Here is a 56205-nt window from a genome sequence, read left to right on the forward strand (position 1 = left end):
ATCGCACGCGTGCGACACATCCGCGTGACCCCTCAGAAGGCTCGTCGTGTCGTCGCGCTCATCAAGGGAAAGCAGGCCGAAGAGGCCCTCGCGATCCTGAAGTTCGCGGCGCAGAGCGCCAGCGAGCCGATCTACAAGCTTGTCGCGTCGGCCATGGCCAACGCACAGGTGAAGGCAGATCGTGACGGCGAGTACCTCGACGCGGCCGACCTGTATGTGGTTAACACGTACGTAGACGAGGGCACGACGCTCAAGCGTTTCCGCCCCCGTGCACAGGGTCGCGCTTTCCAGATCAAGAAGCGCACGAGCCACATCACGGTCGTGCTCTCGACCCCGACGGTTGCTACCGCAGCCGAGGGCGACAGCAAGAAGAAGGCGAGCAAGTAATGGGACAGAAGGTAAACCCGTACGGCTTCCGCCTCGGAATCACTACGGACCACGTGTCACGTTGGTTCTCGGACTCAACGAAGCCGGGCCAGCGTTACGCCGACTACGTCGCCGAGGACATCAAGATCCGTAACCTGCTGAAGACGCAGCTCGATCGTGCCGGTGTCTCGAACATCGAGATCGAGCGCACCCGTGACCGCGTCCGCGTCGACATTCACACCGCCCGTCCGGGCATTGTGATCGGTCGTCGTGGCGCCGAGGCCGAGCGCATTCGCGGCGACCTCGAGAAGCTCTCGGGCAAGCAGATCCAGCTGAACATCCTCGAGGTCAAGAACCCCGAGGCTGACGCTCAGCTCGTCGCACAGGGCATCGCCGAGCAGCTTTCTGCTCGCGTGGCGTTCCGTCGTGCGATGCGCAAGGGTCTTCAGGGTGCACAGCGCACCTCGACCGTCAAGGGTATTCGTATCCAGGTCTCCGGCCGCCTCGGCGGCGCCGAGATGAGCCGTTCGGAGTTCTACCGCGAAGGCCGTGTGCCGCTGCACACCCTGCGCGCGAACATCGACTACGGCTTCTACGAGGCAAAGACCACCTTCGGCCGCATCGGCGTGAAGGTCTGGATCTACAAGGGTGACCTCACCGCGAAGGAACTTGCTCGCGAGCAGGCCAACGCACCGAAGTCCCCGCGCGGTCGCGATGACCGTGGTGGAGATCGTCGCCGTGCGCCGCGTAACGACGCACCTGTTTCAGAAGGAGCGTCGGCATAATGCTCATCCCCCGTAAGGTCAAGTTCCGCAAGCAGCATCACCCGGGTCGCTCGGGTCAGGCTACTGGTGGCACGAAGGTCTCCTTCGGCGAATATGGCATCCAGGCTCTTACGCCCGCTTATGTGACCAACCGTCAGATCGAGGCAGCTCGTATCGCGGTTACCCGTCACATCAAGCGTGGTGGAAAGGTGTGGATCAACATCTACCCTGACCGTCCGCTCACGAAGAAGCCTGCTGAAACCCGCATGGGTTCCGGTAAGGGTTCGCCCGAGTGGTGGGTCTCGAACGTCAAGCCGGGCCGCGTCCTCTTCGAGGTCGCCGGTGTCACTGAGGAACTCGCTCGCGAGGCCCTGACCCGAGCAATTCACAAGCTGCCGCTCAAGGCACGAATCATCAAGCGCGAGGAGGGCGACGCGTAATGGCGATCGGAACCAAAGAGCTCGCTCCGACGGAGCTCGATACATTTGAAGACCAGCGCCTCGTTGAGGAGCTGCGTAAGGCCAAGGAGGAGCTTTTCAACCTCCGTTTCCAGTCGGCCACCGGCCAGCTGGAAAGCCACGGCCGCATCCGCGCCGTAAAGCGCGACATCGCACGCCTGTACACCGTGATCCGCGAACGTGAGCTGGGCATCCGTGCGACGCCTGCTCCGGTCGAGGTGCCGGCCAAGAAGGCGTCCAAGTCGAAGGCGAAGAAGACCGAGGATGCCTCGGCTGACGCCGAAGGGAAGGCTGAGTAATGGCCACCAAGAAGGAAGCGGAAGCTCCCGTCTCGCACGATGTGCGTGATGAGAACGCTCGCGGTTACCGCAAGACGCAGCGTGGGTACGTCGTCAGCGACAAGATGGATAAGACCATCGTCGTTGAGGTCGAAGACCGCGTGAAGCACCCTCTGTACGGCAAGGTCATCCGCCGTACCGAGAAGCGCAAGGTGCACGACGAGACCAACTCGGCGGGCATTGGCGACCTCGTTGTCATCAGCGAGACTCGTCCGCTCAGCGCCACGAAGCGCTGGCGTCTGGTCGAAATCGTCGAGAAGGCCAAGTAAGCCTCCGGCTTACTTAAGGAGCAATAGTGATTCAGCAAGAATCCCGCGTCAAGGTCGCCGACAACACCGGTGCGAAGGAACTCCTCACGATCCGCGTTCTCGGTGGCTCACGCCGCCGTTACGCAGGTCTGGGTGACACCATCGTGGCCACGGTCAAGGACGCGATCCCGGGCGGAAACGTCAAGAAGGGCGACGTCGTCAAGGCGGTTATCGTCCGTACCAAGAAGGAAGTTCGTCGTTCAGACGGCTCCTACATCAAGTTCGATGAGAACGCTGCGGTCCTTCTGAAGACTGACGGGGAGCCCCGCGGCACCCGCATCTTCGGACCGGTCTGCCGCGAACTTCGTGACAAGAAGTTCATGAAGATCGTCTCGCTCGCGCCGGAGGTTATTTGATCATGGCGAACATCAAAAAGGGTGACCTGGTTCAGGTCATGACAGGCCGCAAGCAGGAAAAGGGCGGCGACCGGGGCAAGCAGGGCAAGATCCTCGAGATCTTCTCCGAGAAGAACCGCGTCATCGTCGAAGGCGTGAACTACGTCACCAAGCACACCCGCGTCGGCCAGACGCAGCGTGGCACCAAGACGGGCGGCATCGAGACCATCGAAGCCCCCATCCACATCTCGAACGTCGCACTCGTTGACCCTTCGACCAAGCAGCCGACTCGCGTCGGTCACCGGGTCGAGGAGCAGACCAAGGATGGCGTCAAGCGCACCGTCCGTGTGCGGTATGCGAAGAAGTCAGGTAAGGACCTCTGATGAGCACCGAGACTGCTGCGCCGGCTGGCAAGATCCAGCCGCGCCTGAAGCAGAAGTACAAGGCCGAAATCCAGCAGAAGCTGCAGGAAGAATTCGGCTACACCAACGTGATGCAGATCCCTGGTCTCGTCAAGGTCGTCGTCAACACCGGTGTCGGTGAAGCGGCCCGTGACAGCAAGGTGATCGATGGCGCGGTCGAGGATCTGACAAAGATCACCGGCCAGAAGCCGATCGTCACGAAGGCACGCAAGTCGATCGCGCAGTTCAAGCTGCGTGAAGGTCAGGCCATCGGCGCACACGTCACCCTCCGTGGAGACCGTGCGTGGGAGTTCATCGACCGCCTCGTCTCGCTCGCACTGCCCCGTATCCGCGACTTCCGCGGTCTTTCGGGTCTGCAGTTCGACGGTCACGGCAACTACACCTTCGGCATCCAGGAGCAGAGCGTGTTCCACGAGATCGATCAGGACAAGATCGATCGCGTACGCGGATTCGACATCACCGTCGTCACCACGGCAAAGACGGATGACGAGGGTCGTGCGCTTCTGCGTCACCTCGGCTTCCCGTTCAAGTCGGAAGACGCCAAGGCGTAACACTCTGACCCCCGCCCGTCGGGCGGGGGTCTCGTGTGCGCTTACAATTGAAGATTGCACACTCATAGCAGGTCGTCTGTCGTGTAACGACAGCCGAAACCTCGTGAACAAAGGAAAACAAACATGACAATGACAGACCCGGTCGCAGACATGCTGACCCGTCTGCGCAACGCGAACTCGGCACACCACGATTCCGTGTCCCTGCCGTCGAGCAAGCTGAAGACGCACATCGCTCAGATCCTCAAGGAGCAAGGCTTCATCGCCAGCTACGAGGTCACCGACGCACGCGTCGGCGAAAACCTGACCATCACGCTGAAGTACGGCCCCAACCGCGAGCGTTCGATCGTGGGCATCAAGCGCGTATCGAAGCCTGGACTGCGCGTTTACGCGAAGTCCACGGAGCTCCCCACGGTCCTCGGCGGCCTTGGCGTGGCCATCCTGTCCACTTCCTCCGGACTCCTCACGGACCGTCAGGCTGACAAGAAGGGCGTAGGCGGAGAAGTTCTCGCCTACGTGTGGTAATTCGATATGTCGCGTATTGGACGACTTCCCATCGAGATTCCCGCGGGCGTGACCATTGCGGTCGACCACCGTGCGGTTTCGGTGAAGGGCCCGAAGGGTGAACTCACCCTTAGCCTGGCCAGCCCCATCGAGGTCGCGGTCGAGGACAACCAGGTGGTTGTCTCCCGTCCCGACGACGAGCGCGAGTCGCGGTCGCTTCACGGCCTGACCCGCACGCTCATCAACAACAACATCATCGGCGTGACACAGGGATACACCAAGGGCCTCGAGGTCGTTGGTACGGGTTACCGCGTGCAGCAGAAGGGCAGCTCGGTTGAGTTTGCGCTTGGCTTCTCGCACCCGGTCCTGGTTGAACCGCCCGCCGGCATCACTTTCACGGTCGAAGGCAACAACAAGGTCGTCGTGAGTGGTATCGACAAGCAGGCTGTCGGTGAGGCAGCTGCCAACATCCGCAAGATCCGCAAGCCCGAGCCGTACAAGGGCAAGGGCGTGCGCTACGCCGGCGAGATCGTGCGTCGCAAGGCCGGAAAGAGTGGTAAGTAACCATGGCTCTCAAGACAAAGTCTGACGCCCGCGCGCGTCGTCACCTTCGCCTTCGCAAGAAGATCGTCGGCACCGAAGCGCGTCCGCGTCTGGTCGTCAACCGTTCAGCCCGCCACGTCTTCGTCCAGTTGGTCGATGACAGCAAGGGCATCACGGTTGCATCTGCATCCACGCTCGAGACCGAGCTGCGCTCGTTCGACGGTGACAAGACCGCCAAGGCCCGCAAGGTCGGCGAGCTTCTCGCTGACCGCGCGAAGGCTGCTGGCTTCTCCGAGGTCGTCTTCGACCGCGGTGGCAACCGTTATGCAGGTCGCGTTGCGGCCATCGCAGACGGCGCCCGCGAAGGAGGGCTGGCACTGTGAGTGACAACAAGGAGAAAGAAGTGACCGAAACGGCTACTGCCGCTCCCGAAACGGCTGCTGCCGCTCCCGAGACGGCCGCTGTCGTTTCCGAGACGGCTGCCGGCACGACCCAGGCAGAGCCCGCTCGCGAAGGCCGCCGTGGCGGCGGTCGTGGCGATGGCCGCAACCAGGGTGGCCGCGACCGCAACTCGCGTGACCGTGGCGACAACCAGTTCTTGGAGCGCGTTGTCACCATCAACCGCGTCTCGAAGGTCGTGAAGGGTGGTCGTCGCTTCAGCTTCACCGCTCTCGTGGTCGTCGGTGACGGCAACGGTCTGGTCGGCGTTGGTTATGGCAAGGCCCGTGAGGTGCCCCTGGCTATCTCCAAGGGTGTCGACGACGCCAAGCGGAACTTCTTCCGCGTGCCCCGCGTCGGCACCACGGTTCCGCACCCGGTGCAGGGCGAGGCCGCAGCTGGCGTTGTTCTGCTGCGTCCGGCTGCTGCCGGTACCGGTGTTATCGCCGGTGGTCCGGTTCGCGCCGTACTCGAGTGCGCTGGCATCCACGATGTCCTCTCGAAGTCGCTCGGCTCGTCGAACACGATCAACATCGTGCACGCGACCGTCGCGGCGCTCAAGAGCCTCGAAGAGCCTCGTGCAGTCGCGGCTCGCCGTGGCCTTGCGTACGACGATGTTGTTCCGGACATCATCCTCCGTAACGAGGCAAAGGCCGCTGCTGCGGCTGCTGCGAAGGTAGGTGCCTGATGGCCTCCCGTCTGAAGGTGACCCAGATCAAGTCCAAGGTGAGCGAGAAGCAGAACCAGCGTGACACGCTGCGCAGCCTCGGTCTTAAGCGGATCGGCGACAGCACCGTCCGCCCCGACGACGCGCAGGTGCGCGGCTACGTCAAGACCGTCGCACACCTCGTCCAGGTTGAGGAGATCGACTAATGGCTGAGAAGAACGACACCGTCGAGGCCGAGAAGGCCCCGAAGAAGGCTGCCGCTCCCAAGGCTGCTGCCGCGAAGAAGGCTCCGGCCAAGGCAGCGGACAAGTCCGCCGCCACTTCGACAGCTGCTAAGAAGCCGGCTGCCAAGAAGGCTGCTCCGAAGGCGGATGCTCCGGCATCCCGCCCCGGTGTGCTCAAGGTTCACCACCTGCGTCCGGTCCCCGGCGCCAACACTGCGAAGACACGTGTCGGTCGCGGTGAGGGCTCCAAGGGTAAGACCGCAGGTCGTGGCACCAAGGGCACCAGGGCTCGCAACACAGTTCGCGTCGGCTTTGAGGGTGGGCAGATGCCTCTGCACATGCGCACCCCGAAGCTGCGTGGGTTCAAGAACCCGTTCCGCGTCGAGTACCAGGTTGTGAACCTGGAAAAGCTCGCGGAACTGTACCCCTCGGGTGGGGACGTCACCATCGTCGACTTGGTCGCCAAGGGTGCTGTTCGCAAGAACGAGAAGGTCAAGGTTCTCGGAGACGGCGACATCGCCGTGAAGCTCACCGTTACGGTCGATAAGGTCTCGGGTTCAGCCGAGCAGAAGATCGTGGCTGCGGGCGGAACCGTCAAGTAACCACATCAGAGAGGGGTCGGAGATTCTCCGGCCCCTCTCTGCGTTACGCTGGTCTTTCGGCCGTCCATTGTGGACTGGCAACCCTTTTCAGGAGGAACGCCCTTGTTTAGCGCTATCGCGCGGATCTTCCGCACACCCGACCTGCGTCGGAAGATCGGTTTCACCCTGGCGATCATCGCCCTGTACCGGCTTGGTTCGCATGTCCCAGCTCCGTTCGTGCATTTTCCGAACGTCGAGGAGTGTCTGCGCGTCAGCGCGGGCGCTGAAGGACTGCTGAGCCTCGTCAACCTGTTCTCTGGCGGAGCCCTGCTCCAGCTTTCGATCTTCGCCCTGGGCGTCATGCCCTACATTACGGCGACGATCATTACCCAGCTGCTGCGCGTGGTCATTCCGCACTTTGAGGCGCTGCACAAGGAGGGTCAGGCAGGTCAGGCCCGACTCACCCAGTACACGCGTTACCTCACCATCGCTCTCGCTCTGCTGCAGTCGACAACGCTCGTTACCGTGGCACGCAGCGGTCAGCTGTTCGGCACGACCGACGTCGCGGCATGTCAGCAGCTGTTGACCAACGATGTGTGGTGGGCGCAGCTGCTCATCATCATCGCGATGACCGCCGGCACCGGCCTCATCATGTGGTTCGCCGAGCTCGTCACCGAGCGCGGCATCGGCAACGGCATGTCCCTGCTGATCTTCACGTCGATCTCTGCGACGTTCCCGTCGGCGATGTGGGCCATCTTCGAGTCGAACGGCCTGGAAGTCTTCCTACTGGTTCTCGCGGTCGGTGTGGTGGTCACTGGCCTGGTGGTGTTCGTCGAGCAATCGCAGCGAAGAATCCCCGTGCAGTATGCCAAGCGCATGGTCGGTCGTCGCACCTATGGTGGCACGAACACGTACATCCCGATCAAGGTGAACATGGCGGGTGTGATCCCGATCATCTTCGCTTCGTCGCTGCTGTACATCCCGATGCTCATCGCGCAGTTCAACACTCCGCAGGACGGCACAGAGCCGGCCGCATGGGTTGTCTGGATCTCGCAGAACTTCACCACCGGTGACCAGCCGCTCTACATGGCGGTCTACTTCCTGCTGATCGTCGGGTTCACTTACTTCTACGTCGCGATCACGTTCAACCCTGTCGAGGTCGCCGACAACATGAAGAAGTACGGCGGGTTCATTCCCGGCATCCGGGCAGGACGCCCGACAGCCGAGTACCTCGACTTCGTGATTACTCGCGTCACGTTCCCCGGCTCCATCTACTTGGGTCTGGTCGCACTCATCCCGCTCATCGCGCTGGCGACAGTCGGAGCCAACCAGAACTTCCCGTTCGGTGGCGCCTCGATCCTCATCATCGTCGGCGTGGGTCTTGAGACCGTCAAGCAGATCGACGCACAGCTTCAGCAACGTCATTACGAAGGGCTTCTCCGTTGACAGCATCCGCACGACTCCTCATCGTCGGCCCACAGGGCTCAGGCAAAGGCACCCAGGGTGTGCGCGTCGCCGAGGCGTTCGGTGTTCCGGTGGTCTCCACCGGTGACATCTTCCGCGCGAACATCAAGGGCGGAACGGAACTCGGCGCGAAGGTGAGCGAGATCACTGCGCGCGGAGATCTCGTACCGGATGCGCTGACGAGTGAGATTGTGCGGGATCGCCTGTCTCAGGATGACGCGGCTCAGGGCTTCCTGCTGGATGGCTACCCGCGCAACACCGTGCAGGTCGGCCACCTCGACGAGTTCCTCTCCGGGCGCGGCGAGGCGCTGGATGCCGTCATCCTGCTGGATGTGGCACGCGAGGAGAGCATGTCCCGGCTTTCGCTTCGTGCCGCGGAGCAGGGGCGTGCGGATGACACCGAAGCCGCCATCGCGCACCGCCTCGACATCTACGAGAACGAGACCGCGCCGATCATCGACGTCTACGAAGCACGTGGCATCGTCGACCGGATCGACGGCGTCGGCTCGCTCGACGAGATCTTCGAGCGGATCACCGCGGCGCTGAACGCCCGCGGCCTGCACGCTTCGGCCTGACATGTTCCGCCGCTCTCTGTATAAGTCGCCGGCGCAGCTGCGGGCGATGGTCGAACCCGGCCTCATCACCGCGGCGTCATTGGATGCTGCGGCCGCCCTTATCCGGCCGGGAGTCACGACCGCCGAGGTGGATGCTGCGGCATCCGAAGCGATCACCGCACGTGGTGCGGAGTCGAACTTCAAGCTCGTGCGCGGGTATCGGCACACCACCTGCATCTCGGTGAACGAGGAGGTCGTTCACGGGATCCCCGGCTCTCGCGTTCTGCAGGCGGGAGACATCGTCTCCGTCGACAGTGGCGCGCAGTTCCAGGGATGGAACGGCGACAGCGCAAGGACATTCATCGTGCCTGGTGCGGCTGACTCTGTCGTACTCGCGCGGCGCGAAGAGCTATCGCGAGTGACCGAAGGTTCGATGTGGGCGGGAATTGCCGCCATGGCATCCGCTCGTCATCTCGGCGATATCGGCGCCGCGATACAGGAGTACATCGAGTCGCAGGGACCTTCTGAGGTTTCCGGGCAGACCTACGGCATCCTGCGTGAGTACGTCGGCCATGGCATCGGACGCAAGATGCACGAGGCCCCCAGTGTCTTCAACTACCGCACTCCTGATCCAGGGGCCGAGGTGAAGCCCGGGCTGGTGCTCGCGATTGAGCCGATGGTCACCGCCGGGGGAGAAGAGACCCTGGTCGAAGACGACGACTGGACCGTCTCGACGGTAGACGGAACCGATGGCTCGCACTGGGAGCACAGCGTGGCCCGCCACGACGGTGGCATCTGGGTGCTGACTGCGGCGGACGGCGGCGCCGCTGGCCTCGCCCCCTTCGGCGTGGTTCCGGTCCCCCTGGCCTAGGCGTGGCGGTGCCGTCGCCGCTCGGTTTCGGGGCGGTTCCGCGACATCATGCATGAGGCCCCGGCGGAAGTATCCACCGGAGCCCCGTATGTTGCTGCTGCTTACTTGACTTTGGCCGTTGCTTTGCTGGTCTTCGACGCTGTCGTGTAGGCGGTCTTCTTGCCGGTGACCTTGACCGTGATGGTCTTGCCCTTCTGCGCGGCGGTCAGCGTGAGCGTCGACTTCGTAGCCTTGTTGATCGCCACACCGCTGGCGTACCACTGGTAGGTGAGTTTGGTGCCGCTCGTCCAGGTGCCGGGCTTCGCGGTCAGCTTTTGGCCGACTTTTACCGTGCCGGAGATGGTCGGGGTTGGTGCGGTCAGCGTTGCGGTTGCGACCTTGCCGGTTGCTTTGCTGGTCTTCGACGCTTTGGTGTAGCCGGTCTTGGTGCCGGTGACCTTGACCGTGATGGTCTTACCGGCTTGGGCCGCGGCCAATGTGTATGTCGAGGCGGTTGCTTTGCTGATCGCCACACCGCTGGCGTACCACTGGTAGGTGAGTTTGGTGCCGCTCGTCCAGGTGCCGGGCTTCGCGGTCAGCTTTTGGCCGACCTTCACCGTACCGGAGATGGTCGGCGTCGCCGATGTCAGCGTTGCGGTTGCGACCTTGCCGGTTGCTTTGCTGGTCTTCGACGCTTTGGTGTAGCCGGTCTTGGTGCCGGTGACCTTGACCGTGATGGTCTTACCGGCTTGGGCCGCGGCCAATGTGTATGTCGAGGCGGTTGCTTTGCTGATTGCGGTGCCGCTGGCGTACCACTGGTAGGTGAGTTTGGTGCCACTCGTCCAGGTGCCGGGCTTCGCGGTCAGTTTCTGGCCGACCTTCACCGTGCCGGAGATCGTCGGGGTTGTTGCGGTCAGCGTTGCGGTTGCGACCTTCGCGGTTGCGGTGCTGGCCTTCGACGCGGTTGTGTATCCGGTGAGTGTGCCGGTGACCTTGACTGTGATGCTCTTACCCACCTCGGACGCGGTCAACGTGTACGTCACCGATGTCGCACCGCTGATGACGGTGTCGTCGGCAGACCACTGGTAGGTAAGTTCAGCGCCCGCCGTCCACGCGCCCGGCTTCGCCGTCAGCTTTTGCCCATTCGTCGCGGTGCCCGAGATCGTGGGCGTCGCGGAGGTGAGCGTGCCAGCAGCGACGTTGGCCGTCGCGGCGCTTGTGGCAGACGCCGAGGTGTATCCCGGCAAAGAACCCGTCACCTTCACGGTGATTGCTTTGCCCTGCTCCGTTGGGCTCAGCGTGAGTGTCGATGAGCTCGCATCGCTGATAGCGGTGCCGTCCGCATACCACTGGTGCGCGAAGCTTGGCATCGGCGACCATGTGCCGGGCGTAGCGGTCAGCTGCGAACCCACCTTGGCCGTACCGGAGATAATCGGGGAGCCGACTATCAACGTGTCCGAGTCATCGCGGAGTGATCCATTGATGCCGGTAAGCACCTGACCCGCATTGACGGTGATCACGGTTGCATCTTCGAATGAGTTCGCGTCCTGCCACCACTCATCGAAGAGAGCTCGGTCCCATGAGTAGATGCGGAGCTTGTAGTCGCCGGGCGCAAGCCTCGTTGCCGAGTACGTGCCGTCTGTTCGGACGGATGCGTACGAGACCCAGGCCTGGTCGTCCGCGCGGTACACATCAATAGCTGTGCCACCCGACTCCGTGTCGAAACCATCAGGGAACTCGATCGTCCCCGAGATCGACGCACCGGCGTCAAGCGTCGCGTCGACGCCTTCTCTGAGCTCCGCGTCACTGAGGACGATCTCCGCTGCAGATTCGAAGTCGAGGGCGTCCTGCCACCACTCCTCGACGATGTTGTGCTCGTAGGAGGAGTTGAAGTGCAGCTTGTAGGTGCCCGCGTTCAGGCCGGTGATGGAGTAGGAACCATCCTCGCGGACTGAGGCGGAGGCAACCCCCTCGTTGCCATTGCTCGTGTACGCGGTGACGTAGGCGCGACCACCGTCTGTCGGGTCAACTCCTGCCGGGAACGTCACTGTTCCGGAGATCGTCGCACCGGCATCCAGCGTCGCGTCGACGCCGTTCCTGAGCTCCCGCGCATCGAGGATGATCTCCGTCGCCGACTCGAAGTCGGCAGCATCCTGCCACCATTCCGTGACGACGTTGCGCTCGTAAGAGGAGAATAGCAGCTTGTATGTGCCGGCTTTCAGGCCGGTGACGAAGTAGGAACCATCCTCGCGGACTGTTGCGTTGGCAACCCATCCGATGCCGTCGTCGGTTGAGGTGTACACGGTAACGCTTGTGTTGCCGAGTGATGTGTCAATTGAGTCGGGGAAGGTGACCTGCCCAGCGATCGATGCGGCAGCTTCCAGCGTGGCGTCAACGTCTGTCCGTGCTTGACCTGCCGCCACGGTGATCACGGTCGCGTCCTGGAATGAGGTCGCATCCTGCCACCACTCATTGAAGAGGCCACGGTCCCATGAGTAGATGTGGAGCTTGTAGTCGCCGGCCGGGAGTCCCATCGCCGAGTACGTGCCGTCTTCTTGGACGGATGCGTACGCTACCGATCCCTGGTCGTCCGCGTGGTACACGTCAACAGCTGTGCCGCCCGAATCCGGGTCGACACCATCAGGGAACTCGATCGTCCCGGAGATCGTCGCACCGGCATCCAGCGTGGCGTCGATGCCGTTCCTGAGTTCCCGCGTATCGAGGATGATCTCCGTCGCCGATTCGAAATCGAGGGCGTTCTGCCACCATTCCGTGGTGACGTTGAGCCCGTTGGACTCGAACTGCAGCTTGTACGCACCGGCGTTGAGGCCGGTGATGGAGTACGAACCATCCTCGCGAACTGATGCGTCGCCAGCCCATTCGTTGCTATTGCTCGTATAGGCGATGACGTTTGTGGAACCACCGGATGCCGGGTCCACTCCGGTCGGGAACGTTACTGTGCCGGAGATTGCCGCACTGGCATCCAGCGTTGCATCGACGTCGGCCTGCAGCTCCCCGTCATTGAGGACGATTTTCGTCGCCGACTCGAAGTCCGCGGCATCCTGCCACCACTCGTCGAAGACATCGCGCCCGTTCGAGTCGAAGTGCAGCTTGTAGTTACCAGCGCTCAACCCGGTGATCAAGTAGGAGCCATCTTCTTCGACTGAGGTGCCGGCGACCCATTCGTTGCCGTTGTCCGTCAGGGTGTACACGGCAACACTTGTGTACCCGAGCGCGGTGTCGACAGATTCTGGGAAGGTCACGTGGCCAGAGATCGTTGCGGCAGCTTCCAGCGTCGCGTCATTATTAGTGCGAGCCTCTCCTACCGCCAGCGTGATCACGGTCGCGTCCTGGAATGAGGTCGCATCCTGCCACCACTCATCGAAGAGCCCGCGGTCCCACGAAGAGATGCGAAGCCTGTAGTCGCCAGCCGCAAGCCCCATCACCGAATAGGTGCCGTCTTCCAAGACATCTGCGCCCACGGACGAGTTCGGGTCGTCGGCGCGATACACGTCAATACTGGTGCCGCCCGATGCCAGGTCGACTCCAGCAGGGAACACGACTGTCCCGGAGATCGACGCAGCAGCATCCAGCGTCGCATCGACGCCGTCCCTGAGTTCTCCATCTGCCAGGACGATCGCCGTCGCCGATTCGAAGTTGGCAGCATCCTGCCACCATTCTTCGACGACGTCGCGCTCATAGGAGCTGAACAAGAGCTTGTACGCACCGGCATTCATGCCTGTGATGGAGTAGGAGCCGTCCTCGCGTACTGACGTCTCAGCAGTCAGTCGGTATCCGTCCTCGGTCGGACTGTACGCATACACGTATGTATACCCGAGCGTCGTGTCAACAGACTCCGGGAACGTGACATGGCCCGAAACTGACGCACCTGCATCGAGGGTCGCATCGATGCCGGTCGCCGCCTGCCCAGAGACCAAAACGATCGCACGTGCGGAGCCGATGTCCACGGCATCCTGCCACCACTCAGTCGCGATGTTGCGATCATAGGAATCGAAGCTCACCATGTAGGTGCCTTCAGCCAGACCTCTGATCGAATAGGCGCCAGTTTCCTCCACGTAGGCCGATGCGTAGGTCTCGTAGCCATCGTCCGTCATAACATTCGCGCGCGCGTAAGTGTCTCCGGAGTCGGGAGCACTCCCACCGGAGAATGTGACGTTGCCAGAGATCGACGCACTTGCATCGAGCGTCGCATCGATCTCCATCGCTGCTTCGCCATCGCCGAGCGTGATGATAGTCGCCGAGTCAAAGTCGAACGCTTCGTCCCACCACTCGTTTAACGTGACGGTATCGAACGAGGAGAACTCCACCTTGTAGTCGCCAGCCGGTAGGCCGGTGACGCTGTACTCACCGTCTCCGCCCGGGGAAGCTTGACCACTCCATTCCCAGTCGTCAGCGGTGTAGACGCTGACATATATGTCGCCCAGATCCACACCTGTGGGGACTGCAACGATTCCGGTGATTGAAGCTGTGGCCTGGGTAGCGTCGAGCAGAGAGCGGTTGCGCTCCTTTGCCGGAGTGCTCGGGGTCGGTGTCGACGTTGCGGTCGGAATCGGCTTCGCTGTCGGGGTCGGTTCGGTGGATGCCTTCGGAAATGGCTCGTCGGTCGCAGTTGGCGTCGGCGTCGCAGAAACGGTCGGTTCTGGTGCCGCAGATGCGGTCGCAGTTGGCGTTGGCGTTGGCGGTGTGGGCGTCGCGCTCGGCTCCGTGACGGGTGCCTGCTCAGAAGGCTCCTCGGTCGAACCGGTGTCAGTGGCGTCCTGCGGAACTACCTCTACGACATCCTGCTCAGGGAGGTCGACCTCTTCGGCCTCTGCAACATCGGGCGCAATTACCGAAGCTGTCGACTCGGGTGACGGTGCCAGTTCGTCGGCGCTGGCAGGTGTGGCGATGGCCAGAAGAGAAGCGACGAGAAGACCTGCTGTCGCTGTCGCAACGGCGCGCAACCGGATACCACTGTTCATTTTTTCCCCGTTTCAGGCGGCGCGTGCTCTACCCCGTGGAGCACTCCCCACGCCGCATTCCTGACCTTAGGGGAATCTCATAGGTTCAGGGAAGTCCAAACGCGCAAATAGGATGTGCGGACCCTTCAGTACGAAGATCGCGGTCGACGGCGCCACGCAGAAGATGGTCGCGCAGTGGCACGCGGGTGTCTCACAACGGGCGCATAGATAATACCGGCAGGATTGATCAAGTACGGGTGCGCACAGCACCCCCTCATACTCCCGGACTTGCGCATGGCGCGAGCCTCGAAAGATCGGAAAGAAATGGCTGCTGCTGCCAAGAGCAACACCAACTGGTTCGCCGTCGGAATCTCGATCGCGGTTGTTGTCGTCCTCGTCGCTCTCGGCGGCCTGGTCGTTTTCCTGAACAACCAGGCGAGTGCCCCAGGCACCGCGCCCGCAAGCGCGATCGTCAATGAAGAGACCGGCGCGATCAGCTTCGGTGAGGGCGAAACCGAAGTCGACACGTTCGTCGACTTCATGTGCCCGATCTGTGGCGACTTCGAAGACACCTACGGCGAGCAGCTGCAGACCGCTGCGGCCAACGACGAGATCACGCTTAACCTCCACCCGATCTCGATCCTTGACCGCTACTCGCAGAACACCGAGTTCTCCACTCGTGCTGCGGGCGCGGTCTACTGCGTCGCGGCCGAAGCACCCGACTCCGCGCTGGACTTCTTCAACCTGCTGTTCGAGAACCAGCCGGAAGAGAACAGCACCGGCCTCACCGACGACGAGCTCGCCGCTCTCGCAGACCAGGTCGGCGCCGGCGATGCAGTTGACTGCATCGCAGACGGCACGTACATGGACTTCGTCGGAGACCAGACAAAGCAGCACGACATCGCAGGCACGCCGACCGTCGAGATCGACGGCGAGCGGCTCGAGAACGCTGACATCGGCACGCGCTTCGCCGAGATCCTCGGCTGAGACACTCGCACTTCAGCGTCGAAAAGGCGGCCCGTTCCCCCGGGTGCGGCCCGTCTTTCACGCTCAAGTTGCCGGATCCCATCCAGACGGATAGGATAGAGCGTTGGTGCCTTGTGCCCGGTTTCGGCGTGTCCGTCCGGGGTGGCGCCAATAATCATCCATCCAACGCAGATCGACCAATCTGCAGAAGCGTCAGCGAGGCTATGGCTAAGAAAGACGGTGTCATCGAGATCGAGGGCGTGATCTCGGAGGCTTTGCCCAACGCGATGTTCCGCGTTGAACTCAGCAACGGGCACAAAGTCCTGGCAACGATCTCCGGAAAGATGCGGCAGAACTACATCCGCATCATCCCCGAAGACCGCGTGGTCGTGGAGCTCAGCCCCTACGACCTGACTCGCGGCCGTATCGTCTACCGCTACCGCTGATCGGTCGAGAAGTAACGGCACGCCTCAACGGCGTGCACGAAGACAGCGAACAGGAAACACAATGAAGGTCAAGCCCAGCGTCAAGGCCATGTGCGATCACTGCAAGGTGATTCGTCGCCACGGCAACGTCATGGTGATCTGCAAGAGCAACCCGCGCCACAAGCAGCGCCAGGGTTAAGTCTCTTGTGGGGGTCGTCGGCTCCGCCGACAGACTCTCTTCAGGTCTGACTCACAACTCAATACGCAACTAGGCAGGATCAAGATTCCACGCAAGTGGGGGACACCTCGGGAAAGAGGCCCGGGTCCACATCCTGCCCCACACCTCTACTCATCCCAGGAGATACCGCATGGCACGTCTTGCCGGCGTTGACATCCCGCGCGATAAGCGCGTGGTGATCGCCCTTACCTACATTTACGGCGTTGGCCGTACCCGCTCAGTCGAGATCCTCAAGGCGACCGAGATCGACGAGTCGATCCGCGTCAAGGACCTCAGCGACGAGCAGCTGATCATCCTTCGTGACTTCATCGAAGGCACCTACAAGGTGGAGGGTGACCTGCGCCGCGAGGTTGCAGCCGACATCCGCCGCAAGGTCGAGATTGGCTCCTACCAGGGCATCCGCCACCGTCGTGGCCTGCCCGTTCACGGACAGCGCACCAAAACCAACGCCCGTACCCGCAAGGGCCCGAAGCGCACCGTCGCCGGCAAGAAGAAGGCCCGCTAAGTAGCGGCCAGGGAATAGGAGAATAATTTCATGGCTGCACCTAAGGCCGCCGCGCGCAAGCCGCGCCGCAAGGAAAAGAAGAACATCGCATTGGGCCAGGCCCACATCAAGTCGACGTTCAACAACACGATCGTTTCGATCACCGACCCGTCTGGCGCTGTCATCAGCTGGGCATCGTCCGGTGGAGTGGGCTTCAAGGGCTCGCGCAAGTCGACCCCGTACGCCGCTGGTATGGCTGCCGAGTCGGCCGCCCGCCAGGCTCAGGAGCACGGCGTCAAGAAGGTTGACGTCTTCGTGAAGGGTCCGGGTTCGGGCCGCGAGACTGCGATCCGCTCGCTGACGGCCGCTGGCCTCGAGGTTGGCTCGATCCAGGACGTCACCCCGCAGGCGCACAACGGATGCCGCCCGCCGAAGCGCCGCCGCGTTTGATTTGGCTGTTGCGAGGGATGCTTCGGCATCCCTCGCTCCGCCCATCCCAGGGCACCTGACTTTCAAAACTCAAAACCTCACCCCACACGTGTCATATAGCGGACATGTGATCGAAAGGAACCCAGAGTGCTTATTGCACAGCGTCCCACGCTGACCGAGGAAAAGATCGCCGAGAACCGCAGCCGGTTCATCGTCGAGCCGCTCGAGCCCGGTTTCGGTTACACCATTGGCAACTCGCTGCGTCGCAGCCTGCTTTCGTCGATTCCTGGCGCTGCTGTCACCAGCATCCGCCTCGACGGCGTGCTGCACGAGTTCAGCACCATTCCCGGTGTGAAGGAAGATGTCACTGAGATCATCCTCAACATCAAGCAGCTCGTCGTCTCGAGCGAGCGCGACGAGCCCATCACCGCTTACCTGCGTAAGACCGGTGCAGGCGAAGTGACCGCCGCTGACATCTCGGCTCCGGCCGGTGTCGAGGTTCACAACCCCGAGCTCGTCATCGCAACGCTCAACGACACCGCCAAGTTCGAGCTCGAGCTCACCATTGAGCGTGGACGTGGCTACGTGTCGGCGACGCAGAACCGCAACGAGTACGCCGAGGCCGGTCAGATTCCTGTCGACTCGATCTACTCGCCGGTCCTCAAGGTCAGCTACCGCGTCGAGGCAACTCGTGCCGGTGAGCGTACCGACTTCGACAAGCTCATTCTCGACGTCGAGACGAAGAACAACATCGCCCCGCGCGATGCTGTCGCTTCGGCTGCGAAGACCCTGACCGAGCTGTTCGGCCTCGCTCGCGAGCTGAACGTTGAGGCAGAGGGCATCGAGATCGGCCCGGCACCTGTGGAGCCCGTGCTCTCCAGCGAACTGTCGATGCCGATCGAAGACCTCGACCTGTCGGTTCGTTCCTACAACTGCCTCAAGCGTGAGGGCATCAACTCGGTGTCTGAGCTCGTGGCACTGTCGGAGACCCAGCTCATGAACATCCGTAACTTCGGCCAGAAGTCGGTCGACGAGGTGCGCGACAAGCTCATCTCGCTCGGTCTGTCGCTCAAGGATTCGGTGCCCGGCTTTGACGGCGCCCACTTCTACGGCGCAGGCGAAGACGAGTCCTTCTGACCTCCCCGAAATTCTGACCAGGAGTTAGATCAATATGCCTAAGCCCACTAAGGGTCCCCGCCTCGGAGGCGGCCCCGCACACGAGCGTCTGATGCTTGCCAACCTGGCAGCCGCGCTCTTCACCCACAAGTCGATCAAGACGACGGAGACCAAGGCCAAGCGCCTGCGTCCCTACGCCGAGCGACTGGTTACCTTCGCCAAGCGCGGAGACCTGCACGCGCGTCGTCGCGTTCTGGCCGTCATCGGTGACAAGAGTGTCGTACACACTCTGTTCACCGAGATCGCTCCGCTGGTCGCCGAGCGTGAGGGTGGCTACACCCGCATCACGAAGGTCGGCAACCGCAAGGGCGACAACGCCCCGATGGCAGTGATTGAGCTCGTTCTCGAGCCCGTCACGCCGAAGGTCAAGAAGGCCGCCGCGGCTGCCCCGAAGGCTGAGAAGGCTGCTCCGGCCGCCGAGGCTGACAAGGCCGCCGACGCCGGTGCCGAGTCGCAGGAAGAAGGCGCAGCTGCTGAGGCTGCCGCCGTTGCTGCACTCGTCGACGGTGGCTTCGGTGAGGATTCCGCCGAGGCTCTCGAAGACGGCTCCGCACCGGAGGGCTTCGACATCAAGGGCAACAAGGACTCGATGAAGTTCCACCGCCCCGATGGTCAGTGGTACGAGCAGACCGTTGCTGAGGTCTGGTTCCGCACCGCCGAGGCCGCTGAAGCAGCAGGCTTCGTCGAGGCTGGCAAGTAACCTCACGCGTCTGACGAGCCCGTCGCCCCCTCCGGGGGTGGCGGGCTTCGTCGTGTAGCCACGTTTTCTGGGAGTAGGGTTGTCACGTGCGTAGGACGATGCCTTGAATATGACTGACTCCGCTCGACCGCACCGCGGCCCACGCGCCTACCTCTCTTTCATCTTCATCGGGCTGCTCGCCGGACTCCTCTCCGGACTCTTCGGCGTCGGCGGAGGAACGGTCATCGTGCCGATGCTCGTGCTGATGCTCAGCTTTGACCAGCGCATCTCCGCTGGAACCTCGCTCGCGGCGATCGTGCCGACAGCGAGCGTCGGCGTCATCTCGTATGCGGCATCCGGATCAGTCGCCTGGATCCCCGCGATCATCCTCGCCGCAGGCGCAGTGATCGGCGCGCAGATCGGCACGCGCCTGCTGCCGAAGATCTCGCAGAGCGCGCTGCGCTGGGGTTTCGTCGGCTTCCTCCTTATCGTGATCGTCTCGCTTTTCCTCGTCGTCCCCTCGCGTACAGCAGAACTTGACCTCGGATGGCTGAACGGGACGGCTCTCGCGCTCGTCGGTGTCGGCACCGGCACCATCGCCGGACTCATCGGAGTCGGCGGCGGAGTGATCGTCGTTCCGGTGTTGATGCTCGCCTTCGGCACGAGCGACCTCATAGCGAAGGGCACGTCGCTGCTGATGATGATTCCGACCGCGATCTCCGGCACGATCGGCAACCTCCGCCACCGAAACGTCGATCTGCTCGCCGCTGGCATCATCGGTCTCTCGGCCTGCACAACGACAGCGCTTGGAGCATGGCTGGCAACGCTCATCGATCCATTCCTCGGCAATATGCTGTTCGCCGCATATCTCGTCGTGATCGCTGTGCAGATGACGATCAAGGCGCTGCGTACGCGCAAGCGCTGAGGACTCATCGGCGCGGTCGGTAGACTCATCTAGTGCCTGTGAACTCCGAACTGGTCGGCCGAGAATTCCCGCCGACGCCGCCATACCTGGTCGGCCGTGAGAAGGTGCGCGAGTTCGCGCGTGCCGTCTTCGCCGACGCTCCGCTGCACACCGATGTCGAGGCGGCTCGCGCGCTCGGTCATGCCGATGTCGTAGCTCCCCCCACTTTCGCGATGGTGGTCCAAGACCTCACGCTGCAGCAGCTGCTCAGCGAGCCGGGCTCCGGCATCGTCCTGGCCCGTACCATCCACGCCGAGCAGCGCTTCGCATACACCCGACCGATCGTTGCGGGCGACGAGCTCACCGGACGACTCAAGGTCACCGGCATCCGCATGATGGCAGGCAACGCGATGATCACCAGCGAAGCGGAGATCACGGATGCCGCGGGCGGCCATGTCGTCACGGCGACGAGCGTACTATTGGTCGGCTCTGATGAGAACGACGGCTCTGATGAGAACGACGGCGAGGGAGACGCATGAGCTATGCAGTTGGAGACGTGATCGCTGAGCGAACCGTCCACCTCACGCGCGAATCGCTGGTCCGCTATGCGGGCGCCTCTGGCGACTTCAACCCGATCCACTACCGCGATGACGTCGCGGCATCCGTCGGTCTTCCTGGCGTTCTCGCGCACGGCATGCTCACGATGGGCATCGCCTCGTCGGTCGTTGTCTCGGCGCTCGGCGATGTCGCGAAGATCACCGACTACGGCGTGCGCTTCACACGCCCGGTTGTTGTTGACCCCTCGACTGGCGCGGATCTGTCGGTGTTGGCGAAGGTCGGCGCGGTCGATGAGACCACCGTGCGCATCGACCTCACCGTCAAGCACGCCGACGCGACCGTGCTCGTCAAGGCGCAGCTGCGCGTTTCAATCTGAGTGCGCATGACTGAGATCACCCCGATCCCGCTCGCGCAGCTGACGACGCTGCGCACCGGCGCCGCGCCAGAGCGGATGCTGGATGCCACGACCACCCCTGAGCTCATCGACGCACTGCGCGAGACCTGGGCACGAGGAGACGAGTGGTTCGTGCTCGGCGGCGGGTCGAACCTGTTCGTCGGCGATGAGCCGTTCGAAGGCACGGTCATTCGGATGCTGACCTCGGGGATCGAGCCGATCCCTTCACCGCATCCGGGGCGTGCGCGCGTGCGTGTGCAGGCCGGACACAACTGGGACGACCTGGTCGCCTACACAGTTGAGCACGGCCTCGCCGGCATAGAGGCGATGAGCGGGATTCCTGGAACGGTCGGCGCTGCCCCGGTACAGAACGTCGGTGCGTACGGGCAGGAGATCCAGGAGACGCTGGTCGAGGTCGAGCTGATCGACGAGTCCACCGGCGAGGTCACCACGGTGCCGGCGGCCGAACTCGGACTCGGCTTCCGCACGTCCGTGCTCAAGCATCACTACGACGGTGTCCCGCTGCGACGCGGCGTGATTCTGTCGGTCACCCTTGATCTTGCCGAGGTCGGCGAGGCCGGACGCGTGGTGCGCGGCGAGCAGCTGCGTCGCGCTCTGGCACTCACGGGGGAGGACGCTGTGCCGATGAGCTGGGTGCGTGAGCAGATTCTCCGCATCCGCGCATCCAAAGGCATGCTGCTCGACCCGTCAGATCCAGACACAGCGAGTGCAGGATCGTTCTTCCAGAACCTGATCGTGGCGGAATCTGTGGCGAAGCAATTGCCTCCGGAATGCCCGCGGTGGCCGGTAGCGCCCGATCTCGACGCGGTGACGATTATTCCGCTCGAGGCATATGACGGCTACGTGCCGCCGACACGCACCGTGCGCAGCGAGGTCAAAGTCAGCGCGGGCTGGCTCATCGAGAACGCCGGGATCTCCAAGGGATTCAAGCTGCCGCGATCACGTGCCGCAATCTCGACCAAGCACGCCCTGGCCCTCACGAACAGGGGAGGGTCGACCGCGGCTGAGCTGGCTGAGCTCGCCCGGTACATCCAGGCCCGCGTGCACGCCGAGTTCGGCCTACTGTTGCAACCAGAACCGGTGCTTGTCGGCGTCGAGCTGTAGGGCGGGAGGGTCGGGGCGGCGTGCCGTCTGCCCGAAATCAGGAACTTGTCCCCAGGGCAGGAGGAATCTCAGCATCCGTCCTGATCTGGGGCTGTCCTCCTGATTTCAGGAGGCCTCGCGGGGGTACACTCACTCGCATGAGTGGACTCGTCCCATACCTGTTCTTCCCCGGCAATGCCGCAGAGGCGTTGACCTTCTACAAGGGCGTCTTTGGCGGTGATCTGACGCTGTTCTCATACCAGCAGTTCAATCGCACCGACGGGCCAGCCGATGCGATCGCACACGGCATGCTTGCGGGTGAGGTGGTGCTTTTCGGTGCGGATGCCGGTCCAGATCAGGATGCCGTCCACATCGTCGGTGCGACCTTCTCGCTGCTCGGCACGGCAGAGCCGGACGTGCTGCGGGAGTGGTTCGCGAAATTGACCGTCGGCGGCACGGCCGTCGATCCGCTGCAGCAGCGGCCATGGGGTGACTACGACGGTCAGGTCACTGACCGCTACGGCATCCGCTGGCTGATCGGGTATCAGGAGTAGTTCGCCGCCGCGGCGCGACGCCGACGCCCCCTCGCATCCCCGACGCTCCTGGCTACCAACGCGCGCAACAGGGGGCGCGGGCGGCAACGGGGGGCGCGGGCGGCAACAGGGGGCGGCGGCGGCATCTGCGCTAGCCAGCGAGATCCGGGCGCCGACGACAGGCGCGCCTATGCGAACAGTCGCTGCAGCCGCTGCACGCCCTCGAGCAGCTGGTCATCGCCCAGCGCGTACGACAGCCGCAGATAGCCGGAGGGGCCGAAGGCCTCGCCCGGAACCACGGCGACCTCGGCCTGGTCAAGGATCAGGTCGGCGAGCTCGAGCGACGTCGTCGGAGTGACGCCGCCCCAGGTGCGACCGAGCAAACCCTGCACATCGGGGTACACGTAGAAGGCGCCGAGCGGGTTCGGCACACGCACGCCGTCGATCTTCGACAGCTCCGCCACGATCAGGCGGCGACGGCGATCGAAGGCCTCGCGGAACTGCTCCGACTCGGTCTGCGGTCCGGTGAGCGCGGCGATCGCTGCGTACTGCGCGACGTTGTTCACGTTGCTTGACAGGTGCGACTGCAGGTTGCCGGCGACCTTGATCGCGTCGGCGGGGCCGACCATCCAGCCCACGCGCCAGCCGGTCATGGCGTAGGTCTTTGCGACGCCGTTGACGAGAATCGTCTGGCCCGCGAGTGCCGGAACGGCCTCGACGATCGAGGTCGCCTTGACGCCCTCGTAGGTCAGGTTCTGGTAGATCTCATCCGAGATGACCCAGATTCCGTGCTCGAGCGCCCACTCGCCGATGGCCTTGGTCTCCGCAGCCGTGTACACGGAGCCGGTCGGGTTAGAGGGAGAGACGAAGACGAGCACCGTCGTGCGAGACGTGCGCGCGGCTTCGAGCTGCTCGACGGTGACCTTGTAGTCCTGGTCGGCGTCGGCGAACACCTCGACGGGGATGCCGTCGGCAAGCGCAATCGCCTCGGGATAGGTGGTCCAATACGGCGCAGGCAGCAGCACCTCATCGCCGGGATTCACCACAGTCTGGAACGCCTGATATACGGCCTGCTTGCCGCCGTTGGTCACGATGACCTGGCTCGGCGCGACCTCAAGGGCGGAGTCGCGAAGCGTCTTCGCCGCAACGGCCTCGCGCAGCGCGGGGAGCCCTGCCGCCGGCGTATACCGGTAGTTGGCAGGATCGGCGAGCGCGACGGCCGCGGCATCCACGATGAACTGCGGGGTGGCGAAATCAGGCTCGCCCGCAGCATAGGAAATGACGGGCTTGCCCGCGGCCTTCAGGGCCTTGGCCTTGGCGTCGACCTTGAGGGTCGCTGACTCGGCGATGGCGGACAACTTGCGAGAGAGAGGGGCGCGTTCGGTCACGCCTCAAATGCTACTCGGATGCGTCACGCTCCGTAACTCGATGGCGCTGGTCACGCTCCGTAACTCGATGGCAACGCGCAGTAGTCTGCGAAGCGCTGCGTGGGGTTCGCGGGATCCGTGACATCCACCAGAGCGGATGCCGCAGCATGCGGTGGCTCCTCGCCAGCGAGCTGCCACACGGTGAAGTGCCACATCCCTCGGGCGCTCTTGCTGAGCAGTTCGGCGGGCCCAGACACCACCAGCACGGCTTCGGATGCCGCGGCCGCCCGGAACGGTGCGACGATGGCGCCGCGTAGTTCGTCCTCATCTCCATCGGTGCTGTGTGCGCGTTCGACGGTTTCCCCGGCATTCGCCAGTGCAGCAGCGAGCGCGTCGGCGGCCTGACGGGAGCGCTCGGCATCCACTCCGGCGACCGCCAGCAGGCGGCGGCCCTTCTTGTAGTGCTGCAAGAACTGCTCGGCGATGTCATCCCAGACTCCGGTCATGCCCTCAGGGTACGCCCGGTCCGATGACGGCCGGCGCTCATGACGGCTGGTGCTCTCATGACGGCTGGCGCTCCGATGAAAGGCCGGCGCTCATGACAGCCGGCGCTCAGATCAAGCCCGGCGCTCACATGAAGGCCGGTGCGAAGGGCCAGGGGAACATCCCCACGGTGGCAAGCAACACCGCCGCGGTCGTGAATGCGGCGATGGTGATCATCGCCCATATGATCTGCGGTCGTCGATCCGATGAACGGATGCCGAGCACTATGCCGCTGACGAATAGCAGGGCGAGCAGCCACCAGCTCAGTGCGAACGCGTAGACGATGAGCGTGGGAAGGAGCAGTCCTTCGGCGGGCAAGATCTCCTCCAGAACGAACAGGGCTACCGTGCACAGCGCGCCGAGAATCGACGCGCTTCCGGCGGTGGCAAGCATCGTAAGCGCCACGGCGCCTCGAACGGATGCCTGCGCGGATGCCGTCGCGGATACCTGAGCCGATGCCTGCGCGGGTGCCGTCACTCGAGCGGATGGGGAAGCCATGACGAGCACGGTACCCGCTTCACTGCCCGACGCGCAGAGTTATCCACAGCGCATGCGCGTCGGCTCTGGCCGTGGGACTCAGTCTCAGCTAACATGGGTCGGAGTCTCTCAATGTCAGGAGTCGTCGATGACCGCCAGCACCCCCTACATCCCGCCCGTCGCGGACTATGCCTTCCTCTATGGGGAGGCTTTCGGCCGCGACATCGTCGCCACGGCATCCGATGGAGCGCTCAGCGCCGAAGACGCCGTCGAGATTCTCGCCGGTGCCGGAGAGTTCGCCGCATCCGTACTGGCACCTCTCGACCGAGTAGGTGACGACGTCGGAGCGCGGCTCGTCGACGGCACAGTCCACCTTCCCGAGGGCTTCGCCGAGGCATACCAGGCGCTCGTCGAAGCGGGCTGGGTGAGCGCGACTGCCCCAGAATCCGCCGGCGGCGATGGGCTGCCCGAATCCGTCGGCGCAGGACTCGGCGAGATCTGGAACGCTTCCAACGCGGCGTTCGCGCTCTGCTGGATGCTGGGATCTGGTGCGATCCACGCGCTCGATGCCGCGGCATCCGATGATCTGCGCGAGACCTACCTGACCAAGCTCGTCAGCGGCGAGTGGACCGGCACCATGAACCTCACCGAGCCGGAGGCCGGCACCGACCTCGGCGCAATCCGCACCATGGCGACCCCGCGCGAAGACGGCACGTATGCGATCCGCGGGCAGAAGATCTTCATCACCTGGGGCGACCACGACGTCGCGGAGAACATCGTGCATCTCGTGCTCGCGCGCACTCCGGATGCTCCGGATGGTGCCAAGGGGCTGTCGCTGTTTGTCGCGCCGCGCATCATGGTCGGCGCCGACGGTTCGTTGGGGGAGCGCAACCCGATCGAGACTGTCGCGATCGAGCACAAGCTCGGTATCCATGCCAGCCCGACCTGCGTGCTGTCATATGAGGACGCGACCGGCTACCTCGTCGGTGAACTGCACGGCGGACTCGCCGGCATGTTCGTCATGATGAACTCCGCCCGCGTCGGCATGGGGCACCAGTCGACCGGCATCTCGGATCGCGCCTACCAGGGCGCTGCTGACTACGCCGCCGGCCGCCTGCAGGGACGCGTTCTCGACCGCCCCGCAGGCGCCTCGATCGCAGAGCACCCGGATGTGCGCCGCATCCTTCGCTCCATGTCGAGCCAGGTCTTCGCGATGCGGGCGTTGTCGGTGTTCGTCGGTGACCTCTTCGATCGCGCCGAGAACGACGAAGACGTCCTGCGCATGGCCGAGCTGTTCGTGCCGATCTTCAAGGGCTGGGCGAGTGAAGAGGCGCTGCGCGTTACCAGCGACGGCATCCAGGCGTACGGCGGTATGGGCTTCATCGAAGAGACTGGCGCGGCCCAGCACTACCGCGATGCCCGCATCGTGCCGATCTATGAGGGAACGACGGCGATCCAGTCGAACGACCTCATCGGACGCAAGGTGCTGCGCGACAAGGGCGCGACGGTCGCCGAACTGTTCACGCAGATCGAGCAGACCGTGGTGGCACTCGGTGTCATTGACTCGGACGTCGCCGCGCGCACGGCTGACCGGCTGACCCGTGCGCTCGCCGCGGCGCGCAGTGCGACCGCCAGCATCCTCGGATTCGCTGATTCGGCGCGTGATGCCTATGCCGTCAGCGTTCCCTACCTCATGCTGCTCGGCACGCTCGCCGGTGGCTGGATGCATGCACTCGCCGTGATTGCGGTGTCCGCACACTCGGCTCCTGCAGAAGCGGATGCCGCGCGCCTCACCGACGCCGACTTCTACGGTGCCCACCACCTGTCCCGTGTGCACGCACTGGCAGAGACGGTCACCGCCGGCGAGATCGCCTGACGCGAGACACCATCGGCTGCAGCGGGCGACATCGGCTGCGTGTGGCGACATCCGCTGCGTGAGACACCATTTGCCGAGTGGCGCGACATCGGCCGCGTGAGACACCACGGCATTGATGGTGTCTCACGCAGAACCTGTCGCGGAACGTCGGGAATGGTGTCTCACACACGACGGAGGGCCGGATGCCTGAGCATCCGGCCCTCCGTGCATCCAGGGTCAGTCGGTCTCAACCAAGAACTTTGAGTATGCCGACAGAGTCAGGAACGCCGGGAACTCCTTACCCAGCGACACCTCACGGAACACCTCTGCGGCATCGTCGAAGCGGTCACCGGCCGAACGTGTTGCCTGCGCCAGCACTTCGCCGATCAGACCCTCGATGTACTCGGCCGTGATGCGGGTGCCGTCCTCGGTGGCGCGATCCTGGTGGATCCACTGCCACACCTGCGAGCGCGAGATCTCGGCGGTCGCGGCATCCTCCATCAGGTTGTCGATCGCCACCGCGCCGAGTCCGCGCAGCCAGGCCTCGATGTAGCGAATCGCAACCGACACGTTGCCGCGGACGCCAGCCGCAGTGATCGGGCGCCCGATGCGCAGGTCGAGCAGGTCGCTTGCCCGCACGTTCACGTCGTCGCGCTGGCGATCGATCTGGTTCGGGCGGTCGCCCAGCACTGCGTCGAACTCCGCCTGAGCCGTGGGGATCAGGTCAGGGTGCGCCACCCAGGTGCCGTCGAATCCGTCACCGGCTTCGCGCTTCTTGTCTGCGGAGACCTTTTCGATGGCGGCTGCCGTCACCTCTGGATCGCGGCGGCTCGGGATGAATGCGCTCATGCCGCCGATCGCGAAGGCGCCGCGCTTGTGGCACGTCTTCACGAGCAACTCGGTGTAGGCCCGCATGAATGGGACGGTCATCGTGATCTCGCTGCGGTCCGGCAGCACGAAGCGTGCGCCGCGGCCGCGGTAGTTCTTGATGATCGAGAAGATGTAGTCCCAGCGTCCGGCGTTCAGCCCTGCGCAGTGGTCGCGCAGCTCGTACAGGATCTCGTCCATCTCGAACGCCGCGGGCAGCGTCTCGATCAGGACGGTCGCGCGGATCGTGCCGTGCTCGATGCCGATGTAGTCCTCGGCGAAGGTGAACACGTCATCCCACAGCTTCGCCTCTTCGCTGGACTCGATCTTGGCGATGTAGAAGTACGGGCCGCGACCAGAATCGATCAGCGCCTTCGCGTTGTGCAGGAAGTAGAGCCCGAAGTCCACCAACGACGCGGATGCCGCCATGCTGCGGCCCGTGCGATCGATGAAGGTCAGGTGCTTTTCGACGAGGTGCCAGCCGCGCGGACGCATCACGATCGTCGGGGTCTGCTCGGCCGTGACCTCGTACACCTTGCCCTCGGGGGAGGTGAAGCTCAGCTCGCCGCGGATGGCATCGCGCAGCGACAGTTGGCCGCCGATCACGTTCTGCCAGGTAGGGCTCGTGGCATCCTCTTGGTCAGCAAGCCAGACCTTCGCACCGGAGTTCAGCGCGTTGATGGTCATCTTCGGGTCGGTCGGGCCGGTGATCTCAACGCGGCGATCTTCGAGTCCGGGGCCGGCGCCGGCAACGCGCCAGTTGGCGTCGTCGCGGATGTGACGAGTGTCGTCGCGGAAGCTGGGGTCGTGGCCGCTGCCGATCTCGAAGCGGCGACGCATGCGGTCGGCGAGCCGGTCGTGACGGCGCGAGGCGAAGCGGTGGTGCAGCTCGGTGAGGAACGCGATCGCCTCGGGGGTGAGGATCTCATCGAACCGTTCGCGCACGGGCCCGGTGACGTGGAGGGCCGGCCCCTGCTGGATTGTCTGGGTTGGAGCGGTGGTGGGTGCAGCTGACGTGTGCATGATGAGGTCCTTTCATGAGGTGCGTCTCAGAAGATGCGGGTGCGGCTGGAGCGGAGCCGCACTTTCTGTGACGCGGAGGTGGAGGATGTTTCAGAAGGTGCGGGTGCGGGCGGTGGTGACCCGCATCTTCTGAGACATGGGCTTGATGGCCCAGGAGGCGGTGGTGAGAGCTGAGTGGCTTGACACCCACTCTGGGTGAAGTTCTGGCATCCAACTGCACATTCTCGGGGTGAAGAATCGTCAAAATTCTGCTTTCGTGACAGAATCGGCCGCATGAGCACCGCAGACGTTGCAGAAGACACCGACGCCCTCACAATCGGGCGGCGCATCCGACAGCTCCGCACGGCCCGAGGGATGACGCTCGAAGACCTCGCGTCTGCGGTCGATCGCGCACCCAGCCAGCTGTCGATGATCGAGACCGGCAAGCGCGAGCCGAAGCTCACGCAACTGCAGGCCATCGCGCGGGCGCTCGGTACCGGCATCGACGCGCTGATGGAGGGCGAACCGCTCGATGAGCGCAGCGCCGTCGAGATCGCGCTGGAGCGGGCGATGAAAGGGCAGACGTTCCGGGCGCTCGGCATCGAGCCGTTCCGCATCGCGAAGAGCGTGCCGACGGATGCATTGAAGGCCTTGCTCTCACTGCACGGTGAGATCGACCGGCTGAGGGATGAGCGTGCCGCGACGCCGGAGGAAGCCCGCCGCGCAAACGTCGAACTGCGCCACCTCATGCGCAGGCAGGACAATCACTTCGCTGATCTCGAAGCGAAAGCATCCGAAATTTTGAGTGCCGTCGGGCATCCTGGTGGTCCGCTGACTCAGCGCACGGCATCCGAGATCGCCGCCTATCTGGGGTTCACGCTGCACTATGCGCCCGACCTGCCGCAGACCACGCGCAGCGTCGCCGATCTCGCGAACGGCCGGCTGTATCTGTCGAGCAGCGTGCCGGCGAAGGGCGATGCGCGCACCGCCGTTCTCCAGGCACTATCGAGCCGGATGCTCGGGCACGCCGAGCCGCGCAGCTATGCCGAGTTCCTGCGCCAGCGGGTGGAGACGAACTATCTGACCGGCGCGCTGCTCATCCCCGAGGCACACGTCGTGCCGGCGCTGAAAGCCGCGAAGGAGCGACGGGCGATCTCGATCGAAGACCTTCGCGACGCCTACTCGGTGTCATATGAGACCGCGGCGCACCGGTTCACGAACCTCGCGACCAGGCACCTCGACATTCCGGTGCACTTCCTCAAGGTGCACGAGTCGGGCACGATCACTAAGGCCTACGAGAACGACGACGTGAACTTCCCGACCGACCGGCTTGGGTCGATCGAAGGGCAGATGTGCTGCCGCCGATGGACCAGCCGCGTCGTGTTCGATGAGGACGACCGATTCAACCCGTATTACCAGTACACCGACACTGGCAACGGCACCTACTGGTGCACGGCCAGGGTGGAGGCGTCGAGCGAGGGCCTGCACTCGGTGAGCGTCGGCGTGCGCTTCGACGACACGAAATGGTTCGTCGGGCGAGACACTCAGAACCGCGGCGTCTCGAAGCACTCGGTCGAGGTGTGCTGCCGCCGGGCTCCAGCCGATCTCGAGGAACGTTGGCGCGAGCACTCCTGGCCAAATGTGAAGACTCCGCGGACGCTGCTTGCGACTCTGCCGACGGGGTCTTTCCCCGGTGTGGATACGACGGATGTGTACGAGTTCTTGGAGGCGCACGCGCCGCGGTGATGTGGGCTTGGCCTGGCGACGCCCGGTTGGGGCAGGGCTTGGCCCGGCGACGCCTGGCGAGGCCGGGCGGGCCTGGCGACGTCGGTGAGACACCACGTCAAGCCGGACTGTCACCTCGGTGCGTGAAACACCATCTCGGGCATGGTGTCTCACGCAGCGGATGTCGCGCAACGCCCGGGATGGCGCTTCACGCGCGCCGAGAATGGCTTTGCCGCACGAAACAGGTGCAGCGTGGACCTGTCCCGTGCGGGAAACCCATTCTCGGCGATGGCGGATGCATTCCCGCTAGCCTGGCTGCGGGACGGGGAGGGCATATGGCGCAACAGAGCGACGATATGACGGAGGATGGGCGACAGTTGCGTGAGGAAATCCGGTCGCTGGTCAGCGGTGCGAACCTGGTGGCGTTGATCGTGACGGTCGCTCTGGGAGTCTGGGGCGTCTTCGAAACGATGACGGATGCCGGTGGTGACCGGTTCTGGGGGAACCTCGCGATCGCAGCCCCGAGTGTTTATGCCGGATGGTGCATGCTCGAGATGACCTGGCGTCGCGTCGATTCAGTGTCGCCGCTGCTGCTCCGGCTCGTTTCGGCGTGCCTGATTGCTCCGGCGATCGCGGCGGTTCCTATCGCCGTCATTCAAGCGATCGCGGTGGCATTCCCCGGGGTGCGCGACGTGATCATTCAGGCGACCGACCAGAACAGCGGCTTCCACTACTTCTGGAGCGAAGGTCTGGTCAGCCAGCTGTACCTGCTGCCGATTGCCGGCTATGCGATCGGTGCGTGCGTCGCACTGGGGATCGCCCTCATCATCGTGCTGCCGGTTCTCTCGGTGCGCCGTCCGGGGGTCGTCGGGGCAGACTCGCACATCCAGCATGTCGAGTCGGGCAAGCGCACCTCGACCACAGCCTTCGTGTTCATCGGCCTCAGCATCACCACGCTCGGAATCGTGCTGTGGGCCTTCGGTGATGGTGGCTCCATCACGGAATTCCCCGAGGACCTCGGGCGCCTAATGAACGCACTTTCGTACGGGTACTTCTACTGGGACCAGGCGATGTGGCTGTTGGGCGTGGTCTTCGTGGTCGTCGGCGTGCTGGCGATGGGCTGGGGCTGCGTGCGTGTGCTCTCGGCGCGCTCGCGAGCTTGAGACGGTAGCCGAAGATAGACAACTAGATTGATCAATTTAGTTGTACAATAGTCGGATGCCTGATGCACCCCTTGCTTCCCAGTTCCGCAGCGCACTGCGGCCATTGATCCGTCGCTTCAACACAGAGCGGACGATCTCACTGGGAAAGGCCGGCATCCTGCACCGACTGGTCCAAAAGGGTCCTGCGACGGCATCCGAGCTCGCGGTGTCAGAACGGATCTCCCCTCAAGCCGTCGCGACGGCGCTGCGCGAGTTGGAAGAGCTGTCCTTCGTTGCGCGAGTGCGTGACGAAGCCGACCGCCGCAAGGTGATGGTCGCGATCACTGAGCAGGGCCACGCCGCATTGGAGAGCGAACGCGAAGCTGGCACGGGTTGGCTCGCCGAGGCACTGCTCGAGCGGCTCGATGAGTCGGAGCGTGCAGTGCTGGCATCCGCTGTTCCCGTATTGCGCAAGCTCATGGCGGAGCCCACGGGTGAGTGAGGGGGCGCAGGGGAGGCGACTGCTCCCGGCGCTCGTCTATGCGGCGCTGTCGACGGCGATCGTCAGCTCGCTGGGCATGCTGCTGGTGCCCACGATCTCGCAGGAGCTTCATGTCTCGGTGAGTACTGCGCAGTGGATGCTGACGATCAACCTGCTCGTCGGCGCCATCGCAACCCCTGTGATGGGGCGGATGAGCGATGGTCGGCACAAGAAAGGACTGCTGATCACTGCGCTTGCCGTGATCCTCGTCGGTTCGGTCGTCGCCGCACTGGCGACGAACTTCACGATCTTTCTGATCGGGCGCGCGCTGCAGGGGCTGAGCTACGGCATCGTGCCAGTGACGATCGCGCTTGCTCGACGCTATCTGCCGCCGGAGAAGAGCACGCCTGGTATCGCCAGCCTGTCCGTGACGGTGGCAACGGGGCTCGGCATCGGATACCCGCTGACGGGAATCATCGCAGGAGCGCTCGACTACCAGTGGGCGTTCTGGTTCGCCGCGCTGTTCGTCATCACCGCGATGGTCGTGGTGATCGTCGCCGTCCCGGCCGGGCCTGACCGTCAGGCGCCGCAGGCGCGGTTCGACGTACCAGGGGCAGCTGTGCTCGCCTTCGGGCTTGCCGCGCTGCTGCTCGCCGTCAGCGAAGGAGCGGTCTGGGGTTGGGTGACGCTGCCGACGCTGGGCTGCTTCGCGGTGGCACTCGTGCTGCTCACTGGCTGGGTTCTGCTGGAACTGCGCGTCGAGCATCCGCTGATCAATCTGCGCGTGCTGCGCAGCCGAGATGCCCTCATCGCGAACCTGACCGCGATCACGCTCGGCACGGTGATGTACATGGCATTGTCGATCGGCAGCCTCATCGCACAGGCCCCGGCCGAGACCGGGTATGGCATTGCACTGCCGGTGTTCTGGGCCGGTTTCGTGATGTTTCCGTTCTCCGTCGGAAGCTTCACCGCCAACCGGATCGTGCGGCATCTGGCGAAGCAGATCCGGATGGCCACCCTGCTGCCAATCGGCGCTGCACTGGTTACCACCGCTTCACTGCTGCTGTTGTTTGCGCACGATGAGCTCTGGGAAATTCTGGTTGGGATGCTCCTGGTGGGCATGGGCGTCGGCACGACCTATGCCGCGATGCCCGCTCTCATTGCCCGTAGCGTCGTCGCCGCAGAACTGGGTAGCGCGGTGAGCTTCAATCAGGTGCTGCGCACCGTCGGCGGATCGTTCGGCAGTGCGTTCTCCGGCGCCGTGCTTGCCGCGCATCTGGGGGCGGACGGGCATCCGACGGCCGACGGAATCTTCCTTGCCCTCGCGCTCGCGGCAGTGGGCTGCGCCGCCGTGCTGGTCGGCCTGCTCGTTGAGCGCTTCCGCGCAGGACTCACATCCGGCTGATGCGCTGGCGAAAATGGGTTTACAGCACGAGACAAGCGCAGGGGAGTCCTGTCTCATGCGAGAAAGCCATTCTCGCGGGGCGTCACACGGCGTTCCAGCGCAGCCGTGGCTCGGCGTCGAACTCCTCTAGCAGCGCGGCGACATCGGCTACGGGGAACGTGGTGATGAGTAAGGGTTCTGCAGCGGATGCCACGGCATACGCCAGCGCGCCAGCCCCAGAAGCGGCGCTGAGTGCAACGACCGTCTCGCGGCCGTCGACGACGAGGGTGCGCGAGGCTGTGGGCGTCGCCAGCAGCGCGGCCGAAGCATCCGTCGCCCGCTCCAGCAACGTTGACTCGCTTGCCCACGGCACGAACGCGTCATCTGCCAGACCGTACGCGCTGGCGAGGTTGGGCCCGAGCCAACGCTCCCGCTTGAGGCCATAGGGCGTCGACACTCGCGAGAGCAGATAGCCGTAGCAGTGCAGCACCCCGGCGTTGCCGACCGGCCACGATGCCTCGGCTCCGGCGAGCTCGTGCAGGTGCTCGAACACCGCCCGCTTCAGCACCTGCTTGCCCACGTTCTCGTCGATCACGGTGGATCGCCCCCAGGCGTCGAAGCGGCCCTCGGCGCGGTCGCGAGCGATGCTCGTCGTCAACCAGTCGAGCACGCCCACGGCGGCTGCGGCATCCGATGCGGTGTCGCGCGCAGCGCGGGCGGAGGCGGCATCAAGGAAATGCACGGCGAGTTCGGTCACGGCGACAACACTAAGCGACCGAGAGAAAAGAACTGCGGACGAGAGGAAGAACTGTTTACACGCTGTTCACGAGATGTGGTCAAATCGTCCATAGAGCCATTCCATACTGGACGAAGCGTCCACGCTGTACGAGAGAACGCGAGAGAAAGCACCCTGTGAACAACCGCACCACCATCATCTTCGACTTCGACGGCACTATCGCCCTCGGCGACGGCCCCGTGCTCGCCTACGCGCAACAGGTGGCCGCAGAGCTCGGCAATCCGGACGGATTCATCGACGGCATCCGCGAAGCCCTCGCCGCCGGCGACGAAGGCTCACTCGACGGCTACGACACCGTGCGCCGTGCGGCCGAGGCTGCAGGTGCGGATGCCGCACAGCTCAGCCGTGCCTATCTCGCCAGCCGCGGTCAACTCGCCACCGAGCTCGCGCCGATTACCGCACCCGATGGCCTCGCCGAGTTCCTCGCAGACGCCGGCGCCGGTGCCGACCGCATCCTTGTCACCAATGCCCCCGACATCCGCCTCACCGAAGCGCTCGAAGCGCTTGGTCTGAACGGCCTCTTCGACCGCATCGTAACGGGCGCGGGCAAGCCCGCAGGCCTCGACGCTGTTCTTGAGGATCTGTCCACGGATGCCAGGGTGCTCAGCATCGGCGACATCTGGCACAACGATCTCGCGCCCGTTCATCGTCGCGGCCAGGCGACCGCCCTTGTTGGCGACTTCGCCGACCCCGATGCCGTACCCACCTTTCGCGCCCCAACCCTCACCGCGCTGCTGCCTGCGCTGCAGGAATGGCTGGGCGCCACCCACGATCTCACCGACTCCGCCACTCACACCCATACCCATACCCATACCGAAGGATGATCATGCGAACTTCTACTCTTCGTCGCTCTGCAACCGGTCTTGCCGCTGTCGGCGTACTGCTGACTGTCGCGCTCGCCGGCTGTTCCGCAAGCCCGGCTGAGGGCGAAGCCGTCACTCCGGCCGCTGACCCCGAATCGCTCGTGCTTGCACTGGTCCCCTCGCAGGACCAGGACGGCCTCGTCGACACCGCAGCTCCGCTGACCGAGTACCTCTCCGAGGAGCTCGGCATCGAGGTCACCGGTGTGGTCTCGAAGGACTACCAGGCTGCTGTCGAAGCCATGGGCGCGGGCCAGGCGCAGATCGGCTTCCTCCCGTCGCTGCAGCTGTGGCAGGCGAACGACATGTATGACGCATCCGTCGTGCTGCAGACCGAGCGCAACGGCAACATCACCTACCCCGCGCAGTTCATGACGAACAACCCCGACAAGTACTGCGATGACACCCCGGTCGAGCGCGATGGGATGCTGTTCTGCAACGGCGCCGACGCGATGAGTGGCCCCGCGGGCCTTGACAGCATCGACAAGGTTGAGGGTGCAAACGTCGCCGTCCTCGGCCCCGGCTCTCCGGCCGGCTACATCTACCCGATCCTCGCGCTGCAGGAGGCGGGCCTCGACACCGACAACGACATACAGCAGATCCCGGTGACCGCGAACGACGCATCCGTTCTCGCGGTCTACAACGGCGACGCCGAGGTTGGCTTCAGCTTCTGGGATGCCCGCACCATTGTCGTCAAGGACACCCCGGATGTCGGCGAGAAGGTCGTCGTCTTCGCTCTGACCGAGGAGATCCCGAACGACGGCGTCGCGCTGTCAGCGGACCTCTCGCCTGAACTGCAGGAGCGCATCACCACCGCGCTCGCCGAGTTCTCTGACACCGAAGAGGGCTCCGCGATCCTGGAGAGCGTCTACTCGATCACCAAGCTCGCACCGGCCAACCCGGAATCCCTCGACGTCGTCGCTCGTGCGGCGCAGGCTCTGGGACTGCAGTAAATGCCCGACCTGATTCACACCGTGGACGTCGCAGCTTCGGCTGCGGCGTCCACGCCGTGGTCCATCCGGCTCGACGACGTCACCGTGCGTTACCCGAACGGCACCATCGGACTGAAGAACGTTTCGCTCGACATCCCCGCCGGGTCAATGATCGCCGTTGTCGGACTCTCCGGCTCCGGCAAGTCGACGCTCATCCGCACGATCAACGGCCTCGTGCCCGTCACCGGCGGAACGCTGGATGTGGGGGAGCATCGTGTCAGCGGCGCAAAGCCCCGGGCGCTCCGCCGACTGCGCGGCGATATCGGCATGGTGTTCCAGGGCTTCAACCTCGCCGGGCGCGCGAACGTGCTGCAGAACGTCCTGGTCGGACGTCTCGCGCACACCCCGCTGTGGCGCACCCTGCTCGGCACGTACTCCGAGAGCGACAAGCAGCTCGCCTACCGTGCGCTCGACAGCGTCGGCATCCTGTCCAAGCTCTACCAGCGTGCCTCGAACCTGTCCGGCGGTCAGCAGCAGCGCGTCGCGATCGCCCGTGCCCTCGCGCAGGAACCGCGCATCGTGCTCGCTGATGAGCCGGTCGCGAGCCTGGATCCGCCCACAGCGCACGGCGTGATGGCAGACCTTCGCCGCATCAACCGCGACCTCGACATCACGGTGGTCGTCAACCTGCACCTGCTCGACCTCGCCCGCGAATACGGCGTGCGGATGATCGGGATGCGCGCAGGCGAGGTCGTCTACGACGGACCTGCCGCAAGCGCCACGGATGCGGACTTCGAGGCGATTTACGGGCGCTCGATCAGCCCGGAGGATCGACTGTCGTGAGCAGTGCGACGCCACTAGAACGAAACGGGCTAGAACGGAACGGGGTGGATCGGAGCCAGCTCGAGCAGAAGCCGCTTGAGCTGCCCGAGCGGCCTGGCGGCCGGTGGAAGGCGCCAGCGATCGCTCTCGTGATCGTGGCGATCACTGTCGTGATGTGTCTGCCCGGCATCGGCATCGATGTGGACTTCGGCGCGATCGCGCGCAACTGGCAAAATGGCGCGGGCAAGATCCTGCAGCTGCTCGTGCCGGACTGGAGCTTCTTCCCACGCACGGTCGCACCTCTCATCGAGACGCTGCAGATGGCGGTCATCGCCACCGCGATCGGTGCCCTGGTGTCGCTGCCGCTGAGTTTCTGGGCCGCGCGCAGCACCAACCCGAATGCGCCGGCGCGAATCATCGTCCGCGGCATCCTGAACATTGTCCGCAGCGTGCCGGATCTGCTCTACGCGGCGGTCCTCGTCGCTATGGTCGGAGTCGGGGCGCTGCCGGGCATCCTGGCGCTGCTGCTGTTCAATATCGGCATCCTCGTCAAGCTCGTTTCCGAGGCAATCGACACGAACGACGCGGGTCCCCTTGAGGCCGGCCGCGCAGTCGGCGCCACCCAGGCGAAGATCAACCGCACTCTCGCGCTGCCCGATGCCTGGCCTGCGTTCGCGAACCAGACGCTGTACGTGTTCGAACTCAACGTCCGCGCATCCACCGTTCTCGGCCTCGTCGGCGCCGGCGGCATGGGACTGCTCATCGACGCAGTGCGCACCTTCTACCGCTACGACCAGCTGTCGTTGATCATCCTGGAGATTCTCATCGTGGTTGTTGTGATCGACGTTGTCAGCTCCGCCATTCGACGGAGGCTGGTATGAGCGCCGCCGCTGTTCCCGCCGCTATGGCCGTGCCCCACAAGTTCGCCGTGCCCCGCAAGCCGCGCAGGCCTTGGCTCGTCGCGGGCTGGGTCGTCGTCACCGGCATCGTCGTGCTCGCGTTCTGGTCGATCGACATCAACTGGGCGCGGCTTGCCGATCTGCCGGCCGAGATCATCCGGTATCTGTTCCTTATGTTCGGCTCGCCGAACTGGGAGAAGCTCCCAGAGGCGCTGTGGCAGACCTGGCGCAGTGTCGAAATGGCGTGGGTCGGCACTGTCCTCGGCATCCTGCTCGCCACTCCTTTGAGCCTGTTTGCCGCGCGTGGATTCGGTCCGGCGTGGTTGCGTGCGCTGCTGCGCGGCTTCTTCTCGCTGATCCGCGCGGTACCAGAGATCATCATCGCGATCGTGATTCTCTCGGTCACCGGTCTCACACCCTTCACCGGCGCATTGGCGCTCGCGATCAACGGCATCGGCACGCTCGGCAAATGGGGTTATGAGGCCGTCGAAGGTGTCGCACCTGGCCCGATCGAAGCCGCCCGTGCGGCCGGAGGCAGCACCTCGCAGGTGCTGCGCTGGGGAGTGTGGCCGCAGGCCGCTCCCACCTTCTGGTCGTTCTGGCTCTACCGCTTCGAGATCAACGTGCGCTCCTCCGCGGTGCTCGGCCTGATCGGCGTCGGCGGAATCGGTGACATGCTCACCTCGTACACGCAGTACCGTGAGTGGTCAACGGTGGGCGTTCTGCTCATCGTCGTCATCATCGTCACGATGCTGATCGACTGGGCATCCGGCGCGATCCGCCGCCGCATCATGGAGGGAGCCCGTGCCCGTGTTCTCGTCTAGTACGCCGCCGTCGGTGCGCATCGCCAGCGTGGGAAACACGCTCGGACCCAGCGAACGCCGCGTCGCGGAGCTGATCTCTGAGCAGCCGGATGCCGTCGTGGAATGGACCGCGCAGGAGCTCGCCGACCGCGCAGGCGTGGGGCGGGCGACCGTCGTGCGCGCGTGCCAGAGCTTCGGCTATCGGGGCTATCCGCAGTTGCGGGTGGCGCTCGCTGCCGAACTTGGCCAGGCGGGCGATACGGTCGCAGACCATGGCCCCGGCGTGCTCGGGCGGATGCGCAGCGAGATCGATCGGGTCGCGGCATCCCTGCCGGCGCTGGCGAGTCTGCTGGATCCGGATGACGTGGCCGAAGCCGTGCGCCTCGCGGCATCCTCGGGGCGATTGCTCGTGCTCGCCAACGGGCTGTCGTCACCGATCGCGAGTGATCTGGCGATGCGGCTGACGGCATCGGGGCGTCCGGCGGAGTTCATTGCCGACGCGATCGCACAACAGATCGCCGCGCGGCACCTCACCGCCGTCGATGTCTGCCTGATCATCAGCGGGTCCGGCGCGAACGAGGCGACGCTGCGCGTTGCTGCGGCGGCAGCTCGCGGCGGGGCGAAGGTCATCGCGGTGACGTCATTCGCTTCGTCGGCGCTGACCGAGCTTGCAACGCTGTCGCTGGTGATCACGCCGAGCGGTGTGAGCTTCCGCGATGAGTTGGAGCACACCTCGCGCGTCGCGTATTTGGTGTTCACCGAGGTCTTTGCGGCTGCTGTGGCTGCTGAGCGTGGTGCCGATGCGCGCGAGGCCCGTACCCACGCGATGGAGATTGTGTCCGACAACCTGGGCTGAGCGGGCCGGCGCGCTGCCAACGCCCCTGGTTGCCGCCCGCGCCCCATGCTGCCCGTCGGTGCGGCGGGGCGTCGGCGACACCCCGGGGCGTCGACGGTCAATGGGATGCGAGGAGTAGCGACCATAGCTCCGCGCGGGCCGGGAACGTTGCGAGGTCCACATCCAGGAGCTTGGATGCCTTCGCCACGCGCGAGCGCAGCGTATGGCGATGGATGCCGAGGGCTGAGGCGGCGGATTCGAACCGGGCGTCGTGCTCGAGCCAGACCCGCAGTGACTGCTCAAGGTCCGCGTCATTCTCGCGCAGCGGTGCGAGCCGCGACTTTGCGATCAGGCGTGCATCATCGGTGGCGAGGGCAGACAGGATGCCGGATGCCGCCGTCTCGGCGAAGCGGACCGCCCCTGAACCCGTGCCTGCGCTGCCGCCCCGCCGCAGCGCACTGAGCGCCTGCGCATGCGCGCGGGAGAACGCCGAGTACGAGGTCGCTTCCGAGACGCCGATGCGGATGCCGAAGCGCTCCGCGGCCTCGTCGAGCAGCACAGCATCCGCCTCCGGCAGGCAGATCACCATGCCGTTCCCAGAGCCATGAGCCGAGTTGGAGCCCGAGCCGTCATCCGACACCGCGAGGAACGACCGCGATCCGCGCTCCGCTCGGCGTCGCTCCCACCACTCTTCGAGTGCTTCGGGGAGGGCGCCCACTGCCACCGCCACGATGACGTGCCCTGTCGGCAGCGACGAGAGCACGCGCCGAGCCAGCGTCTCATCGTCGAGCAAGAGTGACTGAAGCAGCTGCGTGTGCAGGCGGCGGCGTTCGCTGACGAACTGATCGGTCTGCTCGAGGGCCAGCCCCGCCATCGCGATGACCGACGTGACGACGGCGCGTGCCTCGGCATCCAGCGAAGCGGTAGCGATCGCGATCACGCCGCGCAGACCTCGCGGGCGACCGAGTGTGAACAGTTGCATCGTCTGCTCGTCGACCACGATCGAGCGACCGGTCTCCGCTCCTCGCGTCAGCACTTCTGCGACGTGCCCCGCAAGGATCTCTCGCGTCGTGGCGGGAACCCCGCCAGGCGGATGCTCGATCGTGAGCGTGCCGGATGCATCGAACATCGCCACCCAGGCGTCGAGCCGGCGACCGAGCTCGCTGATGATCGCAGCCAGCCCGTGCCTGCGAAGAGCCGCCACAGACAACGCCCGCTGCGTGTCCAGCGCCCAGCTGCGCCTGGCGTATGCCTGAGCAGCAATCGCTTCGGCGTGCGCACGGGCAACGGCGATGAACGGTGTGCGATATGGCACCTCGAACAGCGGCAGCCCCGATTCGGCGCACGCGGCGACCAGATCGGACGGAAGCTCAGGATGCCGAACACCAGTGCCGAACCCGAGGCCGACGACACCCCGTGCAGTCAACTGCGCGACATACGCGGATGCTGTGACCGATCCGTCGAGCTGGCTTCCGGTCGTCAGCAGTGCCAGATCGTCGGCGAGGAAGGGCGTCGGATCGGCGAGGTCGGTGGAGTGCACCCAGCGCAGCGGGCGGTCCAAGGCATCCGGGGCACCAGAGACCAATCGCAACCCGAGCTGTGGATCGCGCAGCAGTCCGCGCAGCGTCGGCTGATCCATTGGCATCCTCTTCATTTCTCGAGATTCCCGAGTTTCCCGAGTTTCCCGAGTTTCCGAGATTGTACGATCGGGCGATCTCTTAGCCCAGATTGTACAGGGCGGCGAGTGCGCCGCGATGAGACCAGGCATACGCTCGCAATATGGCACTCCACGACGCAGCGACGACAGCTCTTCCTCTCGGCGGACCCGAGCTCGCCCAGGAACGACGCCTCATCACGGCGCTACCAGGACCGCGCTCCGCAGAGATCCTTGCGCGCAAGGCTGAAGCAGTGCCCACGGGTGTCGCACACACCGTGCCGATCGCCGCCGTCGCAGCAGGCGGGGGAGTCGTGGTCGATGCCGACGGCAACTCCCTCATCGACCTGGGTAGTGGCATCGCCGTCACGACGATAGGCAACGCGCATCCAAAGGTTGCCGCGGCGATCGCCGCCCAGGCCGCGCGCTTCACTCACACGTGTTTCATGATCTCCCCGTATGAGGAGTACATCGCCGTGGCCGAGGCGCTCAATCGCCTCACGCCGGGAAGGTTCGCGAAGAAGACCGCGCTGTTCAACTCCGGCGCCGAAGCCGTCGAGAACGCCGTCAAGATCGCCCGCAAGCACACCGGCCGCCCCGCCGTCATCGCCTTCGAGCACGGATACCACGGCCGCACCAACCTGACGATGGCGCTCACGGCGAAGGCCATGCCGTACAAGAGCGGCTTCGGACCGTTTGCGCCCGAGGTCTACCGTGCGCCCCTGTCGTACCCCTTCCGCGACGGACTCTCCGGCGCCGAAGCCGCAGCCCGCGCAATCACGCAGATTGAGAAGCAGGTGGGCGCTGACAGCACTGCTGCCGTAGTGATCGAGCCGATCCAGGGGGAGGGGGGATTCATCGTCCCCGCAGACGGGTTCCTTCCCGCCATCGTCGAATGGTGTCGAGCGAACGGCGTCGTCTTCATCGCCGACGAGGTGCAGACCGGCTTCGCTCGCACCGGCACGATGTTCGCCAGCGAACAGTTCGGCATCGAACCAGACCTCATCGCCACTGCGAAGGGCATCGCGGGTGGACTTCCGCTCGCCGCCGTCACCGGGCGTGCCGAGATCATGGATGCCGCCCACGCCGGCGGACTCGGCGGCACTTACGGTGGCAACCCGATCGCCTGCGCGGCCGCGCTCGCCGCGATCGACGTCTTCGAGAACGACGGGATGTTGCAGCGCGCACAGCAGATCGGCACACTGCTGCACCTGCGTCTGAACGCGCTTCAGGGAGCGGACTCGCGTATCGGCGACGTCCGCGGACGCGGGGCGATGACGGCGATCGAATTTGTCGATCCCGCCACAAAGGCTCCGGATGCCGCACTCACCGCCGCTATCGCGAAGGCGTGCATTGCCGAGGGCGTGATCGTCCTCACCTGTGGGACTTTCGGCAACGTCATCCGCTTCCTTCCTCCACTCGCCATCAGCGACGATCTGCTGAACGAGGGCCTCGACGTCCTCGAAGGCGTCCTCGCTGCAAATTGAAGACACACCGACCCATCCCAGGAGTGACCATGAGCACCATCGCACCGAACGAGCACGCCCTGCTCGACAGTATTCCGACCGGCCTCTTCATCGGCGGGGAGTGGGTCGAGGCCGAAGGCGGGCGCACCTTCGACGTGCACGATCCGGCGACCAACGCTGTGATCCGCTCGATCGCCGACGCGACCCCGGCTGACGGCATCCGTGCACTTGATGCTGCCGTCGCCGCGCAAGAAGGGTGGGCCGCGACCGCGCCGCGCGAGCGCAGTAACATCCTGCGCCGCGCTTTCGACCTCGTGCAGGAGCACAAGGAAGACCTCGCCCTGCTGATGACACTCGAGATGGGCAAGCCGCTCGCCGAGGCACGCGGAGAGGTCGTCTACGGCGGCGAGTTCCTGCGCTGGTTCAGCGAGGAAGCAGTGCGCATCTCCGGCCGCTACGGCAGCAACCCGGAGGGCACGGGGCAGATGATCGTCTCGCAGCGTCCGGTCGGGCCGTCGTTCTTCATCACGCCGTGGAACTTCCCGTTCGCGATGGCCACACGCAAGATCGCCCCCGCGCTCGCCGCCGGATGCACCGTGGTGATCAAGCCCCCGGCGCTTACGCCACTGACGACGATCTTCTTCACGAAGCTGCTCGAAGAGGCGGGGCTCCCCAAGGGCGTCGTCAACGTCGTTCAGACCTCGTCGTCATCGAAGGTATCGGCGCCGATCATCGCCGACCCACGGCTGCGCAAGCTCTCCTTCACCGGATCGACCGAGGTCGGCCGCAAACTCATCGCGCAGGCAGCGGAGGGCGTGCTGCGGGTCTCGATGGAACTCGGCGGCAACGCCCCGTTCGTCGTCTTCGAAGACGCCGATCTCGACAAGGCGGTCGACGGTGCGATGGCGGCGAAGTTCCGCAACATCGGCCAGGCGTGCACAGCTGCGAACCGCTTCATCGTGCACGCATCCGTCGCCTCGGAGTTCGCCGATCGGGTCTCCGAGCGGGTCAAGGCGATGACGATCGGACGCGGTACCGAAGACGGCGTCACGATCGGACCGCTGATCGACGCGGATGCCGTGGCGAAGGCATCCGCTCTTGTCGATGACGCGGTCGGACGCGGCGCTCGTCTGCTTGCCGGCGGATATGCCATCGAGGGAGAGGGCAGCTTCTTCCAGCCGACCGTGATCACCGATGTCGCGGCGGGCAGCGACATCCTCCGTGAGGAGATCTTCGGCCCGGTGCTGGCGATCGCCACCTTCGAGACCGAGGAGGAGGGCGTGCGCCTCGCGAACGACACCGAGTACGGTCTGGTGTCGTATGTCTTCACCGAGGATCTCGCCCGCGGGCACCGCATGATCGACGCACTCGAGACCGGCATGATGGGCCTCAACATCGGAGTCGTCTCGAACGCGGCCGCGCCGTTCGGCGGAGTCAAGCAGTCGGGTGTCGGGCGCGAGGGCGGTGCCGAGGGCATCCACGAGTACCTGTCCACGAAATACACGCTCGTCCCGAACAGCTGAGGGAGAACACCATGACCGACTACGCCGTGATCAACCCCGCAACGGGGGAGACCCTCGCCGAATACGACACATTCACGGATGCCCAGATCGATGATGCCGTCGCTCGGGCGCATGTCGCGGCATCCGTATGGGGCGCCACCGCGCCCGCAGAGCGCGCCACTGTGATCCGTCGGATCGCCGCGCTGCACCGCGAACGCAGTGCGGAACTCTCCGCGATCATCGTGCGTGAGATGGGTAAGCCCATCGCCGCGGCCGAGGGCGAGGTCGACTTCGCCGCCGACATCATCGAGTACTACGCCGACAACATCGAGCAGATCACGGCCGACCAGCCGCTGAAGATCCTTGGCGACGGCACGGCGGTCATTCGGCGCTCGCCGTTGGGTGCGCTGCTTGGCATCATGCCGTGGAACTTTCCGGCCTACCAGGTCGCGCGCTTCGCGGCTCCGAACCTCGCCATCGGCAACACGATCATTCTCAAGCACGCGTCGCAGTGTCCGGAATCTTCCGCCGCGCTCGAGGCGATCTACCGGGATGCCGGTCTGCCCGACGGCGCATACATCAACGTCTACGCGAGCAACGAGCAAGCGGCGACGATCATCGCCGACCAGCGCGTGCGAGGGGTGTCAATCACCGGATCCGAGCGCGCCGGCGCCGCGGTCGCCGAGGTTGCAGGACGCCACTTAAAGAAGGTCGCGCTCGAGCTCGGCGGGTCAGACCCTTTCATCCTGCTCTCCACCGACGATATGGATGCCGTCGTGCAGGCCGCCGTGGATGCGCGCCTCGACAACAATGGTCAGTCCTGCAACGGTGCCAAGCGCTTCATCATCATCGACGGGCTGTATGACTCCTTCGTGGAGAAGTTCGTCGCCGCGCTCGCCGCGGTCAGCGCCGAAGATCCGACACAGGAGGAGACCGTGCTCGGTCCGCTGTCTTCACTCGCGGCGGCCGAGCGGCTGCAGGCGCAGATCGACGGTGCTGTGGCACAGGGGGCGACGCTGCTCACCGGAGGCACCCACGACGGCGCATTCTTCGCCCCGACGGTGCTCGCTGATGTGATGTCGGGGATGGACGTGTATCGCGAAGAGCTGTTCGGCCCGGCCGCGGTCGTATATCGCGCGGCCGATGAGGATGCGGCCGTCGTGATTGCGAATGACACGCCCTTCGGGCTCGGCTCGTACGTCTTCACGACCGATGCGGCACAGGCCGAGCGCGTGGCAGACCGCATCGAGGCTGGCATGGTCTACGTGAACCTCGTGCTCGCAGACAGCCCTGAACTCCCCTTCGGCGGTGTCAAGCGCAGTGGCACCTCGCGCGAGCTGGGGATGCTGGCGGCCGACGAGTTCGTCAACAAGAAGCTCATCCGCACGGCGTGAGCCCGGCCGGCCCGGCCCGGGTGTCGCAGATGGTCGCATGGAACCAGGTTTGGCGGCCATGTGCGACCCCTCCTGCGTGGGCTGCCAGCGGCGGGTGTCGCACTTGGCCGCTTGCGAGCGGGGGAGGCGGCCATCTGCGACCCCCGCGCTGGGGAGCAATGGCAGGGGTCGCACATGGCCGCTTGAGGACGGGGTTGGCGACCATCCGCGACCCCTCTTGCGCGGGCTCCCAGCGGCGGGTGTCGCACTTGGCCGCTTGCGAGCGGGGGAGGCGGCCATCTGCGACCCCTCGCGCGCCCGCTCCCGCTCGTCGTGACTCGCCGTGTGCGGCGCACCGGGCCCCGACGCCGCGCTACCTTGGATGCATGAAGCCCGAACGTGTCTCCCGCACGCAGTCCGTCGTGGACGGCCTGCTCGATGCGATCATCGCTGGGCGCCTTGCAGCGGGTGAAACACTGCCCGCCGAGGCGGACCTCGCCACGCTGCTCGGGGTCTCGCGGCTAACGCTCCGCGAAGGCGTGCGGCTGCTGCAGGCGCAGGGTGTCATCGTGCCGGTGCCCGGTAGCAGGCACCGAGTGGCTCCGGTGGATGAATGGACGGGGCTCGAAGCCGTCGTGCGGTACTCGCGCAGCGGGGGAGCGCGCCGTCGTTCCTCACTCGACCTGATCGACATGCGAGTGATGTTCGAGACCGGAGCGGCCGAACTCGCCGCACCCAAGTGCACTCCCGCGCACATCGAGCAGTTGGAGACCCACCTGGACAACATGCGCTCGGCGCATTCGCACGGCGATGTCCCTGGCTTCGTCGATGCGGACCTTGCCTTCCACGATGTGATCTTCGCTGCCGCTGACAACCGCATTCTCGTGGCATCCGTTCGTCCGCTCACCACCATGCTGCAGGATTCACGCAGCGAGACCAGCTCGGTGCTTGAGATCCGCGAGCATGCGATCGCTGAGCATGCGTCGGTTTTGGATGCCATGCGCACCGGCTCTGCGGATGCTGCGCGGGAAGCGATGGTCAGCCACATGCGCCAGACCAGGGACGACCTGCTGCACTACGTACTCGGCGAGTAGGCGAGCCCTCGGCCGATAGCCAAGGATGACGCGGTTGCCGAAGTACAGATTTAGGCGTAACCTCGTTATCTGATATCGGATAGCCCCGCCGAATCATCAGAATCACCTCTGAACGAAGGAGTTCCTGTGCACGTCGATGCGCTTCTCGCCTCGCTGCCGGCACCCGCCCCGATCGACGCCGCAGAAGTGCGTGCCTCTCTCGATCCGCAGGGTGTGCTCGTCGTCCTGGACGATGACCCCACCGGCACGCAGTCGGTCGCGAACCTTCCGGTGCTCACTCGCTGGGAACACGAAGACCTCGCCGGGGCCTTCGCTACCGGCGCCCCAGCCGTTTACGTACTCACCAATACCCGCTCCCTCGATGAGTCCACGGCCACCGAGCGCAACCGAGAGGTCGTCGCCGTCGCGCTGGCTGCGGCATCCGAAGCAGGTCTGCACGTGACGTTCGTCTCGCGCAGTGACTCGACTCTGCGTGGGCACTTCCCGCTCGAGACCGACGTGCTCTCTGCCGAGATCGTCGCGCACGGCGGCGTCGCCCCCGAGTTGACGCTGCTCGTCCCTGCCTTCCCTGACGCTGGCCGCATCACTGTCAATTCCGTGCACTACTGGGTCGTGGACGGTGAGGCGACCCCGGTAGGGGAGACGCCCTTCGCCAAGGACGCGACCTTCGGATTCGCATCGTCCAACCTCCGCGACTGGGTCGAGGAGAAGACCGAGGGGCGGATGCCCGCCGACCAGGTCGCCGCCCTCACGATCGACATCATCCGCTCCGGCGTCGACGCCGTGGCGTCCTTCCTGCGCGAACTGCCTTCCGGCTCTGTCGTCGCGGTCGATGTCGTGGCGGAATCCGACATGCGTGTGGTCGCCCTCGCGCTGCACCGGATGCAGGATCGCGAAGTACTGCTGCGCGTCGGCCCGCCGTATGTGCGCGCCCACATCGGGCAGGACATCGCCGAACCGGTGCGCGCAGAGGACATCCCGTTCGCCTACGAGCGCGGCGGACTTGTCGTTGTCGGCAGCCACGTGCCGCTCACCACCCAGCAGCTCGAGGAGCTTCGCAAGCAGCGTCCTGACACGGTGACCATCGAGCTCGATGTCCGCAGCCTCATCGACGACCGTCGCGAGGCGCACCTCGATGCCCAGGCGGATGCCGTCGCCACAGCCCTCGCGAACGGATCGGTCATCGTGCACACCACGCGCGAACTCGTCACCGGCGCCAATGGAGACGAGAGCCTCGAGATCGCCCGCAAGGTCTCCAGCGGCGTCGTCGAACTGGTCCGCCGTGTGCTGGCGATCGCGCCACCGCGGTTCGTGATCGCCAAGGGGGGTATCACCTCGAGCGATGTCGCCAGCGAGGCGCTCGAGATTCGCCGTGCCACCGTGCTCGGCCCCATGCTCCCCGGCCTCGTCTCGCTCTGGCAGCCCCAGACCGGGCCCGCCGTCGGCATCCCGTACATCGTTTTCGCCGGAAACGTCGGCGATCCCGACTCGTTGGCACGCGTCGTCGCGACGCTCGCCGACGCGAACTGAGACTGCGAACTGAAATCGCGAACTGAGAATTGAAAGGTACTGAAATGACATCCACTGTCGCCGTCATCGGTCTCGGAGCCATGGGCCTGCCGATGGCCACCCGTCTTGCTGAGCGTTTCGAGGTGCGCGGTTTCGACATCGCCGCCGAGCGCATCACTCTCGCCGCTGAGAAAGGCGTGAAGCCGGCGGCATCTGCGGCGGAAGCCGTCGCGGATGCTCAGGCAGTGCTCGTCGCTGTGCGCAACGGGTCCCAGCTGAACGACCTGCTCTTCGGCGAGACGGCACTCGCCTCGCACCTCACCGACGGCGCAGTCGTCATCCTCACCAGCACGGTCGGCACCGACGGCATCGTCGAGATCGCAGACCGTCTCGCCGAGCACGGCGCCCAGCTGGTGGATGCTCCGCTTTCCGGTGGCCCTGTGCGCGCAGGCGAAGGCGATCTGCTGATCGTCGTCGGCGCGACACCGGCGGCCCTCGAGATTGCGCGCCCCGTGCTCGACCAGCTCGCGTCGACACTGTCGATCGTCGGCGAGAAGCCGGGCGACGGCCAGGCGCTGAAGACCGTCAACCAGCTGCTGTGCGGTGTGCACATCGCTGCTGCCGCCGAGGCGCTTGCTCTTGCCGATGCTCTCGGCCTTGACCGGGAGAAGACTCTCGAGGCTCTCACTGCAGGAGCAGCGAACTCGTTCATGCTCGGCAACCGCGGCCCGCGCTCCCTTCAGGCGTACGACGAGGAGGGTGCCGAGGTGCTCAGCCGCCTGGACATTTTCGTCAAGGACATGGGCATCGTTGGCAACGCGGCACGTGCTGCGCACCTGTCGACCCCCGTTGCGAATGCTGCCGAGCAGCTGTTCCTGCTCGGTGAGGCACAGGGTCTCGGCGCGCACGACGACTCCGCCGTGATCCGCGTGATCGCCCCCGCACGCCTTTCCTGACCTGAACTGACCCTGGCGCGACCGCGCCACGGATGGACACGGCGCGACCGCGCCACAGACTGACCCCGGCGCGACCGCGCCATGAACCCCCTCGGTGCACTTGCGCCAAGAGAACTGAAAGAAGAGATCCAGTGACGCTCCCTCTTCCCGCGCTGATCGCGATCGGAATCGCAGGCCTCGCCCTGCTGCTCCTGCTGATCATCCGCTTCAAGATGCAGGCTTTCTATGCCCTGATCCTCGTCTCGATCGTGGTCGGCCTCGCGGCCGGCCTGCCAATGACGACGATCGCCGCGACGGAAAGTACGCCCGAACAGCTGGGCATCATCCAGGCGATCATCGCCGGTGTAGGCGGAACGCTCGGCTCGGTTGCCGTGCTCGTCGCACTCGGTTCGATGCTCGGTAAGATCATCGAACTCTCTGGCGGTGCGGATTCGCTCGCCGGCAAGTTCACGAAGTGGCTGGGCCCGAAGCGGGTCGGAATCGCTCTCGTCGTCGCTGCCGCGATTCTGGCGATCCCGGTATTCTTCGACGCGGGATTCATCATCCTCGTGCCGATCATCTTCGCCTTCTCGAAGGTCGCCGGCCTCAACCCGATCAAGTTCGGCCTCCCCGTCGCCGGCATCATGCTCGCGGTGCACGTCGCCGTTCCGCCGCACCCCGGCATCGTCGGAGGCGCAACGATCCTCGGCGCAGACGTCGGCTGGATCACGATCTTCTCGCTCCTCATCTCGATCCCGCTCGCCGCGCTGGCGTTCTGGGCAGGCAAGCTCATCAACCGCCAAGAGTTCGCGATGATCGAGGCGACGAAGGAGATGTTCGACAACTTCGGCACCGAGAAGGCGTCCATCAACGCCGGTCTTCGCGACGGTGAGAAGGCACCTAGCGCCTTCACTGTGCTCGGGCTCATCCTGCTGCCGCTCGTGCTGATCATGCTCGGCACCGCCGTCGCCCCGGCGTTCGAGTCGGGCACCTTCTGGAACAGCTTCCTGTCGATGATCGGTCAGCCGATCTTCGCTCTCATGGTTGCCATCGCCGCGGCGATGTTCTTCCTTGGTGTGCGTCGCGGCTGGTCGCCTGCGAAGCTCGGCGAGGTCATGGAGTCGGCGCTGCCCGCAGCTGCCGTCATCATCCTCGTCACGGGTGCCGGTGGCGCCTTCGGCAAGATCCTCACCGAGACCGGTATCGGCGGCGCTGTCGCTGAACTGCTCGCAGGTAGTGGGATGCCGCTGCTGCTCGCCGCGTTCCTCATCTCGCTCATCATGCGCGCAGCTCAGGGCTCTGCGACCGTGGCCATCACGACCACGGCGGGCCTGTTGCTGCCGTCGGTTGCGGTGCTCGGTCTCGACACGATCCACATCGCGCTCGTCGCGATCGCCATCGGTTATGGCGCGCTCGGCCTCAGCCACGTGAACGACTCTGGCTTCTGGGTGGTCACCCGCTACCTCGGCCTTTCGGTCAAGGACGGCCTCCGTACCTGGACGCCGCTGACCACCGTGCTCGGTGTCGCAGGATTCCTCATCACCTGGATCCTGTACGCAGCCATTCCGATGAGCTGACACCACCCCGACCCGAGAGGTCCCGGCATCCGTCCCAGACGGATACCGGGACCTCTCGCTCTTTTTCACGGCGGAGCATGGGGGACATCGCTGAGACGGCCCGTGCCGATGTGGCGAACGGTAGCCTCGGAGCATGGTCACTGTCGCCGAGAACATCGTCCACACCCTTCGCGCCAACCACATCGATCGGGTTTACGGCATCCCCGGTGATTCCCTGAACGGGTTCACCGACGCGCTCCGCCGGGATGGCACCATCCGGTGGTTGCACGTGCGGCATGAAGAATCAGCCGCATTCGCGGCGGCGGCGGATGCGGCGATCACCGGCGAGCTTGCCGTGGTGGCAGGCTCCTGCGGCCCTGGAAACCTGCATCTGATCAACGGCCTGTTCGACGCGAATCGCTCCCGCGTTCCCGTGCTGGCAATCGCTGCGCACATCCCGACGCAGGAGATCGGCACCGGATACTTCCAGGAGACCCACCCGCAGGAACTCTTCCGCGAGTGCAGCGTGTACGTCGAGTTCGTATCTGACCCGATCCAGATGCCGCGCATCCTGGAGATCGCGATGCGTGCAGCAATCGAGCAGCGTGGCGTCGCCGTGATCGTGATCCCAGGCGAAGTGGCCCTCGCTGAGGTGCCGGTCGACCGTGCCAGCGTCATCGAACGGGCGCATCCCATCATCGTGCCTAACGGCGCAGAGCTCGAGAAGGCCGCTCAGCTGCTGAACGCGGCGAAGAAGATCACTATTCTCGCCGGAGCAGGCGTCGAAGACGCGCACGACGAGGTAATCGCTCTGGCAGACCGGCTCGGCGCGCCGATCGTGCATTCCCTGCGTGGCAAGGAGTTCATCGAGCACGACAACCCCTTCGACGTCGGGATGACCGGGCTTTTGGGCTTCGCCTCCGGCTATCGCGCGATGGAGGCCGCCGACACCGTGCTGCTGCTGGGCACCGACTTCCCGTATGCGCAGTTCTATCCCGAGGACGCCACCACCATTCAGGTCGACATTCGCGGCTCGCAGCTCGGCAGGCGGCATCCGCTCGATCTCGGCCTGGTCGGCGACGTGAAGGCGACCGCGGAGGCTCTGCTCCCGCGTATCGCGGAGAAGAGCGATCGCGCGCACCTCGATGACTCCGTGGCGCACTACCGGAAGACGCGCACCAAGCTGGATGAGCTGGCTGTGCCTTCCAAGGGCAAGAACCCGATCCATCCGCAGTATCTCGCTCGGCTGCTTGATGAAGCAGCGAGCGATGACGCGATCTTCACCGCGGATGTCGGCTCGCCGACAGTGTGGGCGGCGCGATATCTCACCATGAACGGTCGGCGCCGTTTGATCGGCTCCTTCGTGCACGGATCGATGGCGAACGCGCTCATGCACGGGATCGGCGCGCAGACGGCACAGCCTGACCGTCAGGTGGTCGCATTGGCGGGGGATGGCGGTCTGTCGATGATGCTGGGCGAGCTCATCACGCTGACGCAGAACAAGCTGCCGGTGAAGACGATCGTGGTGAACAACTCCTCACTCAACTTTGTCGAGCTTGAGATGAAGGCGGCCGGGTTCGTCACCTACGCGACCGACCTCGAGAACCCCAACTTCGCCGCCGTGGCTGAGGCGCTCGGCATCTTCGCCAGGAGGGTGGAGCGCAGCGAAGATCTGCCGGATGCCGTGCGCGAGGTGCTCGCTCACGATGGCCCAGCGCTGCTCGATGTCGTCACTGAACGACAGGAGCTCTCGATGCCGCCGGCGATCACGGCCGAACAGGTCAAGGGCTTCGCGCTGTTCGCCATTCGCACGGTGATGTCTGGCCGCGGCGATGAGCTTGTCGATCTTGCCAAGGCCAACTGGCGGCAGCTGTTCTGAGCCGCGGGGCTTCTCACGCGGGGCACGTCCGCAGCGCGTGAAGCGGGCTCTGTTCGCCGGGGTGCGCGGCATGCCCTACACTGGAGGAGCAGTTATCTGCATTCTTTTTCCGTGCCTTTGGGTGTGGGAAGGATGCAGATCCAGAGGCCCCGGTCTCTAGGGCGGTAGCTCAATTGGCAGAGCAGCGGTCTCCAAAACCGCAGGTTGCAGGTTCGATTCCTGTCCGCCCTGCGCGTCAGCGCAACGCTGACACACGAAAGGTACATTCAGGATGGATCACGACGAAACGCGCGGCGATATCGTCGCGTCAGGCGGCGCCGCCGGTGTGAAGAAGCTTGGCTTCTTCGGCCGTATCGCGCTGTTCTTCCGTCAGGTCATCGGCGAGCTTCGCAAGGTCGTCACTCCCACGCGTAAGGAACTGTTCAAGTTCACCTTGGTCGTGCTGGTCTTCGTGGCTATCATGATGGCTTTGGTCTACGGACTGGATGCCGCCTTCTCGTGGTTGACGGCCCAGGTCTTCGGAGTGCCGCAGTAAGCGTCACTCCCGCGGTTGCACCGCAATGAATGGAAAGAAATAACGTGGCTGAACGATATTCCGACGACGCCGACATGGCGACCGCCGCCGAGCAGTCCAGCGAGGACGACGAAGCTCAGGAGGGCAACATGCTCGCCGAAGAGGAGCGATCGGTCGAGCCGGCCGAGCACGCCGCGCTGCACATCGAGGGCGACGCGGATGACACGGACGTGGAAGGCGCGGAAGACATCGACATCAACGACCCGGAGGCAGACGCGATCGTGAACGACGCTCTCAACCTGGACGAGGCTGCAGAAACCGAAGCTGCCGCTGAGGTCCTCAACGACGCAGTGGCAGAAGACACCGCCGACATCGAGGCCGCAGCCGCTGACGAAGTGACTCCCTACGACGGCCCAGACGTGAACGGCGACGAGGATGCCGTGACCGACGAGGACGCCGAAGAAGAGGCTGACGCCGAAGAGGCCGACGCTGAAGAAGACCCGTACGAGGCATTCCGCATGGATCTGCGGATGCTGCCGGGCAAGTGGTACGTCCTCCACTCCTACGCCGGTTTCGAGCGCAAGGTGAAGGCCAACATCGAGCAGCGCAAGTCGACGCTCGAGGTCGAGGACGACATCTACCAGATCGAGGTCCCGATGGAGGACGTCGTCGAGATCAAGAACGGCCAGCGCAAGATGGTCACGCGCGTCCGGATCCCCGGCTACGTGCTCGTGCGCATGGAGCTCAACGAAGACACGTGGTCAGTCGTGCGTCACACGCCTGGCGTCACCGGTTTCGTGGGCAACGCGCATAACCCGACCCCGCTGCGTTTCGAAGAGGCCTTCAACATGCTGAAGGCACTCGTCGAGGTCAAGGACGTTCCGACCGCGAAGAACGTTCAGTCCAAGGGTGGCCTGGCTGTGGCCCGCCCGCTTCCCGCCGAGGTCGACTTCGAGGTCAACGAGACCATCACGATCAAGGAAGGCTCGTTCGCGGGTCTGCCCGGTACGATCAGCGAGATCAAGCCCGAGAGCGGCAAGCTCACCGTGCTCGTCTCCCTATTCGAGCGTGAGACGCCGGTTGAGCTGTCGTTCGACCAGGTCACGAAGATGCTCTGATAGACATACTCGTCAAAAGACGCCCCGCTCGGCTCCGGCCGGCGGGGCGTCTTTGTCTTGGTCGCAGTGTCTTTGGGTCAGTGCTTGCTCGCCCAGCAATCGCGTAAACGTACCTTTGCCGCCCGCGAAGGTCAGGAGAACATCTGGCTCAGCACGTCGAGATCGCCGACATCGAGCGCCTGTTGGATCACGTCGATGTGTTCCGGGGTGCTGAACATGTCGGACAGGCCATCGGCCCAGATCGCACGCATACCATCCACGTCGCCTGCGTCGGCCGCAGCAGCCATCGCCTCGATCGCCTGCTGGTAGGGAATCTGCTGGAACCCGCCGGGTGCGTCTACCGGGTTGTAGTACGGAATCCACGGGACATCGGGGTCGCGATCGAATCGCAGCACTTGGTCGGGATGGATCGTTCGTGTGTGGTTGAGCAGTGGGATACTCATCCCCATCTCGATGCAGAGCCGCGCGCCGATCGCATCCGGCGCGTCACCGGGCGCGACAGTGTAGGACACGATGTTGCCCTCGTCATCCATGCCAACGGTGCCTGCGGCGAGGTCACGTGCCCCCCGATCCACGAGCTTCCCGCTGATGTTCGCGCGCATGGTGCCGAAATGGATCTTGGCATAGTAGGCGCAGTCGTTAGCGTCGCTCTCGGCTATGGCCGGTGTTGGGCTCGGTTCGGGCGCGTGGTTCGCGGCGGGCTTCTGCGACGGATCCGCCTGCGCTGCAGTCGTGGCGGTGCACCCGGCGAGGGCGGTTGTCGCAAGGACGAGCGCGGCAACGACCGCGGTGAGCTTGGCTGTGCTGGGCATGCCCCCAATGTTGGCTTCTTTGCGGGGTGAACGCCAGCGGCCCGCGAAGGTTTCCTTGGGAGCAGCGATGACCGCTACCTATGCAGAGGACGGGCCTGCGATCGAGTAGCTGTCGGATGAGGTAGACTGACCTGGTTTGTGCGCCGCTTCGGCGTGCGCGAAACACACCGCAGTCCGGAACCGCCGGATTCGCGGGAGAAACGGATGCCTCGGCATCCGATTCGATGAGAGGAAGAGGAAATGGCACCTAAGAAGAAGGTGACCGGCCTGATCAAGCTTCAGATCAACGCCGGTGCAGCCAACCCAGCGCCGCCGATCGGCCCTGCGCTCGGTCAGCACGGCGTGAACATCATGGAGTTCTGCAAGGCGTACAACGCCGCGACCGAGTCGCAGCGCGGAAACGTCGTCCCCGTCGAGATCACCGTCTACGAGGACCGCAGCTTCACGTTCATCCTGAAGACCCCGCCGGCTGCAGAGCTCATCAAGAAGGCGGCTGGCGTCGCCAAGGGCTCGGCCACGCCGCACACGGTCAAGGTCGCGAAGATCACGAAGGACCAGGTCCGTCAGATCGCCGAGACCAAGCAGGCTGACCTGAACGCGAATGACATCGAGGCTGCAATCTTGATTATTTCCGGCACAGCTCGCTCCATGGGCATCACGGTCGAGGGCTAAGGGGAATAATCATGGCAAAGTCCAAGGCTTACAAGGCTGCCGCCGAGAAGATCGAGGCAGACCGTTTCTACACTCCGAGCGAAGCTGTTGCTCTCGCGAAGGAGACCGGCTCGGCGAAGTTCAACTCGACCGTTGAGGTCGCGCTGAAGCTCGCTGTTGACCCGCGCAAGGCGGACCAGATGGTGCGCGGCACCGTCATCCTCCCGCACGGCACCGGCAAGACCGCCCGCGTCATCGTGTTCGCCACCGGCCCCGCGGCCGAGGCAGCTATCGCCGCAGGTGCAGATGAGGTCGGCGGCGCCGAGCTCATCGAGAAGGTCGCCGCAGGTTGGACCGACTTCGATTCCGCCGTCTCCACACCGGAGCTCATGGGACAGGTTGGTCGACTGGGTAAGGTTCTTGGTCCTCGTGGCCTCATGCCGAACCCGAAGACCGGTACCGTGACTCCGAACACGGCTAAGGCCGTCGAGGAGATCAAGGGCGGAAAGATCGAGTTCCGCGTCGACAAGCACTCCAACGTGCACTTCGTCGTCGGCAAGGCTTCCTTCACCGCTGAGCAGCTTGATGAGAACATCAGCGCTGCTCTCGAGGAGATCGTTCGCCTCAAGCCGTCGAGTGCAAAGGGTCGCTACATCCAGAAGGGTGCAGTGTCGACCACGTTCGGCCCCGGCATCCCGCTGGACGTCAACGCCATCTGAGTATGACTCGAGAAGGGCCTCTGCCGGTATGGCAGGGGCCCTTCTGCGTGCCAGGAGCGCCGGCCCAGAAGGTGCGACACGCCAGGGATACCGGCCCGATTTGCCCGACCTCTGGATCCCGCGTAAGTTATTACTTGTTCGCCCCACAGGGAAGCGGAAAGGCCGAAAAGCCTCATCCCCCCTCAAGCGGAGAACCACCTCGAATCTCTCACTTGAGAGACCTGGTCGCTTGCGACTAGGATGAGGATCCCACCTCGTGGATAGCAGTCATCGGCTGCACATCGGATCTTAGATCCGGAAGCGCCGATTTGACAGCCTCTGCGAAAGGGATAAACTAGAGAAGTTGTCCTGAAGCTTTCTGAGCTTCGAACAATTACTCGAATTTGGGTCTTGCGGCGTGTCGGTTTGACATGCTGTG

Annotated in this window: 60 protein-coding genes and 1 tRNA gene (1 of these 61 running past the window's edge); 53 read left to right on the forward strand and 8 right to left on the reverse strand. The window is 64.6% G+C overall.

Annotated elements, in window-relative coordinates; translation table 11 throughout:
- The 17 genes from rplV to map all read left to right on the forward strand — a co-directional run.
- Positions 1-387, forward strand: partial view of a 50S ribosomal protein L22 gene (gene rplV, locus AC1C2Q_RS13335; protein WP_495431565.1) — the 3' portion only. Its footprint begins 12 nt before the window's first position; 387 of the gene's 399 nt are visible here — the last part of the coding sequence; the start codon falls outside the window, past its left edge; its stop codon occupies positions 385-387.
- Positions 387-1151 carry a 30S ribosomal protein S3 gene (gene rpsC, locus AC1C2Q_RS13340; RefSeq protein WP_495431566.1) on the forward strand — a complete coding sequence of 255 codons (765 nt, stop codon included), beginning with the start codon at positions 387-389 and terminating at the stop codon, positions 1149-1151. The genes rplV and rpsC overlap by 1 nt, the downstream gene beginning before the upstream one ends.
- Positions 1151-1570 (forward strand): 50S ribosomal protein L16, encoded by a 420-nt coding sequence (gene rplP / locus AC1C2Q_RS13345; RefSeq protein WP_495431567.1) that lies wholly within the window; start codon positions 1151-1153, stop codon positions 1568-1570. The genes rpsC and rplP overlap by 1 nt, the downstream gene beginning before the upstream one ends.
- Positions 1570-1887 carry a 50S ribosomal protein L29 gene (gene rpmC, locus AC1C2Q_RS13350; RefSeq protein WP_495431568.1) on the forward strand — a complete coding sequence of 106 codons (318 nt, stop codon included), beginning with the start codon at positions 1570-1572 and terminating at the stop codon, positions 1885-1887. Before rplP ends, rpmC begins: the two co-directional genes overlap by 1 nt.
- Complete coding sequence (gene rpsQ / locus AC1C2Q_RS13355) at positions 1887-2195, forward strand: 30S ribosomal protein S17 (protein ID WP_036324786.1); 309 nt, start codon at positions 1887-1889, stop codon at positions 2193-2195. Before rpmC ends, rpsQ begins: the two co-directional genes overlap by 1 nt.
- 26 nt (positions 2196-2221) lie before the next feature.
- Positions 2222-2590 (forward strand): 50S ribosomal protein L14, encoded by a 369-nt coding sequence (rplN, locus tag AC1C2Q_RS13360; RefSeq protein ID WP_495431569.1) that lies wholly within the window; start codon positions 2222-2224, stop codon positions 2588-2590.
- 2 nt (positions 2591-2592) lie between these two features.
- Positions 2593-2952, forward strand: coding sequence for a 50S ribosomal protein L24 (gene rplX, locus AC1C2Q_RS13365; RefSeq protein WP_495431570.1), 360 nt, complete (start codon positions 2593-2595; stop codon positions 2950-2952).
- Positions 2952-3542 carry a 50S ribosomal protein L5 gene (gene rplE, locus AC1C2Q_RS13370; RefSeq protein WP_495431571.1) on the forward strand — a complete coding sequence of 197 codons (591 nt, stop codon included), beginning with the start codon at positions 2952-2954 and terminating at the stop codon, positions 3540-3542. Before rplX ends, rplE begins: the two co-directional genes overlap by 1 nt.
- 123 nt (positions 3543-3665) lie before the next feature.
- Complete coding sequence (rpsH, locus tag AC1C2Q_RS13375; protein WP_495431572.1) at positions 3666-4064, forward strand: 30S ribosomal protein S8; 399 nt, start codon at positions 3666-3668, stop codon at positions 4062-4064.
- A gap of 6 nt (positions 4065-4070) precedes the next feature.
- The gene (rplF, locus tag AC1C2Q_RS13380; RefSeq protein WP_495431573.1) at positions 4071-4607 is read left to right on the forward strand and encodes a 50S ribosomal protein L6; all 537 of its coding nucleotides are present in this window, start codon (positions 4071-4073) and stop codon (positions 4605-4607) included.
- 2 nt (positions 4608-4609) lie between these two features.
- The gene (gene rplR, locus AC1C2Q_RS13385) at positions 4610-4969 is read left to right on the forward strand and encodes a 50S ribosomal protein L18 (protein ID WP_495431574.1); all 360 of its coding nucleotides are present in this window, start codon (positions 4610-4612) and stop codon (positions 4967-4969) included.
- On the forward strand, positions 4966-5712 hold the full coding sequence (rpsE, locus tag AC1C2Q_RS13390; protein ID WP_495431575.1) for a 30S ribosomal protein S5: 747 nt from the start codon (positions 4966-4968) through the stop codon (positions 5710-5712). Before rplR ends, rpsE begins: the two co-directional genes overlap by 4 nt.
- The gene (gene rpmD, locus AC1C2Q_RS13395) at positions 5712-5897 is read left to right on the forward strand and encodes a 50S ribosomal protein L30 (RefSeq protein ID WP_495431576.1); all 186 of its coding nucleotides are present in this window, start codon (positions 5712-5714) and stop codon (positions 5895-5897) included. Before rpsE ends, rpmD begins: the two co-directional genes overlap by 1 nt.
- Positions 5897-6517: a 50S ribosomal protein L15 gene (rplO, locus tag AC1C2Q_RS13400; protein WP_495431577.1), complete on the forward strand. Its 621-nt coding sequence runs from the start codon at positions 5897-5899 to the stop codon at positions 6515-6517. Before rpmD ends, rplO begins: the two co-directional genes overlap by 1 nt.
- Positions 6518-6619: 102 nt before the next feature.
- Positions 6620-7942, forward strand: a complete 1323-nt coding sequence (secY, locus tag AC1C2Q_RS13405; protein ID WP_495431578.1) for a preprotein translocase subunit SecY — start codon at positions 6620-6622, stop codon at positions 7940-7942.
- Entirely contained in the window at positions 7939-8535 is a 597-nt protein-coding gene (locus AC1C2Q_RS13410) for an adenylate kinase (protein ID WP_495431579.1), read from the forward strand. Before secY ends, AC1C2Q_RS13410 begins: the two co-directional genes overlap by 4 nt.
- Position 8536: 1 nt before the next feature.
- A complete protein-coding gene (gene map / locus AC1C2Q_RS13415; RefSeq protein ID WP_495431580.1) occupies positions 8537-9385 on the forward strand; it encodes a type I methionyl aminopeptidase in 849 nt (282 codons plus the stop codon).
- Between the two features lie 101 nt (positions 9386-9486).
- On the opposite strand, the gene AC1C2Q_RS13420 is transcribed toward map, so the two are convergent.
- Complete coding sequence (locus tag AC1C2Q_RS13420) at positions 9487-14346, reverse strand: hypothetical protein (RefSeq protein WP_495450488.1); 4860 nt, start codon at positions 14344-14346, stop codon at positions 9487-9489.
- Positions 14347-14649: 303 nt separating this feature from the next.
- Here AC1C2Q_RS13420 and AC1C2Q_RS13425 point away from each other — a divergent pair, with 303 nt between their 5' ends.
- From AC1C2Q_RS13425 to AC1C2Q_RS13480, 12 genes are all read left to right on the forward strand, one after another.
- Positions 14650-15312 carry a DsbA family protein gene (locus tag AC1C2Q_RS13425; protein ID WP_495450489.1) on the forward strand — a complete coding sequence of 221 codons (663 nt, stop codon included), beginning with the start codon at positions 14650-14652 and terminating at the stop codon, positions 15310-15312.
- A 203-nt stretch (positions 15313-15515) separates the two neighbouring features.
- Positions 15516-15737: a translation initiation factor IF-1 gene (gene infA / locus AC1C2Q_RS13430; RefSeq protein WP_017201569.1), complete on the forward strand. Its 222-nt coding sequence runs from the start codon at positions 15516-15518 to the stop codon at positions 15735-15737.
- A 61-nt stretch (positions 15738-15798) separates the two neighbouring features.
- A complete protein-coding gene (rpmJ, locus tag AC1C2Q_RS13435) occupies positions 15799-15915 on the forward strand; it encodes a 50S ribosomal protein L36 (RefSeq protein WP_495431583.1) in 117 nt (38 codons plus the stop codon).
- Positions 15916-16084: 169 nt separating this feature from the next.
- Entirely contained in the window at positions 16085-16459 is a 375-nt protein-coding gene (gene rpsM / locus AC1C2Q_RS13440; RefSeq protein ID WP_495431584.1) for a 30S ribosomal protein S13, read from the forward strand.
- A 30-nt stretch (positions 16460-16489) separates the two neighbouring features.
- Positions 16490-16888 (forward strand): 30S ribosomal protein S11, encoded by a 399-nt coding sequence (gene rpsK / locus AC1C2Q_RS13445; RefSeq protein WP_033106075.1) that lies wholly within the window; start codon positions 16490-16492, stop codon positions 16886-16888.
- Positions 16889-17014: 126 nt separating this feature from the next.
- Positions 17015-18004, forward strand: a complete 990-nt coding sequence (locus tag AC1C2Q_RS13450) for a DNA-directed RNA polymerase subunit alpha (RefSeq protein ID WP_495431585.1) — start codon at positions 17015-17017, stop codon at positions 18002-18004.
- A 34-nt stretch (positions 18005-18038) separates the two neighbouring features.
- Positions 18039-18743 carry a 50S ribosomal protein L17, sunset domain variant gene (gene rplQ / locus AC1C2Q_RS13455; protein WP_495450490.1) on the forward strand — a complete coding sequence of 235 codons (705 nt, stop codon included), beginning with the start codon at positions 18039-18041 and terminating at the stop codon, positions 18741-18743.
- Between the two features lie 109 nt (positions 18744-18852).
- Positions 18853-19647, forward strand: a complete 795-nt coding sequence (locus tag AC1C2Q_RS13460; protein ID WP_495450491.1) for a sulfite exporter TauE/SafE family protein — start codon at positions 18853-18855, stop codon at positions 19645-19647.
- 32 nt (positions 19648-19679) lie between these two features.
- Positions 19680-20165 (forward strand): FAS1-like dehydratase domain-containing protein, encoded by a 486-nt coding sequence (locus AC1C2Q_RS13465; RefSeq protein ID WP_495450492.1) that lies wholly within the window; start codon positions 19680-19682, stop codon positions 20163-20165.
- Positions 20162-20560: a MaoC/PaaZ C-terminal domain-containing protein gene (locus AC1C2Q_RS13470; RefSeq protein WP_495450493.1), complete on the forward strand. Its 399-nt coding sequence runs from the start codon at positions 20162-20164 to the stop codon at positions 20558-20560. Before AC1C2Q_RS13465 ends, AC1C2Q_RS13470 begins: the two co-directional genes overlap by 4 nt.
- 6 nt (positions 20561-20566) lie before the next feature.
- The gene (locus AC1C2Q_RS13475) at positions 20567-21703 is read left to right on the forward strand and encodes a UDP-N-acetylmuramate dehydrogenase (protein WP_495450494.1); all 1137 of its coding nucleotides are present in this window, start codon (positions 20567-20569) and stop codon (positions 21701-21703) included.
- Between the two features lie 137 nt (positions 21704-21840).
- Positions 21841-22236, forward strand: coding sequence for a VOC family protein (locus AC1C2Q_RS13480; RefSeq protein WP_495431595.1), 396 nt, complete (start codon positions 21841-21843; stop codon positions 22234-22236).
- A 167-nt stretch (positions 22237-22403) separates the two neighbouring features.
- Here the strand turns inward: AC1C2Q_RS13480 and AC1C2Q_RS13485 are convergent, their stop codons facing one another.
- The 3 genes from AC1C2Q_RS13485 to AC1C2Q_RS13495 all read right to left on the reverse strand — a co-directional run bounded on the left by AC1C2Q_RS13485 (position 22404) and on the right by AC1C2Q_RS13495 (position 24623).
- Positions 22404-23603 (reverse strand): pyridoxal phosphate-dependent aminotransferase, encoded by a 1200-nt coding sequence (locus tag AC1C2Q_RS13485; protein WP_495450495.1) that lies wholly within the window; start codon positions 23601-23603, stop codon positions 22404-22406.
- 50 nt (positions 23604-23653) lie between these two features.
- The gene (locus tag AC1C2Q_RS13490; RefSeq protein ID WP_495450496.1) at positions 23654-24088 is read right to left on the reverse strand and encodes a hypothetical protein; all 435 of its coding nucleotides are present in this window, start codon (positions 24086-24088) and stop codon (positions 23654-23656) included.
- A 124-nt stretch (positions 24089-24212) separates the two neighbouring features.
- Positions 24213-24623, reverse strand: coding sequence for a hypothetical protein (locus tag AC1C2Q_RS13495; protein ID WP_495450497.1), 411 nt, complete (start codon positions 24621-24623; stop codon positions 24213-24215).
- Between the two features lie 127 nt (positions 24624-24750).
- On the opposite strand from AC1C2Q_RS13495, the gene AC1C2Q_RS13500 reads away from it, so the two are divergent.
- A complete protein-coding gene (locus AC1C2Q_RS13500) occupies positions 24751-26478 on the forward strand; it encodes an acyl-CoA dehydrogenase family protein (protein ID WP_495450498.1) in 1728 nt (575 codons plus the stop codon).
- A 216-nt stretch (positions 26479-26694) separates the two neighbouring features.
- On the opposite strand, the gene aceB is transcribed toward AC1C2Q_RS13500, so the two are convergent.
- Positions 26695-28347 (reverse strand): malate synthase A, encoded by a 1653-nt coding sequence (gene aceB, locus AC1C2Q_RS13505; RefSeq protein ID WP_495450499.1) that lies wholly within the window; start codon positions 28345-28347, stop codon positions 26695-26697.
- 273 nt (positions 28348-28620) lie between these two features.
- On the opposite strand from aceB, the gene AC1C2Q_RS13510 reads away from it, so the two are divergent.
- The 4 genes from AC1C2Q_RS13510 (at position 28621) to AC1C2Q_RS13525 (ending at position 33079) form a co-directional block, all read left to right on the forward strand.
- Positions 28621-30072, forward strand: coding sequence for a helix-turn-helix domain-containing protein (locus AC1C2Q_RS13510; RefSeq protein WP_495450500.1), 1452 nt, complete (start codon positions 28621-28623; stop codon positions 30070-30072).
- Positions 30073-30386: 314 nt separating this feature from the next.
- Positions 30387-31214 carry a hypothetical protein gene (locus tag AC1C2Q_RS13515; protein WP_495450501.1) on the forward strand — a complete coding sequence of 276 codons (828 nt, stop codon included), beginning with the start codon at positions 30387-30389 and terminating at the stop codon, positions 31212-31214.
- A 55-nt stretch (positions 31215-31269) separates the two neighbouring features.
- On the forward strand, positions 31270-31695 hold the full coding sequence (locus AC1C2Q_RS13520; RefSeq protein ID WP_495450502.1) for a MarR family winged helix-turn-helix transcriptional regulator: 426 nt from the start codon (positions 31270-31272) through the stop codon (positions 31693-31695).
- Positions 31688-33079 (forward strand): MFS transporter, encoded by a 1392-nt coding sequence (locus AC1C2Q_RS13525; protein WP_495450503.1) that lies wholly within the window; start codon positions 31688-31690, stop codon positions 33077-33079. Before AC1C2Q_RS13520 ends, AC1C2Q_RS13525 begins: the two co-directional genes overlap by 8 nt.
- An 82-nt stretch (positions 33080-33161) precedes the next feature.
- On the opposite strand, the gene AC1C2Q_RS13530 is transcribed toward AC1C2Q_RS13525, so the two are convergent.
- Positions 33162-33815, reverse strand: coding sequence for an amino acid deaminase (locus tag AC1C2Q_RS13530; protein ID WP_495450504.1), 654 nt, complete (start codon positions 33813-33815; stop codon positions 33162-33164).
- Between the two features lie 155 nt (positions 33816-33970).
- Here AC1C2Q_RS13530 and AC1C2Q_RS13535 point away from each other — a divergent pair, with 155 nt between their 5' ends.
- Genes AC1C2Q_RS13535 through AC1C2Q_RS13560 form a run of 6 tightly spaced genes read left to right on the forward strand, consistent with a single transcriptional unit; the run spans position 33971 to position 39026 of the window.
- Entirely contained in the window at positions 33971-34678 is a 708-nt protein-coding gene (locus AC1C2Q_RS13535) for an HAD family hydrolase (protein WP_495450505.1), read from the forward strand.
- A gap of 2 nt (positions 34679-34680) precedes the next feature.
- On the forward strand, positions 34681-35667 hold the full coding sequence (locus tag AC1C2Q_RS13540) for a phosphate/phosphite/phosphonate ABC transporter substrate-binding protein (RefSeq protein ID WP_495450506.1): 987 nt from the start codon (positions 34681-34683) through the stop codon (positions 35665-35667).
- On the forward strand, positions 35668-36489 hold the full coding sequence (gene phnC / locus AC1C2Q_RS13545) for a phosphonate ABC transporter ATP-binding protein (protein ID WP_495450507.1): 822 nt from the start codon (positions 35668-35670) through the stop codon (positions 36487-36489). It abuts the gene before it with no gap.
- Positions 36490-36533: 44 nt separating this feature from the next.
- Positions 36534-37349 (forward strand): phosphonate ABC transporter, permease protein PhnE, encoded by an 816-nt coding sequence (phnE, locus tag AC1C2Q_RS13550; RefSeq protein WP_495450508.1) that lies wholly within the window; start codon positions 36534-36536, stop codon positions 37347-37349.
- Positions 37346-38191 (forward strand): phosphonate ABC transporter, permease protein PhnE, encoded by an 846-nt coding sequence (gene phnE / locus AC1C2Q_RS13555; RefSeq protein WP_495450509.1) that lies wholly within the window; start codon positions 37346-37348, stop codon positions 38189-38191. The genes phnE (AC1C2Q_RS13550) and phnE (AC1C2Q_RS13555) overlap by 4 nt, the downstream gene beginning before the upstream one ends.
- Positions 38172-39026, forward strand: a complete 855-nt coding sequence (locus tag AC1C2Q_RS13560; RefSeq protein ID WP_495431613.1) for a MurR/RpiR family transcriptional regulator — start codon at positions 38172-38174, stop codon at positions 39024-39026. The genes phnE (AC1C2Q_RS13555) and AC1C2Q_RS13560 overlap by 20 nt, the downstream gene beginning before the upstream one ends.
- A 97-nt stretch (positions 39027-39123) precedes the next feature.
- Here the strand turns inward: AC1C2Q_RS13560 and AC1C2Q_RS13565 are convergent, their stop codons facing one another.
- A complete protein-coding gene (locus tag AC1C2Q_RS13565) occupies positions 39124-40644 on the reverse strand; it encodes a PucR family transcriptional regulator (RefSeq protein WP_495450510.1) in 1521 nt (506 codons plus the stop codon).
- A 140-nt stretch (positions 40645-40784) separates the two neighbouring features.
- Here AC1C2Q_RS13565 and gabT point away from each other — a divergent pair, with 140 nt between their 5' ends.
- From gabT to nusG, 11 genes are all read left to right on the forward strand, one after another.
- The gene (gabT, locus tag AC1C2Q_RS13570; RefSeq protein ID WP_495450511.1) at positions 40785-42146 is read left to right on the forward strand and encodes a 4-aminobutyrate--2-oxoglutarate transaminase; all 1362 of its coding nucleotides are present in this window, start codon (positions 40785-40787) and stop codon (positions 42144-42146) included.
- Between the two features lie 29 nt (positions 42147-42175).
- On the forward strand, positions 42176-43648 hold the full coding sequence (locus AC1C2Q_RS13575) for an NAD-dependent succinate-semialdehyde dehydrogenase (RefSeq protein WP_495431616.1): 1473 nt from the start codon (positions 42176-42178) through the stop codon (positions 43646-43648).
- Positions 43649-43659: 11 nt separating this feature from the next.
- On the forward strand, positions 43660-45021 hold the full coding sequence (locus AC1C2Q_RS13580; protein WP_495450512.1) for an NAD-dependent succinate-semialdehyde dehydrogenase: 1362 nt from the start codon (positions 43660-43662) through the stop codon (positions 45019-45021).
- A 365-nt stretch (positions 45022-45386) separates the two neighbouring features.
- The gene (locus AC1C2Q_RS13585) at positions 45387-46094 is read left to right on the forward strand and encodes a FadR/GntR family transcriptional regulator (protein WP_495431618.1); all 708 of its coding nucleotides are present in this window, start codon (positions 45387-45389) and stop codon (positions 46092-46094) included.
- A 126-nt stretch (positions 46095-46220) separates the two neighbouring features.
- A complete protein-coding gene (locus tag AC1C2Q_RS13590) occupies positions 46221-47624 on the forward strand; it encodes a four-carbon acid sugar kinase family protein (RefSeq protein WP_495450513.1) in 1404 nt (467 codons plus the stop codon).
- Between the two features lie 44 nt (positions 47625-47668).
- A complete protein-coding gene (locus tag AC1C2Q_RS13595; RefSeq protein ID WP_495450514.1) occupies positions 47669-48559 on the forward strand; it encodes an NAD(P)-dependent oxidoreductase in 891 nt (296 codons plus the stop codon).
- A 131-nt stretch (positions 48560-48690) separates the two neighbouring features.
- Positions 48691-50115, forward strand: a complete 1425-nt coding sequence (locus tag AC1C2Q_RS13600) for a GntP family transporter (RefSeq protein ID WP_495450515.1) — start codon at positions 48691-48693, stop codon at positions 50113-50115.
- Positions 50116-50248: 133 nt separating this feature from the next.
- Positions 50249-51973 (forward strand): ubiquinone-dependent pyruvate dehydrogenase, encoded by a 1725-nt coding sequence (gene poxB, locus AC1C2Q_RS13605; protein WP_495431622.1) that lies wholly within the window; start codon positions 50249-50251, stop codon positions 51971-51973.
- Between the two features lie 158 nt (positions 51974-52131).
- Positions 52132-52204, forward strand: a tRNA-Trp gene (locus AC1C2Q_RS13610).
- 40 nt (positions 52205-52244) lie between these two features.
- Positions 52245-52508 (forward strand): preprotein translocase subunit SecE, encoded by a 264-nt coding sequence (secE, locus tag AC1C2Q_RS13615; protein ID WP_495450516.1) that lies wholly within the window; start codon positions 52245-52247, stop codon positions 52506-52508.
- 44 nt (positions 52509-52552) lie between these two features.
- Positions 52553-53605 carry a transcription termination/antitermination protein NusG gene (nusG, locus tag AC1C2Q_RS13620; protein WP_495450517.1) on the forward strand — a complete coding sequence of 351 codons (1053 nt, stop codon included), beginning with the start codon at positions 52553-52555 and terminating at the stop codon, positions 53603-53605.
- Between the two features lie 131 nt (positions 53606-53736).
- On the opposite strand, the gene AC1C2Q_RS13625 is transcribed toward nusG, so the two are convergent.
- Complete coding sequence (locus tag AC1C2Q_RS13625) at positions 53737-54417, reverse strand: hypothetical protein (protein WP_495450518.1); 681 nt, start codon at positions 54415-54417, stop codon at positions 53737-53739.
- A gap of 240 nt (positions 54418-54657) precedes the next feature.
- Here AC1C2Q_RS13625 and rplK point away from each other — a divergent pair, with 240 nt between their 5' ends.
- Together rplK and rplA are read left to right on the forward strand one after the other, a co-directional pair.
- Positions 54658-55089 (forward strand): 50S ribosomal protein L11, encoded by a 432-nt coding sequence (gene rplK / locus AC1C2Q_RS13630; RefSeq protein WP_495431627.1) that lies wholly within the window; start codon positions 54658-54660, stop codon positions 55087-55089.
- Positions 55090-55097: 8 nt separating this feature from the next.
- Positions 55098-55787: a 50S ribosomal protein L1 gene (rplA, locus tag AC1C2Q_RS13635; RefSeq protein ID WP_495431764.1), complete on the forward strand. Its 690-nt coding sequence runs from the start codon at positions 55098-55100 to the stop codon at positions 55785-55787.
- Positions 55788-56205 lie beyond the last annotated feature (418 nt).

The organism is Microbacterium sp. Y356, from assembly GCF_059445355.1.

Coding starts and splice junctions, on each gene's coding strand:
- rpsC (WP_495431566.1), top strand. CDS start 387: ATGGGACAGAAGGTAAACCCGTACGGCTTCCGCCTCGGAATCACTACG.
- rplP (WP_495431567.1), top strand. CDS start 1,151: ATGCTCATCCCCCGTAAGGTCAAGTTCCGCAAGCAGCATCACCCGGGT.
- rpmC (WP_495431568.1), top strand. CDS start 1,570: ATGGCGATCGGAACCAAAGAGCTCGCTCCGACGGAGCTCGATACATTT.
- rpsQ (WP_036324786.1), top strand. CDS start 1,887: ATGGCCACCAAGAAGGAAGCGGAAGCTCCCGTCTCGCACGATGTGCGT.
- rplX (WP_495431570.1), top strand. CDS start 2,593: ATGGCGAACATCAAAAAGGGTGACCTGGTTCAGGTCATGACAGGCCGC.
- rplE (WP_495431571.1), top strand. CDS start 2,952: ATGAGCACCGAGACTGCTGCGCCGGCTGGCAAGATCCAGCCGCGCCTG.
- rpsH (WP_495431572.1), top strand. CDS start 3,666: ATGACAATGACAGACCCGGTCGCAGACATGCTGACCCGTCTGCGCAAC.
- rplF (WP_495431573.1), top strand. CDS start 4,071: ATGTCGCGTATTGGACGACTTCCCATCGAGATTCCCGCGGGCGTGACC.
- rplR (WP_495431574.1), top strand. CDS start 4,610: ATGGCTCTCAAGACAAAGTCTGACGCCCGCGCGCGTCGTCACCTTCGC.
- rpmD (WP_495431576.1), top strand. CDS start 5,712: ATGGCCTCCCGTCTGAAGGTGACCCAGATCAAGTCCAAGGTGAGCGAG.
- rplO (WP_495431577.1), top strand. CDS start 5,897: ATGGCTGAGAAGAACGACACCGTCGAGGCCGAGAAGGCCCCGAAGAAG.
- map (WP_495431580.1), top strand. CDS start 8,537: ATGTTCCGCCGCTCTCTGTATAAGTCGCCGGCGCAGCTGCGGGCGATG.
- AC1C2Q_RS13420 (WP_495450488.1), bottom strand. CDS start 14,346: ATGAACAGTGGTATCCGGTTGCGCGCCGTTGCGACAGCGACAGCAGGT.
- AC1C2Q_RS13425 (WP_495450489.1), top strand. CDS start 14,650: ATGGCTGCTGCTGCCAAGAGCAACACCAACTGGTTCGCCGTCGGAATC.
- infA (WP_017201569.1), top strand. CDS start 15,516: ATGGCTAAGAAAGACGGTGTCATCGAGATCGAGGGCGTGATCTCGGAG.
- rpmJ (WP_495431583.1), top strand. CDS start 15,799: ATGAAGGTCAAGCCCAGCGTCAAGGCCATGTGCGATCACTGCAAGGTG.
- rpsM (WP_495431584.1), top strand. CDS start 16,085: ATGGCACGTCTTGCCGGCGTTGACATCCCGCGCGATAAGCGCGTGGTG.
- rpsK (WP_033106075.1), top strand. CDS start 16,490: ATGGCTGCACCTAAGGCCGCCGCGCGCAAGCCGCGCCGCAAGGAAAAG.
- rplQ (WP_495450490.1), top strand. CDS start 18,039: ATGCCTAAGCCCACTAAGGGTCCCCGCCTCGGAGGCGGCCCCGCACAC.
- AC1C2Q_RS13460 (WP_495450491.1), top strand. CDS start 18,853: ATGACTGACTCCGCTCGACCGCACCGCGGCCCACGCGCCTACCTCTCT.
- AC1C2Q_RS13470 (WP_495450493.1), top strand. CDS start 20,162: ATGAGCTATGCAGTTGGAGACGTGATCGCTGAGCGAACCGTCCACCTC.
- AC1C2Q_RS13475 (WP_495450494.1), top strand. CDS start 20,567: ATGACTGAGATCACCCCGATCCCGCTCGCGCAGCTGACGACGCTGCGC.
- AC1C2Q_RS13480 (WP_495431595.1), top strand. CDS start 21,841: ATGAGTGGACTCGTCCCATACCTGTTCTTCCCCGGCAATGCCGCAGAG.
- AC1C2Q_RS13490 (WP_495450496.1), bottom strand. CDS start 24,088: ATGACCGGAGTCTGGGATGACATCGCCGAGCAGTTCTTGCAGCACTAC.
- AC1C2Q_RS13495 (WP_495450497.1), bottom strand. CDS start 24,623: ATGGCTTCCCCATCCGCTCGAGTGACGGCACCCGCGCAGGCATCGGCT.
- AC1C2Q_RS13500 (WP_495450498.1), top strand. CDS start 24,751: ATGACCGCCAGCACCCCCTACATCCCGCCCGTCGCGGACTATGCCTTC.
- aceB (WP_495450499.1), bottom strand. CDS start 28,347: ATGCACACGTCAGCTGCACCCACCACCGCTCCAACCCAGACAATCCAG.
- AC1C2Q_RS13510 (WP_495450500.1), top strand. CDS start 28,621: ATGAGCACCGCAGACGTTGCAGAAGACACCGACGCCCTCACAATCGGG.
- AC1C2Q_RS13515 (WP_495450501.1), top strand. CDS start 30,387: ATGGCGCAACAGAGCGACGATATGACGGAGGATGGGCGACAGTTGCGT.
- AC1C2Q_RS13520 (WP_495450502.1), top strand. CDS start 31,270: ATGCCTGATGCACCCCTTGCTTCCCAGTTCCGCAGCGCACTGCGGCCA.
- AC1C2Q_RS13540 (WP_495450506.1), top strand. CDS start 34,681: ATGCGAACTTCTACTCTTCGTCGCTCTGCAACCGGTCTTGCCGCTGTC.
- phnC (WP_495450507.1), top strand. CDS start 35,668: ATGCCCGACCTGATTCACACCGTGGACGTCGCAGCTTCGGCTGCGGCG.
- phnE (WP_495450509.1), top strand. CDS start 37,346: ATGAGCGCCGCCGCTGTTCCCGCCGCTATGGCCGTGCCCCACAAGTTC.
- AC1C2Q_RS13565 (WP_495450510.1), bottom strand. CDS start 40,644: ATGGATCAGCCGACGCTGCGCGGACTGCTGCGCGATCCACAGCTCGGG.
- gabT (WP_495450511.1), top strand. CDS start 40,785: ATGGCACTCCACGACGCAGCGACGACAGCTCTTCCTCTCGGCGGACCC.
- AC1C2Q_RS13575 (WP_495431616.1), top strand. CDS start 42,176: ATGAGCACCATCGCACCGAACGAGCACGCCCTGCTCGACAGTATTCCG.
- AC1C2Q_RS13580 (WP_495450512.1), top strand. CDS start 43,660: ATGACCGACTACGCCGTGATCAACCCCGCAACGGGGGAGACCCTCGCC.
- AC1C2Q_RS13585 (WP_495431618.1), top strand. CDS start 45,387: ATGAAGCCCGAACGTGTCTCCCGCACGCAGTCCGTCGTGGACGGCCTG.
- AC1C2Q_RS13595 (WP_495450514.1), top strand. CDS start 47,669: ATGACATCCACTGTCGCCGTCATCGGTCTCGGAGCCATGGGCCTGCCG.
- poxB (WP_495431622.1), top strand. CDS start 50,249: ATGGTCACTGTCGCCGAGAACATCGTCCACACCCTTCGCGCCAACCAC.
- secE (WP_495450516.1), top strand. CDS start 52,245: ATGGATCACGACGAAACGCGCGGCGATATCGTCGCGTCAGGCGGCGCC.
- AC1C2Q_RS13625 (WP_495450518.1), bottom strand. CDS start 54,417: ATGCCCAGCACAGCCAAGCTCACCGCGGTCGTTGCCGCGCTCGTCCTT.
- rplK (WP_495431627.1), top strand. CDS start 54,658: ATGGCACCTAAGAAGAAGGTGACCGGCCTGATCAAGCTTCAGATCAAC.